At 66.8% G+C, this 55494-nt stretch carries 53 protein-coding genes, 1 other RNA gene and 1 pseudogene (2 of these 55 only partly in view); 31 read left to right on the top strand and 24 right to left on the bottom strand.

Annotation, left to right across the window (positions count from 1 at the left end; genetic code table 11):
- The 4 genes in view from ABID97_RS09570 to ABID97_RS09555 are tightly spaced (at most 37 nt apart) and all read left to right on the top strand, a layout consistent with a single transcriptional unit that may run on beyond the window.
- On the top strand, positions 1-387 hold the 3' portion of the coding sequence (locus ABID97_RS09570) for a hypothetical protein (protein ID WP_354398274.1). 57 nt of this gene lie to the left of the window's left edge; only the last 387 of its 444 coding nucleotides appear in the window; the start codon falls outside the window, past its left edge; its stop codon occupies positions 385-387.
- On the top strand, positions 384-611 hold the full coding sequence (locus tag ABID97_RS09565; protein ID WP_354398273.1) for a hypothetical protein: 228 nt from the start codon (positions 384-386) through the stop codon (positions 609-611). The genes ABID97_RS09570 and ABID97_RS09565 overlap by 4 nt, the downstream gene beginning before the upstream one ends.
- Positions 608-1777, top strand: coding sequence for a tyrosine-type recombinase/integrase (locus tag ABID97_RS09560; RefSeq protein WP_354398272.1), 1170 nt, complete (start codon positions 608-610; stop codon positions 1775-1777). Before ABID97_RS09565 ends, ABID97_RS09560 begins: the two co-directional genes overlap by 4 nt.
- A gap of 37 nt (positions 1778-1814) precedes the next feature.
- On the top strand, positions 1815-2780 hold the full coding sequence (locus tag ABID97_RS09555) for a hypothetical protein (RefSeq protein ID WP_354398271.1): 966 nt from the start codon (positions 1815-1817) through the stop codon (positions 2778-2780).
- 102 nt (positions 2781-2882) lie between these two features.
- Here the strand turns inward: ABID97_RS09555 and ssrA are convergent.
- The 4 genes and pseudogenes from ssrA to ompA form a co-directional block, all read right to left on the bottom strand.
- Positions 2883-3267, bottom strand: a transfer-messenger RNA (tmRNA) gene (gene ssrA, locus ABID97_RS09550).
- A gap of 12 nt (positions 3268-3279) precedes the next feature.
- Complete coding sequence (locus ABID97_RS09545; protein WP_354401714.1) at positions 3280-3993, bottom strand: HAD-IA family hydrolase; 714 nt, start codon at positions 3991-3993, stop codon at positions 3280-3282.
- A pseudogene (gene ubiG / locus ABID97_RS09540) lies at positions 3970-4677 on the bottom strand (bifunctional 2-polyprenyl-6-hydroxyphenol methylase/3-demethylubiquinol 3-O-methyltransferase UbiG); the annotation flags it as partial. The pseudogene ubiG and the gene ABID97_RS09545, both read right to left, overlap by 24 nt.
- Before the next feature lie 125 nt (positions 4678-4802).
- A complete protein-coding gene (gene ompA, locus ABID97_RS09535; RefSeq protein ID WP_354398270.1) occupies positions 4803-5459 on the bottom strand; it encodes an outer membrane protein OmpA in 657 nt (218 codons plus the stop codon).
- Positions 5460-5684: 225 nt separating this feature from the next.
- Here ompA and gyrA point away from each other — a divergent pair, with 225 nt between their 5' ends.
- The 21 genes from gyrA to mnhG all read left to right on the top strand — a co-directional run bounded on the left by gyrA (position 5685) and on the right by mnhG (position 28193).
- Positions 5685-8330 (top strand): DNA gyrase subunit A, encoded by a 2646-nt coding sequence (gene gyrA / locus ABID97_RS09530; protein ID WP_354398269.1) that lies wholly within the window; start codon positions 5685-5687, stop codon positions 8328-8330.
- Entirely contained in the window at positions 8327-8917 is a 591-nt protein-coding gene (locus ABID97_RS09525; protein WP_354398268.1) for a DUF2059 domain-containing protein, read from the top strand. Before gyrA ends, ABID97_RS09525 begins: the two co-directional genes overlap by 4 nt.
- Before the next feature lie 67 nt (positions 8918-8984).
- Positions 8985-10052: a 3-phosphoserine/phosphohydroxythreonine transaminase gene (serC, locus tag ABID97_RS09520; RefSeq protein ID WP_354401713.1), complete on the top strand. Its 1068-nt coding sequence runs from the start codon at positions 8985-8987 to the stop codon at positions 10050-10052.
- Between the two features lie 24 nt (positions 10053-10076).
- Positions 10077-11198, top strand: coding sequence for a prephenate dehydratase (gene pheA, locus ABID97_RS09515; RefSeq protein ID WP_354398267.1), 1122 nt, complete (start codon positions 10077-10079; stop codon positions 11196-11198).
- Positions 11199-11215: 17 nt separating this feature from the next.
- Positions 11216-12097 carry a prephenate dehydrogenase gene (locus ABID97_RS09510; RefSeq protein WP_354398266.1) on the top strand — a complete coding sequence of 294 codons (882 nt, stop codon included), beginning with the start codon at positions 11216-11218 and terminating at the stop codon, positions 12095-12097.
- Position 12098: 1 nt separating this feature from the next.
- The gene (locus tag ABID97_RS09505) at positions 12099-14111 is read left to right on the top strand and encodes a bifunctional 3-phosphoshikimate 1-carboxyvinyltransferase/cytidylate kinase (protein ID WP_354398265.1); all 2013 of its coding nucleotides are present in this window, start codon (positions 12099-12101) and stop codon (positions 14109-14111) included.
- 230 nt (positions 14112-14341) lie between these two features.
- On the top strand, positions 14342-16030 hold the full coding sequence (rpsA, locus tag ABID97_RS09500) for a 30S ribosomal protein S1 (RefSeq protein WP_055799200.1): 1689 nt from the start codon (positions 14342-14344) through the stop codon (positions 16028-16030).
- A gap of 71 nt (positions 16031-16101) precedes the next feature.
- Positions 16102-16428 carry an integration host factor subunit beta gene (locus ABID97_RS09495; protein WP_126022915.1) on the top strand — a complete coding sequence of 109 codons (327 nt, stop codon included), beginning with the start codon at positions 16102-16104 and terminating at the stop codon, positions 16426-16428.
- A 54-nt stretch (positions 16429-16482) separates the two neighbouring features.
- Positions 16483-16824, top strand: a complete 342-nt coding sequence (locus ABID97_RS09490; RefSeq protein ID WP_354398264.1) for a LapA family protein — start codon at positions 16483-16485, stop codon at positions 16822-16824.
- Positions 16814-17992 carry a lipopolysaccharide assembly protein LapB gene (gene lapB, locus ABID97_RS09485; RefSeq protein ID WP_354398263.1) on the top strand — a complete coding sequence of 393 codons (1179 nt, stop codon included), beginning with the start codon at positions 16814-16816 and terminating at the stop codon, positions 17990-17992. The genes ABID97_RS09490 and lapB overlap by 11 nt, the downstream gene beginning before the upstream one ends.
- 145 nt (positions 17993-18137) lie before the next feature.
- The gene (locus tag ABID97_RS09480) at positions 18138-18503 is read left to right on the top strand and encodes a ComEA family DNA-binding protein (protein WP_354398262.1); all 366 of its coding nucleotides are present in this window, start codon (positions 18138-18140) and stop codon (positions 18501-18503) included.
- Between the two features lie 209 nt (positions 18504-18712).
- The gene (locus ABID97_RS09475; RefSeq protein ID WP_354398261.1) at positions 18713-19681 is read left to right on the top strand and encodes a TRAP transporter substrate-binding protein; all 969 of its coding nucleotides are present in this window, start codon (positions 18713-18715) and stop codon (positions 19679-19681) included.
- A 38-nt stretch (positions 19682-19719) separates the two neighbouring features.
- On the top strand, positions 19720-20253 hold the full coding sequence (locus tag ABID97_RS09470) for a TRAP transporter small permease (RefSeq protein WP_354398260.1): 534 nt from the start codon (positions 19720-19722) through the stop codon (positions 20251-20253).
- A gap of 26 nt (positions 20254-20279) precedes the next feature.
- Positions 20280-21593: a TRAP transporter large permease gene (locus tag ABID97_RS09465; protein ID WP_354398259.1), complete on the top strand. Its 1314-nt coding sequence runs from the start codon at positions 20280-20282 to the stop codon at positions 21591-21593.
- Positions 21594-21607: 14 nt separating this feature from the next.
- Positions 21608-21988 carry a fluoride efflux transporter CrcB gene (gene crcB / locus ABID97_RS09460; RefSeq protein ID WP_354398258.1) on the top strand — a complete coding sequence of 127 codons (381 nt, stop codon included), beginning with the start codon at positions 21608-21610 and terminating at the stop codon, positions 21986-21988.
- Positions 21989-22075: 87 nt separating this feature from the next.
- Positions 22076-25018, top strand: a complete 2943-nt coding sequence (locus ABID97_RS09455; RefSeq protein WP_354398257.1) for a monovalent cation/H+ antiporter subunit A — start codon at positions 22076-22078, stop codon at positions 25016-25018.
- Positions 25018-25371, top strand: a complete 354-nt coding sequence (locus tag ABID97_RS09450; RefSeq protein WP_354398256.1) for a Na+/H+ antiporter subunit C — start codon at positions 25018-25020, stop codon at positions 25369-25371. Before ABID97_RS09455 ends, ABID97_RS09450 begins: the two co-directional genes overlap by 1 nt.
- Positions 25368-27074 carry a monovalent cation/H+ antiporter subunit D gene (locus ABID97_RS09445; protein WP_354398255.1) on the top strand — a complete coding sequence of 569 codons (1707 nt, stop codon included), beginning with the start codon at positions 25368-25370 and terminating at the stop codon, positions 27072-27074. The genes ABID97_RS09450 and ABID97_RS09445 overlap by 4 nt, the downstream gene beginning before the upstream one ends.
- On the top strand, positions 27071-27562 hold the full coding sequence (locus tag ABID97_RS09440; RefSeq protein ID WP_354398254.1) for a Na+/H+ antiporter subunit E: 492 nt from the start codon (positions 27071-27073) through the stop codon (positions 27560-27562). Before ABID97_RS09445 ends, ABID97_RS09440 begins: the two co-directional genes overlap by 4 nt.
- Complete coding sequence (locus ABID97_RS09435) at positions 27559-27837, top strand: K+/H+ antiporter subunit F (protein WP_354398253.1); 279 nt, start codon at positions 27559-27561, stop codon at positions 27835-27837. Before ABID97_RS09440 ends, ABID97_RS09435 begins: the two co-directional genes overlap by 4 nt.
- Complete coding sequence (mnhG, locus tag ABID97_RS09430; RefSeq protein WP_354398252.1) at positions 27834-28193, top strand: monovalent cation/H(+) antiporter subunit G; 360 nt, start codon at positions 27834-27836, stop codon at positions 28191-28193. Before ABID97_RS09435 ends, mnhG begins: the two co-directional genes overlap by 4 nt.
- Before the next feature lie 22 nt (positions 28194-28215).
- On the opposite strand, the gene ABID97_RS09425 is transcribed toward mnhG, so the two are convergent.
- Genes ABID97_RS09425 through ABID97_RS09395 form a run of 7 tightly spaced genes read right to left on the bottom strand, consistent with a single transcriptional unit; the run spans position 28216 to position 35900 of the window.
- Positions 28216-29238 (bottom strand): XdhC family protein, encoded by a 1023-nt coding sequence (locus ABID97_RS09425; RefSeq protein WP_354398251.1) that lies wholly within the window; start codon positions 29236-29238, stop codon positions 28216-28218.
- A gap of 16 nt (positions 29239-29254) precedes the next feature.
- Positions 29255-29893, bottom strand: coding sequence for an SRPBCC family protein (locus ABID97_RS09420; protein ID WP_354398250.1), 639 nt, complete (start codon positions 29891-29893; stop codon positions 29255-29257).
- 33 nt (positions 29894-29926) lie between these two features.
- Positions 29927-31141, bottom strand: a complete 1215-nt coding sequence (locus tag ABID97_RS09415; protein WP_354398249.1) for a vWA domain-containing protein — start codon at positions 31139-31141, stop codon at positions 29927-29929.
- Between the two features lie 24 nt (positions 31142-31165).
- Positions 31166-32068, bottom strand: coding sequence for an AAA family ATPase (locus tag ABID97_RS09410; protein ID WP_354398248.1), 903 nt, complete (start codon positions 32066-32068; stop codon positions 31166-31168).
- Between the two features lie 58 nt (positions 32069-32126).
- Positions 32127-32918, bottom strand: coding sequence for an FAD binding domain-containing protein (locus tag ABID97_RS09405; RefSeq protein WP_354398247.1), 792 nt, complete (start codon positions 32916-32918; stop codon positions 32127-32129).
- A gap of 19 nt (positions 32919-32937) precedes the next feature.
- A complete protein-coding gene (locus tag ABID97_RS09400; RefSeq protein ID WP_354398246.1) occupies positions 32938-35388 on the bottom strand; it encodes a xanthine dehydrogenase family protein molybdopterin-binding subunit in 2451 nt (816 codons plus the stop codon).
- A 14-nt stretch (positions 35389-35402) separates the two neighbouring features.
- Positions 35403-35900, bottom strand: a complete 498-nt coding sequence (locus tag ABID97_RS09395) for a (2Fe-2S)-binding protein (protein WP_354398245.1) — start codon at positions 35898-35900, stop codon at positions 35403-35405.
- Between the two features lie 182 nt (positions 35901-36082).
- On the opposite strand from ABID97_RS09395, the gene ABID97_RS09390 reads away from it, so the two are divergent.
- Positions 36083-37222 carry a helix-turn-helix domain-containing protein gene (locus ABID97_RS09390; protein ID WP_354398244.1) on the top strand — a complete coding sequence of 380 codons (1140 nt, stop codon included), beginning with the start codon at positions 36083-36085 and terminating at the stop codon, positions 37220-37222.
- Between the two features lie 4 nt (positions 37223-37226).
- On the opposite strand, the gene ABID97_RS09385 is transcribed toward ABID97_RS09390, so the two are convergent.
- The 11 genes from ABID97_RS09385 to ABID97_RS09335 form a co-directional block, all read right to left on the bottom strand.
- The gene (locus tag ABID97_RS09385) at positions 37227-37604 is read right to left on the bottom strand and encodes a nuclear transport factor 2 family protein (protein WP_354398243.1); all 378 of its coding nucleotides are present in this window, start codon (positions 37602-37604) and stop codon (positions 37227-37229) included.
- A gap of 116 nt (positions 37605-37720) precedes the next feature.
- The gene (locus ABID97_RS09380; protein ID WP_354398242.1) at positions 37721-38578 is read right to left on the bottom strand and encodes an ABC transporter substrate-binding protein; all 858 of its coding nucleotides are present in this window, start codon (positions 38576-38578) and stop codon (positions 37721-37723) included.
- Positions 38575-39294 carry an ATP-binding cassette domain-containing protein gene (locus tag ABID97_RS09375; protein ID WP_354398241.1) on the bottom strand — a complete coding sequence of 240 codons (720 nt, stop codon included), beginning with the start codon at positions 39292-39294 and terminating at the stop codon, positions 38575-38577. The genes ABID97_RS09380 and ABID97_RS09375 overlap by 4 nt, the downstream gene beginning before the upstream one ends.
- Entirely contained in the window at positions 39291-40049 is a 759-nt protein-coding gene (locus tag ABID97_RS09370) for an ABC transporter permease (protein WP_354398240.1), read from the bottom strand. The genes ABID97_RS09375 and ABID97_RS09370 overlap by 4 nt, the downstream gene beginning before the upstream one ends.
- 96 nt (positions 40050-40145) lie before the next feature.
- Positions 40146-41618 (bottom strand): M81 family metallopeptidase, encoded by a 1473-nt coding sequence (locus tag ABID97_RS09365; protein WP_354398239.1) that lies wholly within the window; start codon positions 41616-41618, stop codon positions 40146-40148.
- On the bottom strand, positions 41615-42871 hold the full coding sequence (locus ABID97_RS09360; protein WP_354398238.1) for a Zn-dependent hydrolase: 1257 nt from the start codon (positions 42869-42871) through the stop codon (positions 41615-41617). Before ABID97_RS09360 ends, ABID97_RS09365 begins: the two co-directional genes overlap by 4 nt.
- Positions 42872-42904: 33 nt before the next feature.
- Positions 42905-43618: an ABC transporter ATP-binding protein gene (locus ABID97_RS09355; protein WP_354398237.1), complete on the bottom strand. Its 714-nt coding sequence runs from the start codon at positions 43616-43618 to the stop codon at positions 42905-42907.
- The gene (locus tag ABID97_RS09350; protein WP_354398236.1) at positions 43615-44385 is read right to left on the bottom strand and encodes an ABC transporter ATP-binding protein; all 771 of its coding nucleotides are present in this window, start codon (positions 44383-44385) and stop codon (positions 43615-43617) included. Before ABID97_RS09350 ends, ABID97_RS09355 begins: the two co-directional genes overlap by 4 nt.
- Positions 44382-45344 (bottom strand): branched-chain amino acid ABC transporter permease, encoded by a 963-nt coding sequence (locus ABID97_RS09345; protein ID WP_354398235.1) that lies wholly within the window; start codon positions 45342-45344, stop codon positions 44382-44384. The genes ABID97_RS09350 and ABID97_RS09345 overlap by 4 nt, the downstream gene beginning before the upstream one ends.
- A gap of 7 nt (positions 45345-45351) precedes the next feature.
- Entirely contained in the window at positions 45352-46212 is an 861-nt protein-coding gene (locus ABID97_RS09340; RefSeq protein WP_354398234.1) for a branched-chain amino acid ABC transporter permease, read from the bottom strand.
- A gap of 25 nt (positions 46213-46237) precedes the next feature.
- On the bottom strand, positions 46238-47443 hold the full coding sequence (locus tag ABID97_RS09335; RefSeq protein WP_354398233.1) for an ABC transporter substrate-binding protein: 1206 nt from the start codon (positions 47441-47443) through the stop codon (positions 46238-46240).
- 199 nt (positions 47444-47642) lie between these two features.
- Between ABID97_RS09335 and ABID97_RS09330 the strand changes: the two genes are divergently transcribed.
- On the top strand, positions 47643-48428 hold the full coding sequence (locus ABID97_RS09330; protein ID WP_354398232.1) for a FadR/GntR family transcriptional regulator: 786 nt from the start codon (positions 47643-47645) through the stop codon (positions 48426-48428).
- A 36-nt stretch (positions 48429-48464) separates the two neighbouring features.
- Here ABID97_RS09330 and ABID97_RS09325 read toward each other — a convergent pair whose 3' ends face one another.
- Positions 48465-49433 carry a LysR family transcriptional regulator gene (locus ABID97_RS09325; protein ID WP_354398231.1) on the bottom strand — a complete coding sequence of 323 codons (969 nt, stop codon included), beginning with the start codon at positions 49431-49433 and terminating at the stop codon, positions 48465-48467.
- Between the two features lie 108 nt (positions 49434-49541).
- On the opposite strand from ABID97_RS09325, the gene aptA reads away from it, so the two are divergent.
- The 3 genes from aptA (at position 49542) to ABID97_RS09310 (ending at position 53550) form a co-directional block, all read left to right on the top strand.
- On the top strand, positions 49542-50897 hold the full coding sequence (gene aptA, locus ABID97_RS09320; protein WP_354398230.1) for an omega-aminotransferase AptA: 1356 nt from the start codon (positions 49542-49544) through the stop codon (positions 50895-50897).
- A 71-nt stretch (positions 50898-50968) separates the two neighbouring features.
- The gene (locus ABID97_RS09315) at positions 50969-52075 is read left to right on the top strand and encodes a substrate-binding domain-containing protein (RefSeq protein WP_354398229.1); all 1107 of its coding nucleotides are present in this window, start codon (positions 50969-50971) and stop codon (positions 52073-52075) included.
- Positions 52076-52107: 32 nt separating this feature from the next.
- Positions 52108-53550, top strand: a complete 1443-nt coding sequence (locus ABID97_RS09310) for an MFS transporter (protein ID WP_354398228.1) — start codon at positions 52108-52110, stop codon at positions 53548-53550.
- 14 nt (positions 53551-53564) lie between these two features.
- Here ABID97_RS09310 and ABID97_RS09305 read toward each other — a convergent pair whose 3' ends face one another.
- A complete protein-coding gene (locus ABID97_RS09305; protein ID WP_354398227.1) occupies positions 53565-54839 on the bottom strand; it encodes an SUMF1/EgtB/PvdO family nonheme iron enzyme in 1275 nt (424 codons plus the stop codon).
- Between the two features lie 138 nt (positions 54840-54977).
- Between ABID97_RS09305 and ABID97_RS09300 the strand changes: the two genes are divergently transcribed.
- On the top strand, positions 54978-55494 hold the 5' portion of the coding sequence (locus tag ABID97_RS09300; RefSeq protein ID WP_354398226.1) for a TRAP transporter small permease subunit. Its footprint extends 23 nt past the window's final position; the window shows 517 of its 540 coding nt (coding positions 1-517); the start codon lies at positions 54978-54980; its stop codon lies beyond the right edge, outside the window.

Below are 55494 nucleotides of genomic sequence, written 5' to 3'. Positions count from 1 at the left end.
GTTGATTCGCTGTGGCTCCTGGTTCACCGGGAGGACAAGTGGTCCGCAAATTTGGCGCAGATCGCTCGCCTTGAATCCTTGCTGCAGGGCATCGTGTTCACGCCAGGTGCGACTGATTGGGCGAGCCTCCGGGCGCGGATGAACGCTCTGGGCGGGAGCGTGGCACGGACGCACCCAGACGACGGGCCATTGCGGTACATCATGGCGATCCGCGACGCGTCCATCGTCTACGAGCGCGACACTCTGGACGAGGTCATCCAAGAAGTCGCGGACGAAGAAGTAGAAGCCGCCTGGGCGCTGGAGAGTGGCAAAGGTCATGCAGCGTGGAAGGCTGCAAATGAAGCCCGCAAAGCTCGCAAGGCGGCGCGCATGGGAGTACCGGCATGACGTCATCAATCGCTCTCGAATGGGTTCCCATGAGCCGCTACTGCGAGCTGTTCGGTGAGACGGCCGATGCGGTCGACAAGCGGCTGCGCAGCGGCCACTGGCTGCGTGACGTGCACGTCCGCCAGCCGGTCGGCAGCAAGCAACTGTGGATCAATGTCGGTGCAGTGAATGCCTGGGCCGCGGGCCGGCCGGTCGAACTGCCCCGGAAGAAAGCTCGAGCGTGAGCGTCGGCATCACCGTCATCAAGCGCAAGAACAAGGAAGTCATCCGCGTTGCGTTCAGCTTTCAGGGCGTACAGTGCCGGGAGATCGTCGATCTGCCAGGCACGCGCGCCAACCTGCTCTATGCGGAGCGCCTGCGCGCCGAGATCCTCGGAAAGATCGAGCGCGGGCTGTTCCGGTATGACGAATATTTTCCGAGCTCGCCACGCTGCCGGATCTTCGGCCATGGGGCCGGCAAGACCACCAGCGTGAAAGACCTGCTGGAAAGCTACAAAACGCGCTCCAAGGCGTCTTTGCAGCCCAGCACATGGAACGGCTACCGGAAAGCGATCGACAACGTTCTGGTTCCGCAGTTCGGCGACTTGCAGGTCGGGTCGTTGAGCGCCGGCACCCTGCGCGACTGGATCGCCCTGCAGCACGTCACGCGCAAGCGGATGAGCAACCTGCTGCTGCCGCTACGGAATGCGCTCTCCGAGGCTGTGGCGGATGAGGCGATCGCGTTCAATCCGCTCGACCGGCTCAAGATCGCCCGGATCCTGCCGCGGGACACGCTGTCAACGGACTACGCGCCCGACCCATACACCATGGAGGAACTGCTGACCCTATTGACCTCGATGCAGACCGCCGAGCGCCACGCGTTCCAGTTCTGGGCGTTCTCCGGCGTCCGCACCAGCGAGCTCATCGCGATCACCTGGCCGGACGTCGACCTGGTGGCCAAAACTGTGCGGATCGACAAGGCCGTTGTCGAGGGTCAGGAGAAGGGAACGAAGACGAAGGCGGGGGTTCGCACCATCCCCCTGTTGCTGGCGGCGCGGCAGGCCTTGCAGGCGCAGCTGGCGGCCGTCGAAACCGCGCAAGGCCGGGTGTTCCTGAATCCGCGCACAGAGGGCGAATGGACCGATCAGTCGTTGCTGCGGCTGTGGCAACGCACCTGCAAAAGGGTCAAGGCGCGCTATCGCAACCCATACCAAATGAGGCACACTTTTGCAAGCCATCTGCTGAGCCAGGGAGAGAACCCGGCGTACATTGCCAAGCTCCTGGGCCACGAATCGACCGAGATGGTGATCCGACACTACGGCCGCTGGGTCGAGCAAGGTGCGGAGTTGGGCTTCGAGCGACCGGCAGTAAAGTACGGGCGCGAGTGCTTACCGGGATTGCCAACGGTGTGATATGCCGGGGGAGCCAAGGACACGAGCAATACCGCTAATGAGCACAACAGATTCCATCAAAGCAAACGCCGTCTCGTCGCTTCAGATTGCGATCGAGGATTTCCAATCTGATGACCCCCGCCGAGCACTTTCGACTGTGCGAAACATGGTCGCGGGCATATTGCTCCTGTTCAAGGAAAAGCTGCGCCAACTCTCGCCGCCTGACTCCGAGGAAGTGCTGATCAAGAAGGACGTCGTTCCCAAGCTGACGCCCGCCGGGCTTGTGTTTGTGGGAAAGGGGAAGAAGACCGCTGACGTGATGGACTTGAAAGTCCGCTTTCATTCGCTTGGAATCCAGGTGGATTGGCACACCGTCGACAAGATCGTAGATCTCCGTAACCGGCTCGAGCACTACAAGGAATCTGCGACTTCAGCTGAGATGAAGAAGCTCGTCGTCGATACCTTCGCCTTGGTCAGCGCGTTCATCACTAACGAGCTCAAGGAGCAACCCGTCGCGCTTCTGGGTGAAGAGACTTGGTCGGTGCTACTGGCCGAGGCAGCCGTGTATGCACAAGAGAAACAGGAATGCGAGCGGCGGATGGCGAACATCAAGTGGCAATTACCCGCGCTGAACCGTCTTGCGGAGAAATTCTGCTGCCCACAGTGCGGCAGCGATTTATTGCGGCCGATCGACACAACAGCAGCCGATCAACAGGATCTAGCGTTCACGTGCATCGGATGCGGAGATCAGTCCGGATTCAGCGACCTAATCGAGGACGCATGCGAAGAGGTTTATGGGACGGAGAACTACCTAGCCGCCACCGACGGAGGTGAACCTGCCACCACGAGTTGCCACGAATGCTTCCTGGAAACGTTCGTTCTTTCGGAAAGCGTCTGTGTGCACTGCTCGGCAACCATCTCTCATTCCAAATGCGTCGTGTGCGGTGAAGCACTGGGCCCAGCGGAACATGACTTCGGCGGCCTGTGTGGCTACCACCACCATCAATGGGAGAAAGACGACTGAATGCGTGTGAGAAACGTGTGAATCGGGGGACGGAAAGGGACGGCAGAGGACGGAGCCTCTGACGCTAAGTCCTTGATTTTATTGGACCTAGCCCTAGAAATATGGTGGAGCTGGGGGGATTTGAACCCCCGTCCGCAAGCCTTCTTCGCGCAGTTCTACATGTTTAGTGATCTGATTTGAGTCTCGCTTCCGGAGTCGCGCAGTCACACGCTAAACCGGACGCCAGCACCCTATTTTCTCGCCCCGACCCAAGGTACCCGGATCGAAGCCAGCCCATGTAATTATCCTTGCAGCCGGGAGGTCAGGATTGCTCCAGACCCCCTTGCCCAGCCCATCGGCCAACTGTTGCAAGGCTCACTGGCAATTAAGCAGCGAGTGCGAAACGTTCGTCGTTTGCAGTTAGTTTGTTTGAATCTGTTTTACGAGCGCATTCAGCTCGACATGCCCCGCTGCGATTCCGAACCCACGTCGAAACCAGTGCAGCCCCAAGCTCACCATTTTAGGCCCGGTTGAGGTATTGCAAGAGCTCCAGGGGCGAAGTTATTGCGGCATCGGCCTCCCACAGGGTGGCGTCGGCCTGGGCGCCCATGTAACCATAAGTTGCTGCAACGGTCCGCATGCCCGCGGCACGTCCCGCGATGATGTCGCGTTCGTCGTCTCCCACATAGATGCAGGCGCTGGAGGGAACGCCAAGCCGGCGCGCAGCTTCGTGCAGGGGTCCGGGGTGCGGCTTGGAAAATGGCGTGGTGTCGCCGCTCACGATGGCGCCTGCGCTGTCAAAAAGCGCAATGGCGCGCGTCAGCGGATCGGTGAAGCGTGCCGACTTGTTGGTGACCACGCCCCAGGCGAGCCCGCGCGCGCAGATGGCGTCGATGAGCGCCTGCACGCCATCGAACACCTGTGTGTTGAGCAGCATGCGGTTCTCGTAGGCGACGAAGAACTCCTCGCGCAACGCGGGGAACTCCGGCGCGTCCGGCGTGATGCCGAACGCCACGCCGAGCATGCCGCGCGCTCCCGCGCCCGCCATGAAACGGTAGCGCTCCAGCGGGAACGATTCGAGCCCCCGGTCGGTGCGCATCTTGTCGGCCGCGGCGCCAAGATCGGGCGCACTGTCGATCAGCGTGCCGTCCAGGTCGAACAGCACGGCCTGCACTTTCGCCGCCGTCACCGCCGGCGAACCCGCCGCAAGCGCAGGCTTTTGCGTCGCGAACATGTAGTTGACGCTGGTGTCGCCGCTGAGCCAGTAACGTCGGGTCAACGGGTTGTGCTCCATCCCTCGCGTATGCCGCAGGTCCAGGCCGGCGGCGCGGCAATGGGCGGCGAGTTCGCTGGGCCGGATCAGCTTCGCGTATTCGTGGGTGCCACGGGGCAGCATGCCCAGCACGTATTCGGCGCCGACGATGGCCAGCATGAACGACTTGAGATTGCGGTTGATGGTGGAGAAAAACACCCATCCGCCCGGCTTCACCAGCGTGGCGCAAGCCCGGACGATCGAGGCCGGTTCCGGCACGTGCTCGAGCATTTCCATGCAGGTCACGACGTCGAAGCTGCCGGGCTGCTCCGCCGCAAGTGCCTCGGCACTGATTTCACGGTACTTGACGCCGGCCGTGCCGGCTTCGAGTGCATGCAGCCGCGCCACTTTGAGCGCCTTGCTCGCGAGATCGATGCCAAGCACGTCGGCCCCTTTTCGGGCCATCGAATCGGCCAGGATGCCGCCGCCGCAACCCACGTCGAGCACCTTGCGCTCAGAAATGGGCGCAATACCGTCAATCCATTCAAGCCGCAGTGGATTGATTTCATGGAGAGGGCGGAATTCGCTCTCCAAATCCCACCAGCGATGAGCAAGTTCCGAAAACTTGGCGAGTTCCGCCGGATCGGCATTCACGTTATCTGTCATGGCGTGATTATGAAACGGAGAATGCGGCCCGGAAGGCCCTAGGCATTCGACCCTTGTCCCAAAGGAATTAAGCAGGCATAAAAAAACCCCGCCGAGGCGGGGTTTTTTTCAGCGATTCAGTCGAATCACTGGGTGGCGCGGGTGCCGACCACTTCGATTTCCACGCGGCGGTTCTTGGCGCGGCCTTCCTTGGTGCGGTTGTCAGCCACTGGCTGCTTCTCGCCCTTGCCTTCGGTGTAGACGCGGTTGCGTTCGATGCCCTTCGAGACCAGGAAGGCCTTGACGGCTTCGGCGCGGCGCACCGACAGACGCTGGTTATAGGCGTCCGAACCGATCGAGTCGGTGTGGCCCACAGCGATGATCACTTCGAGGTTGACATCACGGATCTTCGAGACCAGGTCGGTCAGCTTGGCGCGACCTTCAGGCTTGAGGACCGACTTGTCGAAGTCGAAGAATGCGTCGGCAGCGAAGGTCACCTTCGAAGCAGCCACGGTCGGCGGAGCGGCAGGCGCAGGCGCAGGAGCCACGCCAGGAGCTGCAACGGGAGGAGCTGCGGCAACCAGGGCACCGTCGCAACCGACGGCGGCGGTAGCCGGCGTCCAGTTGGCATCGCGCCAGCACAGTTCGTTCGTGCCGTTCTTCCAAACCAGTTCGCCGGTGCCGTTCTGCCAGTTGTCGATCGTAGGACCGCCATTTGCTGCGGTGACACGGGTCTGCGCGCCGGCGGCAGTGGCGAGCGCAGCGACTGCAAACATCATCGCCACTTTATTCAGTTTCTTCATGGTTCTCCTCTTGGGGAAAAAGCCGCAGCCGCGCTGCGAATCAAGGACGCTTTAAGTGACCACCACCCAAAACGTTGAGGCGATTGTGCCATAGGGTCTTTGGCAAACAGGCCGCTGGACGGCCCGGAAGCGTAGGACTGAGGCGGAATAGCCGCCTTGTGTTGCGGCGGTGCGACACCCCTCACAGCGTAAAATTTCGCCTTCCTGCCGCCAGCCTCTCGCTCAATGACCTCCTTCGCCAAAGAAACCCTGCCCATCAGTCTCGAAGAGGAAATGCGCAGCAGCTATCTCGATTACGCCATGAGCGTGATCGTGGGCCGGGCGCTTCCCGATGCGCGCGACGGCCTCAAGCCTGTGCACCGGCGCGTGCTGTTTGCCATGCACGAGCTCAACAACGACTGGAACCGGGCCTACAAGAAGTCCGCCCGCATCGTGGGCGACGTGATCGGCAAGTACCACCCGCACGGCGACCAGTCGGTCTACGACACCATCGTGCGTCTGGCGCAGGACTTTTCCATGCGCCATATGCTGGTCGACGGCCAGGGCAACTTCGGCTCGGTCGACGGCGACAACGCGGCCGCAATGCGGTATACGGAAATCCGCCTCGCCAAAATTGCACATGAAATGCTGGGCGATATCGACAAGGAAACTGTCGATTTTCAGGACAATTACGACGGCTCGGAAAAAGAACCCAAGGTTTTGCCGAGCAAGCTGCCGAATTTGCTGGTGAATGGCTCCGGCGGTATTGCGGTGGGCATGGCCACCAATATTCCGCCGCACAATCTCAATGAAGTGGTGGACGCCTGCCTGCACCTGCTGCGCAATCCGCAGGCCTCCATCGACGAGCTGATGGAAATCATTCCGGCGCCCGACTTCCCCACCGCCGGCATCATCTACGGCATCAATGGCGTCCGGGACGGCTACCGCACGGGCCGGGGCAAGGTCGTCATGCGCGCCAAGTGCCACTTCGAGGACATCGACCGCGGCCAGCGCCAGGCGATCATCGTCGACGAGCTTCCCTACCAGGTCAACAAGAAGACGCTGCAGGAGCGCATGGCCGAGCTGGTGCACGAGAAGAAGATCGAGGGCATCAGCCACATCCAGGACGAGTCCGACAAGTCGGGCATGCGCCTGGTGATCGAGCTCAAGCGCGGCGAAGTGCCCGAGGTGGTGCTCAACAACCTCTACAAGCAGACGCAGCTGCAGGACACCTTCGGCATCAACATGGTGGCGCTGGTCGACGGCCAGCCCAAGCTGTGCAACCTGAAGGACCTGATCGAGGTCTTCCTGCAGCACCGCCGCGAAGTGGTGACGCGCCGCACCGTCTTCACGCTGCGCAAGGCGCGCGAACGCGGCCACGTGCTCGAAGGCCTGGCAGTGGCGCTGGCCAATATCGACGACTTCATCTCGATCATCCGCAATGCCCCGACGCCGCCCGTGGCCAAGGCCGAGCTGATGACCCGCAGCTGGGACAGCAAGCTGGTGCGCGAAATGCTCACGCGTTCGCGCGCCGATGGCGGCGTGGTCAACGCCGACGACTACCGCCCCGAGGGCCTGGAGCGCGAATTCGGCATGGGTTCGGACGGCCTCTATCGCCTCTCGGAAACCCAGGCCCAGGAAATCCTGCAGATGCGCCTGCAGCGCCTCACCGGCCTGGAACAGGACAAGATCGTTGCGGAGTACAAGGAGGTCATGGCCGAGATCGACGACCTGCTCGACATCCTGGCCAAGCCCGAGCGGGTCTCGGTCATCATCGGCGACGAACTCGGCACCATCAAGCACGAGTTCGGCCAGTCCAAGCTCGGCGCGCGCCGCAGCCTGGTCGAGCACAGCGCCTTCGACCTCTCGACCGAAGACCTGATCACGCCGACCGACATGGTGGTGACGCTGTCGCACAGCGGCTATATCAAGAGCCAGCCGCTGAACGAATACCGGGCGCAAAAGCGCGGCGGGCGCGGCAAGCAGGCCACCGTGACGAAGGAAGACGACTGGATCGACCAGCTCTTCATTGCCAATACGCACGACTACATCCTGTGCTTCTCCAACCGCGGCCGGCTCTACTGGCTCAAGGTGTGGGAAGTGCCCGCGGGTTCCCGCGGTTCGCGCGGCCGCCCGATCGTCAACATGTTCCCGCTGCAGGAAGGCGAGAAGATCAACGTCGCGCTCGCCCTCACCGGCGAGAAGCGCAACTTCCCGGCCGACCAGTACGTGTTCATGGCCACCTCCATGGGAACGGTCAAGAAGACCACGCTCGACGAATTCAACAACCCCCGCAAGGGCGGCATCATCGCGGTGAATCTCGATGAGGGCGACTACCTCATCGGCGCAGCCCTCACCGACGGCAAGCACGACGTGATGCTGTTCAGCGACGGCGGCAAGGCGGTGCGCTTCGACGAGGAAGACGTGCGCCCGCTGGGGCGCAATGCACGCGGCGTGCGCGGCATGTCGCTGGACCCCGGACAAGGCGTGATCGCCATGCTGGTGGCCGAGGACGAGCAGCAAAGCGTGCTCACCGCCACCGAAAATGGTTACGGAAAGCGCACAAGCATTACCGAGTACACGCGTCATGGCCGGGGAACCAAAGGCATGATTGCGATTCAACAGAGCGAGCGCAACGGCAAGGTCGTTGCCGCCACCCTCGTGCATGCGGACGATGAGATCATGCTCATCACCGACAAGGGCGTGCTGGTGCGCACCCGGGTTGCCGAGATTCGTGAACTAGGTCGCGCTACGCAAGGCGTAACGCTGATCGGGCTCGACGAAGGCGCCAAACTCAGCGGGCTACAGCGTATTGTCGAAAACGACGCCAACGGCGAGATCGAGCCAGGCGCGGACGATACTTCCACATCTTCAACGGAGAACCCTCAGTGAAAAAATTCAAGCTCGCACTTCTGACTGTCGCCCTGGCTGGCAGCTCGATGGCCGCCATGGCGCAGGACAAGGCCGCGCTTATCAAGCAGTTCGTGGACGTGCAACGCCCCGGCATCGAATCCCTGGCCCGCGGCCTGGTCGAGCAGTCGAGCGCACCCATCGCGCAGGCGGGTTCGCAGTACCTGCAATCGCAGGTGCCCGAAGCCAAGCGCGAATCGGCCGCCAAGGCTGCCGACGCCGAGCTCAAGAAGTATTTCGACGACGCCTACCCGATCGTGCGCGACAAGGCCGTGCAGCTGGCACCCGGCGCCCTCACGCCGCTGCTCGAGCAGAACTTCAGCGAAGAAGAACTCAAGCAGCTGCTGGCCTGGATCAACTCGCCCCTCAGCAAGAAGTACCAGGACCTGAATCCCAAGATGCAGACCGCCCTGACCGAAAAGCTCGTGGCCGAAACGCGCGGCACCATCGAACCCAAGATGCGCGCGCTCGACGAAAACGTGGCCAAGGCGTTGGGTGCTCCCACCGGCGGCGCGCAGCAAGGTGCCGCTCCCGCCAAGGCCCCGGCCAAGGCTCCCGCCAAGAAGTGACGTGACACAGCAGCAGCCCCAGCCAGCCGGCACGCGCCCGTACAACTTTTCCGCAGGTCCGGCCGCCATGCCGGAGGCGGTGCTGCAACGCGCCGCCTCCGACATGCTCGACTGGCAGGGCAGCGGAATGAGCGTGATGGAGATGAGCCATCGCGGCAAGGAGTTCGGCGCCATCTGCACCCAGGCCGAAGCCGACATCCGCACGCTGCTCGCGGTGCCCGATCACTTCCACATCCTCTTCATGCAGGGTGGCGGGCTCGGCGAAAACGCCATCGTGCCGATGAACCTGTCGCGCGGAAAATCCGCCGATTTCGTCATCACCGGCAGCTGGAGCATCAAGTCCCAGAAGGAAGCGCAGCGCTACTGCACGGCGAACATCGCGGCCAGCAACGCGGCCGACCACCACACGCGCTTGCCCGACCCGTCGACCTGGCGGCTCACGCAAGACGCCTCGTATGTGCACCTGTGCACCAACGAAACCATCAACGGCATCGAGTTCCAGCAACTGCCCGACCTTGCCGCCCTCGGCAGCAAGGCGCCGCTGGTCATCGACTTTTCCTCGCACGTGGCTTCGCGCAGCATCGACTGGCGCCGCGTCGGCCTCGCATTCGGCGGGGCGCAGAAGAACCTCGGCCCGGCCGGGCTCACGCTCGTGATCGTGCGCGACGACCTGCTCGGCCATGCGCTCGAGATCTGCCCGAGCGCTTTCAACTACAAGATCGTTGCCGACAACCAGTCGATGTACAACACCCCGCCGACCTGGGGCATCTACATCGCAGGACTCACGTTCCAGTGGCTGCTGCAGCAGACCGAAGGCACGCTCACCGGCGTGGCCGCCATGGAGCAGCGCAACATCGCCAAGGCCAGGCTGCTGTACGACTTCATCGACGCATCGTCGTTCTACGCCAACAGGATCGACCCAGCCTGCCGATCCCGCATGAACGTGCCGTTCTTCCTCGAGGACGAGTCCCGGAACGACGCCTTCCTGGCCGGCGCACGCGAGGCCGGGCTGCTGCAGCTCAAGGGCCACAAGTCGGTCGGCGGCATGCGCGCGAGCATCTACAACGCCATGCCGCTGGAAGGCGTACAGGCACTTGTGGGCTACATGCGAGAATTCGAGCGATCGCATGCCTAGGCGCATGCCCAGCTGCTCGCACCGATGACCGCCTCCGCTCCAACACCGCCCTCTACTCCCGACAACTCCGAAAGCCTTTCCGGTCTGCGCGTGCAGATCGATTCGCTCGACCAGCGACTGCTCAGCCTGCTCAATGAGCGGGCCCATGTGGCGGAGCTGGTCGGCGAGGTCAAGAAGCGCGAAGGCACCCCGTTCTTCCGCCCCGACCGCGTGGCCCAGGTCATCGAGAAGATGCAAAAGAGCAATGCGGGTCCGCTCAAGGACCTGCATGTGGCGGCCATCTGGCGCGAAATCATGTCGGCCTGCCTGGCGCTCGAATCGCCCCAGCGCGTCGCCGTGCTGGGCCCTGAGGGCACCTTCTGCGAACAGGCGGCCATCGAATATTTCGGCGGTGCCGCCGACCTGATCTACTGCGCCAGCTTCGACGAGGTGTTCCACGCCACGGCGGCGGGCAGCGCCCAGTACGGTGTGGTGGGCGTCGAAAACTCCACCGAAGGCGTGGTGACGCGTTCGCTCGACCTGTTCCTGCATTCGCCCACCCATGTGGTCGGCGAAGTCAGCCTCCTGGTGCGCCACCATCTGCTGCGCAGCAGCAACACGCTCGAAGGCATCGAGGCGGTGCTCGCCCACCCGCAGGCGCTGGCCCAATGCCAGACCTGGCTGTCGAAGCACCTGCCCAACGCCGAGCGGCGCGCCGTCTCGAGCAATGCCGAAGGCGCGCGGCTCGCGGCCACCAACCCGGCCTGGGCCGGGCTGGCCGGCGAACGCGCCGCCACCCGCTTCGGGCTGCACATCGTGGCGCATGCCATCCAGGACGACTCCTACAACCGCACCCGTTTCTCGGTCATCTGCCTGCCCCAGACGCTGGCCATGCCGCCGGCCTCCGGACGCGATTGCACGAGCCTGATCGTCTCCGTGCCCAACCGCCCCGGCGCCGTGCACGACCTGCTGGTGCCGCTGAAGGTCAACAACGTCTCGATGACCCGATTCGAGTCGCGGCCCGCGCGCACCGGCCAGTGGGAGTACTACTTCTACATCGACCTGGACGGGCACCCCTCGCAGCCCAACGTGGCTGCGGCCCTGGCCGAGCTGCGGGGCCTCTGCGCGTTCTACAAGGTGCTTGGCGCCTACCCCGTCAAAGCCTGAGCCGGACAGGAAGCACCATGTTCGAGCAATTGGGATTGATCGGCTGCGGCCTCATGGGCGGCTCCTTCGCGCTGGCGCTCAAGCGCGCCAGGCTGGTGAAACGCGTGGTCGGCTACAGCAAGTCGCCTTCCACCACCGAGCGGGCGCGCCAGCTGGGCGTGATCGACGTGGTGGCGCCTTCCGCGCTGCTGGCGGTCTCGGGGTCCGACCTGGTGCTGCTGGCGGTGCCGGTGGCCGCCTCGGAAGCCACCTTCAAGGCGATTCGCCACGGCATTGCCAGCGACACGCTGGTGATGGACGTCGGTTCGACCAAGGGCGACGTGATCGAAGCCGCGCGCAGCGGCCTGCAGGACCAGTTCTCCCATTTCGTTCCGGCCCACCCGATCGCCGGCAAGGAGGTGTCGGGCATCGAGCACGCCGACGCGTCGCTCTACACCGGCCGCAAGGTCGTGCTGACCCCCGTCAAGGCCACGCTGCGCTCCAACGTGCAGCGCGCCTCGCAGGTGTGGAGCGGCATCGGCGCCCACGTGGTCACCATGACGCACGAGGAACACGACAGCGCCTTCGCGGCCGTGAGCCACCTGCCGCACCTGCTGGCCTTCGCTTACATCAACGCCCTGGTCGCGCAGCCGCAGGGCGACCGGTTCCTGGGCCTTGCCGGCCCGGGCTTCCGCGATTTCTCGCGCATTGCGGCCAGCGACCCGGTGATGTGGCGCGACGTGCTGCTCGCCAATCGCGAGCAGGTGCTGCGGCAATCGCAGGCCTTCCGGCAGGCCCTGCTGGAGCTCGAGGCCCTGATGGCGGCCACCGACACGCAGGCGCTGGAGCATGCGATTGCCGCCGCCAGCAAGGTGCGCGCCGGCTGGCAGCCCAATACCGACGCCACGCAGGACTCCTGACATGTTCTCGACGGATTTCCTGGACATTCCCCCGCTCGCGGCGGCTTCAGGCACCGTGCGGCTGCCCGGCTCCAAGAGCATCTCGAACCGCGTGCTGCTGCTGGCGGCGCTGGCCAGCGGCACCACCACCATCCACGACCTGCTCGATTCCGACGACACCCGCGTGATGCTCGACGCGCTGCGCGCGCTCGGCTGCGGCATCGACGCGGTGGGCAGCACGCTGCACATCACCGGCATGGGTGGCGCATTGAAGCCCGGCGGCCCGCTGCTGCCGCTCTTCCTCGGCAATGCCGGCACCGCCATGCGGCCGCTGACCGCGGCCCTGTCGCTGCTCGGCGGCGAATTCGAACTGAGCGGCGTGCCGCGCATGCACGAGCGGCCGATCGGCGATCTCGTCGACGCGCTGACCCAGCTCGGCTGCCAGATCGACTATCTCGGCAACCCCGGCTACCCGCCGCTGCGCATCCGGCCGGTCGACCACGGCGCGCTGGCGCTCGACGCCCCCATCCGCGTGCGCGGCGACGTGTCGAGCCAGTTCTTGACGGCCCTCCTTTTGGCACTGCCGCTGGCAGCCCGCAAGGACATCGTCATCGAGGTGGTCGGCGAGCTCATCTCCAAGCCCTACATCGAGATCACGCTGAACCTGCTCGCGCGCTTCGGCATCACGGTGCGGCGCGACGGCTGGGAGCGCTTCACCATCCCCGCCGGCAGTGCCTACCGCTCGCCGGGCGACATCCACGTCGAGGCCGACGCCTCCTCGGCCAGCTATTTCATCGCACTGGGCGCCATTGCCACGGGCGCCAGCGGCCAGAACGGTATCCGCATCGAAGGCGTGGGTGCCGACTCGATCCAGGGCGACATCCGCTTCATCGACGCAGCCCGGCAAATGGGCGCAGAAGTGGAGAGCGGGCCGAACTGGCTCGAAGTGCGCCGCGGCGCCTGGCCGCTCAAGGCCATCGATCTCGACGCGAACCACATTCCCGATGCCGCCATGACGCTTGCCGTCATGGCGCTGTACGCCGACGGGCCCAGCACGCTGCGCAACATCGCCAGCTGGCGCGTCAAGGAAACCGACCGCATCGATGCGATGGCCAATGAGCTGCGAAAGCTCGGCGCCACGGTCGAATCCGGCCCCGATTTCATCCGCGTGCACCCGATCGCCCCGGCCGGCTGGCGGCCAGCCAGCATCCGCACCTACGACGACCACCGCGTGGCCATGTGCTTTTCGCTTGCGGCGTTCAATCCGGCCCGGGTGCCGGTGCGCATTCTCGAACCCCACTGCGTCGCCAAGACATTCCCGGACTACTTCGAGACCCTGTTCTCGGTGGCCGAGGCAGTCGAAGTCCCGGTGATCTGCATCGACGGCCCCACCGCTTCGGGCAAGGGGACGCTGGCGGCCGAAGTGGCCCGCCTGCTCGGCTACCACTACCTGGATTCCGGCTCCCTCTACCGCGTGACCGGCCTGGCCATGCGGCGCGCCGGGCTCAGCGCCGATCCGGCGCACGAGGCGCAGATCGCCGCGCTTGCGAGCGCCCTGCCCCTGCACTTCGCCGAGGGCAAGGTGCTGCTGGCCGGCGAAGACGTGAGCGACGACATCCGCACCGAAGCCGCCGGCATGGACGCCTCCCGCGTCTCCACGCTGCCCGCGGTGCGCGCGGCGCTCCTGGCCCTGCAGCAGCGCTTTCGCCGGCTCCCGGGCCTGGTGGCCGATGGCCGCGACATGGGCACCGTGATCTTCCCCGACGCGGCGCTGAAGGTGTTCCTGACAGCCAGTGCCGCGCAGAGGGCGGAACGCCGGCATAAGCAGTTGATTTCAAAGGGTATTTCGACTACACTTGACAGTCTTCGCTCCGACTTGGAAGCGCGCGACGCCCGGGACTCGTCCCGCAGCGTCGCTCCCCTCAAGCCGGCGCAGGATGCCCGCCATCTCGACAACTCTCAGCTGTCCATCGAGCAATCGATCGACCAGGTGTTGAACTGGTGGCAGGAAGTTCAGCCGTTCAAGCTTGCTTGAGCTGGTTTGAAGTTACAGCCGTTCAAGTCCGCTTGAACGGCTCGCGCCAACCGGGTTCCGGGGCAGCGCATACCGCTCCGGCAGGCTCCTCTCGCGCGACAGCGCACCGGCCTGCTGGTTGTTCAACCAACCGGGCACCAGCCCACAAAACCGCCGTCTCCAGACCCACAGCAGCCGCACGCAATTTCGCATGAGCGCCTGCCAACCCTGCCTGACGGAAGGAACCATAAATGTCTGAATCTTTTGCCGACCTATTCGAAGAATCCCTGAAGCGTTCTGAAATGCGCACCGGCGAGGTCATCACGGCCGAAGTCGTGCGTGTCGAACACAACCACGTCGTCGTGAACGCCGGCCTCAAGTCCGAAGCGTACGTGCCGATCGAGGAGTTCAAGAACGACAAGGGCGAACTCGAAGTCCAGGCCGGCGATTTCGTTTCCGTTGCCATCGGCAGCGTTGAAAACGGCTACGGCGACACCATCCTCTCGCGCGACACCGCCAAGCGCCTGGCCTCGTGGCTCGCGCTCGAGAAGGCACTGGAATCCGGCGATTTCGTCACCGGCACCACCAGCGGCAAGGTCAAGGGCGGCCTCACCGTGCTCGTCAACGGCATCCGCGCGTTCCTGCCGGGTTCGCTGATCGATACGCGTCCGATCAAGGATCTGACGCCGTACGAAAACAAGACCATGGAATTCAAGGTCATCAAGCTCGACCGCAAGCGCAACAACGTCGTGTTGTCGCGCCGTGCCGTGGTCGAAGCCAGCATGGGCGAAGAGCGCGCCAAGCTGATGGAGACCCTGAAGGAAGGCGCCGTGGTCCGTGGCGTGGTCAAGAACATCACCGAATACGGTGCGTTCGTCGACCTCGGCGGCATCGACGGCCTGCTGCACATCACCGACATGGCATGGCGCCGCGTCCGCCACCCGAGCGAAGTCGTTCAGGCCGGCCAGGAAATCACCGCCAAGATCCTCAAGTTCGACACCGAGAAGAACCGTGTCTCGCTGGGTCTGAAGCAAATGGGCGACGACCCGTGGATGGGTGTTTCGCGCCGCTACCCACAATCGACCCGCCTGTTCGGCAAGGTCACGAACATTGCCGACTACGGCGCGTTCGTCGAACTCGAACCCGGCATCGAAGGCCTGGTGCACGTCTCCGAAATGGACTGGACCAACAAAAATATCGCTCCGAACAAGATCGTCTCCCTGGGCGATGAAGTCGAAGTCATGGTCCTCGAAATCGACGAAGACAAGCGCCGCATCAGCCTGGGCATGAAGCAGTGCAAGGCCAACCCCTGGCAAGAGTTTGCGCAGAACACCAAGCGCGGCGACCGCGTCAAGGGCCCGATCAAGTCGATCACCGACTTCGGCGTGTTCGTGGGCCTGGCTGCCGGCATCGACGGCCTCGTGCACCTCTCGGACCTCTCGTGGAACGAAGCCGGCGAAACCGCCGTTCGCAACTACAAGAAGGGCCAGGAAGTCGAAGCCATCGTTCTGGCCGTGGACGTCGACCGCGAACGCATCAGCCTGGGCATCAAGCAGCTGGACAGCGACCCGTTCACCACCTTCACCACGGTGAACGACAAGGGCCAGATCGTGACCGGCAAGGTCAAGACCGTGGACGCCCGCGGCGCTGAAATCGACCTCGGCGAAGACATCATCGGCTACCTGCGCGCCAGCGAAATCTCCCGCGACCGCGTGGAAGATGCACGCAACGTGCTGAAGGAAGGCGACGAAGTCACCGCCATCGTCGTGAACGTGGATCGCAAGACCCGCAACATCCAGCTGTCGATCAAGCAGAAGGACATGGTCGACGAACAAGGCGCCATGGCCAACCTGAGCCAGCAGTCGGCACGCGAAAACGCGGGCACGACCAGCCTGGGCGCCCTGCTGCGCGCCAAGCTGGACAACAACGACAGCAAGTAAGCTGAGCCGGAAGACAGAGCAGGCCCTGGGGCCGCTCTGTCTTTTTTTTCGTCCACGTTTTCGTTTGGCCTATGACCCGCTCTGACCTCGTCGAAGAACTCGCCGCGCGCTTTGCGCAGTTGACGCACCGCGATGCCGAATACGCCGTCAAGACCATCCTCGACGCGATGAGCGACGCGCTGGTGCGCGGGCACCGCATCGAGATCCGCGGCTTCGGCAGCTTCTCGGTCAACCGGCGTCCGCCGCGCATCGGCCGCAATCCGCGTTCAGGCGAAAGCGTCCAGATCCCCGAAAAACGGGTGCCGCACTTCAAGCCCGGCAAGGCGCTGCGCGAAGCCGTCGACGCCAAGACCGCCGAGCTGGATGCCGGCAAGGAAGCCAAGAGCCGCAAGGCCTGATCTGCATCGCATGGATGATGCAAACGTAGAATGCTCCCGGCAACGGGAATGGCAATGAAATACCTCCTGTGGCTGCTCAAGGCAGCCATTTTTTTTACGCTTTTTGCTTTCGCGCTGAACAACCAGCACGACGCGACCGTCTATTTCTTCTTCGGCACCTACTGGCGCGCGCCGCTGGTGCTGGTGGTGCTCGCAGCCTTTGCGGGCGGCCTGGTGGTCGGTGCGCTCGGCATGTTGCCGGGTTGGTGGAAGCACCGCGCCGCCGCGGCGGCGCAGCAGCCCTCCACGCCCGAGCAAACGCCGGCAACGACCGGATCGAGTGCCGCACCCGTGGCCGTGCCGGCGCCCGCCATTTCCGCCACCGATCTACCTGCCGTACGCCAACATGGACTTTGATCCCAGCTGGCTGCTGATCAGCCTGCCCATCGCCTTCGTGCTGGGCTGGCTCGCATCGCGCTTCGACATCCGCCAGCTCAAGCTCGAGAACAGGCAAGCCCCGAAGGCCTACTTCCGTGGCCTCAACTTCCTGCTCAACGAACAGCAGGACCAGGCCATCGATGCCTTCATCGAGGCCGTGCAGAACGACCCCGACACGCAGGAACTGCACTTCGCCCTCGGCAACCTGTTCCGCCGGCGCGGCGAATATCAGCGCGCGGTGCGCGTGCACGAGCATCTGCTCGGCCGCGGCGACCTGAGCCGCAGCGACCGCGAGCGCGCCCAGCACGCCCTGGCGCAGGACTTCCTGCGTGCCGGCCTGCTCGATCGCGCCGAAGCCGCGCTGCAAAAGCTCGAGGGCACGCGCTACGAGAACGAGGCACGGCTGTCGCTCCTGGCCATCTACGAGCGCTCGCGCGAATGGACGCAGGCCGCCGACGTGGCACAGAAACTCGACGAGTCCGACCAGGCCAGCTACAGCACGCGCCGTGCCCATCACCTGTGCGAGCAGGCGGCCGAACAGGTGGCGGCCGGCGACATGGCCGCGGCCAACCGGCTGCTGTCCGAGGCCGTGGCCCTGGCCCCGCAGGCTCCGCGCCCTGCCATCGACTCCGCCACGCTCCAGTTGCGCAATGGCGATGCCGCCACGGCCTTCGACACCCTCGTCGCGCTGAGCGACACCGCACCACTCGCGCTGCCCCTGTATGCCGCCGCGCTGCAGCAGGCCGCGGTGGCCGCGCAGCGCGAGCGCGAGGCACTCTCGCTGCTCCAGCGCCGCTATGCGGAGTCGCCGTCGATCGACGTGCTCGAGGCCCTGATGGCGCTCGGCGGTTCACCGGCGCACGCGGTCGCGGCGGCGGAGGGCTTGCCGCTCACCCCGCGCGACGGCTACATCGCGCACCTTGCGCAACAGCCTTCGCTGGTGGCCGCCTCGCGCTGGCTGGCCGGCGAGCGCTTCGAGCACGAGCAGTTCCATCCGCAAGTGCAGCGCGCACTCGACCAGGCCACGCGGCCACTGATGCGCTACCGCTGCGCCGCCTGCGGCTTCGAGGCGCACCAGTACTTCTGGCATTGCCCCGGATGCCAGGCCTGGGACAGCTATCCGCCGCGCCGCGTCGAAGAACTCTGAGCAACGTTCCGAACAGGTTTCGGAACAATGGTGACCAGCGCCATGGCGGCACGCCGCGCCGTCAACGCCCCTTTCCCTGCACTCGTTGAACGCGAGCCGGCAACCTGCCGGCACGACGAAATCAACAATCAGGGAGTTTGAAATCATGCTGAAGAAAATCCTGGCCACGCTGGCCATGCTGTTTGCGGCTGCTTCGTTTGCCGCGGTCGACGTCAACAAGGGCACGGCCGCCGATCTCGACGGCATCAAGGGCATCGGCCCGGCCATGTCCAAGCGCATCCTCGATGCACGCAAGACAGGCGAGTTCAAGGATTGGCCCGACTTCATGCAGCGCATCAAGGGCGTGAAGGAAAAGAAGGCAGAAAAACTCTCGGCCGAAGGGCTCACGGTCAACGGCCAGGCTTTCGGTGGCCAAGCCAGCGCACCGGCGGCCGCCAAGGGCGACAAGGCAGAGAAGGCCACGAAGCCGGCCAAGACACCGGCAGCGGATGCGAAGCCCGCCAAGCCCTGATTGAAGCGCCCTCTGCCGCGGGCCTCACCGGGCTTGCGGCACTTGGCAGCATGGGGAGCACGGCCGCCCACCGGCGGTTCGTCACGTGCACAGCGGTACAAGCCGGAGCACAAACGCCCAGCCGCCTGGCAGGGAAATGCCTCAGGAATGGCCCGGAATTTGCACGTATGCTCGCTTTCGTTTTCACTCTCATCCGTTCCGGAGCGCCCATGAATCACAAGTTCGGTATTGCCCTTGCTGGCCTCACGCTCGGTGCCGCAGCGTTCGCGCAAACCAAGTGGGACCTGCCCACGGCCTACCCGGCCACCAATTACCACACCGAGAACATCACCCAGTTCGCGAAAGACGTGGACGCCGCCACCGGCGGCAAGGTGAAGATCGCCGTGCATGCCAACGCGTCCCTATTCAAGGCGCCCGAAATCAAGCGCGCGGTGCAGAGCGGCCAGGCCCAGGCCGGCGAGATCCTGCTGGCCAACTACGCCAACGAGAACCCGATCTACGCGCTCGACGGCGTGCCCTTCCTCGCCACCACCTATCCCGAAGCGAGGAAGCTCTACGATGCCTCGAAGCCCGCGATGGAAAAGCTGCTCGCGGCACAAGGCATCAAGGTGCTCTTCGTGGTGCCCTGGGCGCCGCAGGGCATCTACTCCAAGAAGGAGATCAGCTCGGTCGCCGACCTGCGCGGTATCAAGTGGCGCGCCTACAGCCCGGCCACCGCCAAGATCGCCGAGCTGATCGGCGCGCAGCCGGTGCAGATCCAGCAAGCCGAACTCAGCGCCGCCATGGCCACGGGCGTGATCGAAAGCTACATGAGCTCGGGCTCCACAGGCTACGACACCAAGACCTACGAGCACATCAAGAACTTCTACGACACGCAGGCATGGATCCCGAAGAACGCGATCCTCGTCAACGCCAAGGCCTTCGACGCGCTGGACGCCGCCACCAAGGCCGCAGTCACCAAGGCCGCGGCCGATGCCGAAGCCCGCGGCTGGAAAATCGCCCAGGAGAAGAACGACGAGTACAAGCGCCTGCTGGCCGAGCGCGGCATGAAGGTCCACAAGCCTTCGGCCAAGCTCGACGCCGACATGCGCCAGGTCGGCGGCATCATGCAGGCCGACTGGCTCAAGGCCGCGGGTCCCGAGGGTGCCGCGATCGTCGAAGCCTACAAGAAGAAGTGATGGCGCTGCCCCGCTCCACACTTCGGAAGGCCTGAGCCGTGCGCCGCTTCCTCGATCGCCTGTACGACGGTGCGGGCGCGCTCGGCGCCCTTTGCGTGTTCCTGATCTTCGTGCTGATGATCCTGGCCGGTGTGGGCCGGCAGATGAATTGGCACGTGAGCGGGCTCAACGACGTCGTCTCCTGGCTGTGCGCTGCTGCCGCGTTCTTTGCGATGGCGCACGCCTTCCGGCACGGCGACTTCGTTCGCGTGACGCTGCTGCTGGACGCCGTGCCGGCCAAGGTGCGCCGCGTGCTCGACGTGGTTTGCCTGCTGATCGCCTCGGTGTCGGTGGCCTACCTCACCTACTGGGCCACCAGCTTCACCTACGAGAGCTATGAGTTCGCGGAAATGGCGACCGGCCTTGTCGTCATTCCGATCTGGATTCCGCAGTCGACCTTCGTCATCGGCTGCTGGCTGCTGCTGATCGCGATGCTCGATGAACTGGTGGGCGTGGTGCGCGGCCAAAAGCCGAGCTACCAGCGTGCGATCGAAGAGCGGCATGCCGCGGGCGATTTCTCTTCCGACGTCTGAACGACAACTACAAGAAAAGACACCCGATGTTCGAAAATCTCTGGATGGGCGCGCTGCTGCTCGCCATCATGATGCTGCTGCTGGCGGGCGGCGTGTGGATCGCCATGACGCTGGCCATCGTCGGATGGGTGGGCCAGGCCTTCTTCACCAACACGCTGCCCGGCAAGAACCTGTTCTCGGCCTTCTGGGAAAGCAATGCGAGCTGGGAACTCGCGGCGCTGCCGCTGTTCATCTGGATGGGCGAAATCCTCTTTCGCACCAAGCTCAGCGAAGAAATGTTCGAGGGGCTGCGTCCGTGGCTCAACCGCGTGCCGGGCCGGCTGATGCACACCACCATTCTGGGCTGCGGTGTGTTCGGCTCGGTCTCGGGCTCCTCGGCCGCCACCTGCGCGACCATCGCCAAGGTGGCGCTGCCCGAACTCAAGCGCCGCGGCTACAACGAGCAGCTGGCCATCGGTTCCCTCGCCACCGCCGGCACGCTGGGCATTTTGATTCCGCCGTCGATCACCATGGTGGTGTACGCCGTCGCAGCCGACGCCTCCATCATCCGGATCTTCCTGGCCGGCTTCCTGCCGGGCTTCCTGCTGATGCTGCTGTTCTCCGGCTACATCGGCTGGTGGAGCCTGCGCAATCCCGACCAGGTGCCGCCCGCAGACCCGCCGACCACGTTCATGGAGAAAATCCGGCTCTCCGGCAATCTCATTCCTTGCGCGCTGCTGATCATCTTCATCGTCTGGGTGCTGGTGGCGGGCTGGGCCACGGCCACCGAATGCGCGGCCTTCGGGGTGCTCGGCTCGCTGGCGATCGCGGCCTGGGGCAAGAGCCTCACCTGGAAGAACTTCAAGGAAGGGATCATGGGCGCCACGCGCACCAGCTGCATGATCATGTTCATCCTGGCCGGCGCCGCCTTCCTCACCAAGACCATGGCCTTCACCGGCATTCCCCGCGAACTGGCCGAGTGGGTCGACAGCATGCATCTGTCGCCCTACGCACTGATCGGTGCGCTGGTGCTCGTGTACCTGGTGCTGGGCACCGCGCTCGACGGCATCTCTATGATCGTGCTGACCAGCGCGGTGGTGCTGCCGATGATCCAGAAGGCCGGCTTCGACCTGATCTGGTTCGGTATCTTCATCGTTCTGCTGGTCGAGATCGCCGAGGTCACGCCGCCGGTGGGCTTCAACCTCTTCGTGCTGCAGAACATGACCGGCAAGGACAGCAACGTGATCGCCAAGGCGGCCATTCCGTTCTTCTTCTGCCTGGTGCTGTGCATCGTGCTGATCACGCTGTTTCCGAGCATCGTCACCATCCTGCCCAACGTGGTGATGGGTGTCGAGAAATAGCGAGAAGAAAACCAATGCCCGTCTTGCCGGTTTTTGCGATCTGCGTCGGTGCCTCGTTCGGCGCCATGGCCCGATGGGGCCTGGGCCTGTGGCTCAACACGGGGGGCCCGGTGCCCTACGGCACGCTGGCTGCAAACCTGATCGGCGGCTATCTGGTGGGCGTGGCGGTCGGTGCCTTCCAGGCGATGCCGCAGCTCGACCCCGTATGGCGCCTGCTGCTGATCACCGGCTTTCTCGGTGGCCTCACGACTTTCTCGAGCTTCTCGGCCGAGGTCGTCACGCTGCTGCTCGGCGGGCGCCCGCTGCTGGCGCTGGGCACCAGCATGCTGCATCTTTGCGGGTCGCTCATGCTGACCTGGCTGGGCATCCGCACGGTGCAACTCGCACTGGGCTAGGCTTCCTTGGCCCGGCCGGCAAAACCGGCCATTTCCTACGGCGATGACTGAAGGCCCACAGGGGGTCGGTCGATAGAATCGACCGCAATGCCCCTGGTCTTTCTCGTCGCTTTTCCCTTCATTGCCAGCGTGCTGGCCGCGTTGATGCCGTCCAACGCGCGCAACCGGGAATCGACGCTTGCGGGACTCGTCGCGCTGGGCTGCGCGGTGCAGGCCGCATGGTTCTTTCCGCAGCTCGCCAATGGCAATGTGCTGCGCCAGGAAATCGAATGGATGCCGGAGCTCGGCCTCAACCTCGTGTTCCGCATGGACGGCTTCGCCTGGCTGTTCTGCATGCTGGTGCTCGGCATCGGCGCGCTGGTGGTGCTGTATGCGCGCTACTACATGTCGGCCTCCGATCCGGTGCCGCGATTCTTTTCCTTCTTTCTCGCGTTCATGGGCGCGATGGTCGGCGTGGTGCTTTCGGGCAACCTGATCCAGATGGTGCTGTTCTGGGAGCTCACCAGCCTGTTCTCTTTCCTGTTGATCGGCTATTGGCACCACCGGCGCGACGCGCGGCGCGGCGCACGCATGGCGCTCACCGTCACCGGGGCCGGCGGACTCTGCCTGCTGGCGGGCGTGCTGGTGCTGGGCCGCATCGCGGGCAGCTACGAGCTCGACGTGGTGCTGGCATCGGGCGACGAGATTCGCGCGCATGCCCTCTACCCCGCCGCACTGGTGCTGATACTGCTGGGCGCCTTTACCAAGAGCGCGCAGTTCCCGTTTCACTTCTGGCTGCCGCGCGCCATGGCGGCGCCCACGCCCGTTTCGGCCTACCTGCATTCGGCGACCATGGTGAAGCTCGGCGTGTTCCTGATGGCGCGGCTTTGGCCGGCGCTGTCGGGCACCGAGCAGTGGTTCTGGCTGGTGGGCGGCGCGGGCGCGATCACGCTGCTGCTCGGCGGCTTCATCGCCATGTTCCAGCGCGACCTGAAGGCATTGCTGGCCTATTCGACCATCTCGCACCTCGGGCTCATCACGCTGCTGCTCGGCCTCAACAGCCCGCTCGCGGCGGTGGCGGCGGTGTTCCACATCATGAACCATGCGACCTTCAAGGCATCGCTCTTCATGGCCGCGGGCATCATCGACCATGAGAGCGGCACGCGCGACATCCGCAAGCTCAGCGGACTGCTGCGGCTGATGCCGATCACGGGCACGCTGGCCATCATCGCCAGCGCCTCGATGGCCGGCGTGCCGCTGCTCAACGGCTTTCTCTCCAAGGAGATGTTCTTCGCGGAGACGGTGTTCATCCAGGCCACGCCATGGATCAATGTGAGCCTTCCGATCATCGCGACCGTGGCGGGCGTTTTCAGCGTGGCCTATTCGGCACGCTTCGTGTTCGACGTGTTCTTCGGTCCGCCCTGCGGGCCGGCCGTGCCGAGGCAGCCGCACGAGCCGCCGCACTGGATGCGCGTGCCCGTCGAGCTGCTGGTGCTGGTTTGCCTGGTGGTCGGCGTGGCGCCGGCCTGGTCCATCGGCGCGCTGCTCGCGGCGGCCGCAGCCCCCGTGGTCGGCGGCGTGCTGCCCGAATACAGCCTGGCCGTCTGGCACGGCTTCAACCTGCCTCTGGCCATGAGCTTCGTGGCGCTGGCAGGCGGCCTGGCGCTGTACCTGTCGCAACGCCGCCGACGCGCACGCGGCGAACTGGAGCACACACCGCTGCTGCACCGTTTCGACGGGCAGGTCATCTTCGAGCACCTGCTCGCGCAACTCAGCGAAGCGGGCCGGCGCAGCCGCCGCGTGCTGGGCACCCGGCGCATGCAGACGCAATTGCTGCTGCTGATCGCGGTGGCGGGCGCGGGCGCCGCGGCTTCGCTCCTGACCGCACCCGTCGTGCGCGGCACCCGTGAGCTGCTGCCGTTCTCGACCATGTTCGCGATGACCTGGCTCATCGGCGGCGTCTGCGCCCTGGCTGCAGCGTGGCAGGCCAAGTTCCACCGGCTGGCCGCGCTGATGCTCGCGGCGGGGGCGGGCCTGGTGTGCTGCGTGACCTACATCTGGTTCTCGGCGCCCGACCTCGCGCTGACGCAGCTCGTGGTCGAGGCCGTGACCACGGTGCTGATCCTGCTCGGGCTGCGCTGGCTGCCGATGCGCAGCAAGGACGCCGTGCAGTCCGCACGCACCCGTCTGCGTCCCTGGGGCCGGCGCGGGCGCGACCTGCTGGTGGCAACGGCCGCCGGCAGCGGCATGGCCGCGCTGGCGTGGCTGATGATGACGCGCCCGTTTCCGCAGAGCATCTCGCCCTTCTTCCTCGAACGCGCGCTCGCCGAAGGCGGCGGCACCAACGTGGTCAACGTGATGCTGGTCGACTTCCGCGCCTTCGACACCTTCGGCGAAATCACCGTGCTCGGCGTGGTGGCGCTCACCGTGTATGCACTGCTGCGCCGTTTCCGCCCCGCGCGCGAGTCGATGGCGCTGCCGCCGCAGCAACGCGCGCAGGCCGACGACGGAAGCAGCGACCTCCTGAACCCGCGCCTGGCCAAGGACACGGCCGTGGGCTACCTGATGGTGCCGGCGGTGCTGGTGCGGCTGCTGCTGCCGCTCGCGGTGCTGGTGTCGGTGTACTTCTTCATGCGCGGGCACAACGCACCGGGCGGCGGATTCGTCGCGGGGCTGGTGATGTCGGTGGCGCTGCTCTTGCAGTTCATCGTCTCGGGCACCGAATGGGTGGAAGAGCACCTGCGCATCTACCCGCGGCGCTGGATCGCCGTCGGCCTGCTGCTTGCGCTGGCCACCGGCAGCGGCGCGGTGCTGTTCGGCTACCCGTTCATGACCACGCACACCGCGCACCTGCACCTTCCGGTGCTGGGCGAGCTGCATGTGCCGAGTGCGCTCTTCTTCGACATCGGCGTGTTCGCGCTGGTGCTCGGCGCCACCATGCTGATCCTCACCGCACTGGCGCACCAATCCATCCGGAGCCACCGCTGGGCCGACGAGCAGCGCGAAAAAGAGGCACGCGCGCAGTCCGAGGCCGTGGAGGGCGTGCACTGATGGAGATCGTGCTCGCACTCGCCATCGGCGTGCTCACCGGCTCGGGCGTGTACCTGCTGCTGCGCCCGCGCACCTTCCAGGTGATCATGGGCCTCACGCTCATCTCGTACGCCGTCAACCTGTTCATCTTCAGCATGGGCCGGCTCAAGTACGACAGCGAACCGGTGCTGGTCAAAGGCTTCACCGCCACGCTCGCGAACACCGCCGACCCGATGCCGCAGGCCCTTGTGCTGACGGCCATCGTCATCGGCTTTGCGATGACGGCCCTGTTCCTCGTGGTGCTGCTCGCCTCGCGCGGCCTTACCGGCACCGACCACGTCGACGGCGAAGAGCGGCAGGAGGCGGCGGAATGACGGCGCTGCTGCAACTGCTCGACCGTCTGCTCGACTTCAGCATGCCGCACCTCGTGGCGGTGCCGATCCTCGTGCCGCTGTTCACGGCGGCCTTGATGCTGCTGCTGGGCGAAAGGCGACGCCGCACCAAGTCGGCCTTGAGCGTGGCCTCGGGGCTGGTGGGTCTGCTGGCGGCCCTCGCGCTGCTGCGCTGGGTGAACGCGCCCGACACCGGCGACGGCCCCGGATCGATCGGCATCTACCTGCCCGGCAACTGGCAGGCGCCCTTCGGCATCGTGCTGGTGGCCGACCGGCTGTCGACCATGATGGTGGCACTCACCGGCGTGGTCGCCTTCGCGGCCTCGATCTATTCCACTTCGCGCTGGGACCGCGCCGGCGTGCACTTCCATCCGCTGCTGCAGCTGCAGCTCATGGGCCTGAACGGCGCCTTCCTCACGGGCGACCTGTTCAATCTCTTCGTCTTCTTCGAGGTGATGCTCGCGGCCTCCTACGGCCTGCTGCTGCATGGCTCGGGCCGGCTGCGCGTGCAGGCGGGGCTTCACTACATCGCCATCAACCTGGCGGCGTCGTCGCTCTTCCTGATCGGCGCGGCCCTGCTCTACGGCGTGACCGGCACGCTCAACATGGCCGACCTGAGCCTGCGCATCGCCGAACTCGCACCCGCCGATCGCGGCCTGGTGCATGCGGCCGCCGCCATCCTCGCGACCGCCTTCTTCGCCAAGGCCGGCGCCTGGCCGCTCAACTTCTGGCTGGTGCCGGCGTACAGCGCAGCGGTGTCGCCGGTGGGCGCCGTCTTCGCGCTGCTGACCAAGCTGGGCATCTATACGCTGCTGCGGCTCTGGACCCTGCTCTTCGCACCCGATGCCGGCAGCTCCGCCGCCTTCGGACAGTCCGCCCTCATCGCGATCGGGCTGGCCACGCTGTTTGCGGGCGCGCTCGGCATCGTGGGCACCCAGCGGCTCTCCAACCTGGCGGGATTCAGCGTGCTCGTCTCGGCCGGCACACTGCTCGCGGCCATCGGCCTCGGGGAACCGGCCGTGTGGGCCGGCGCGCTCTATTACCTGTTGAGTTCGACGCTGGCCGTGAGCGCATTTTTCCTGTTGACCGACATGATCGAACGCTGGCGCAACGCCGGCCAGAGCGTCGCGCCGCACGAGCAGGCGGGCAACGCGCCGTTCCTGGCGGAAGACCTGCGCGTGCTCGACGACGTGAACCTCGACGACGAAGCGCAGGCGCTCTATGGCCGCGCCATCCCGGCCGGCGTCGCGTTCCTGGGCCTGAGCTTCATCGGCTGCACCCTGCTGCTCGCGGGGCTGCCGCCCCTCTCGGGCTTCGTCGGCAAGTTCGCCATGCTCTCGGGTGCCTTCGTGACCAGCGGCACCTCCACGGCGGCATGGATCTTTCTCGCGCTGCTGATCGCCTCGGGCTTCCTGGCCCTGATTGCGCTGAGCCGCACCGGCATTCGCCATTTCTGGACCCAGCCTCATCCCACGATGCCCGCGCTGCCGTTGCTCGAAGTGCTGCCCGTGGCGGGCCTGCTCGCGGCCTGCGTCGCCCTGACGGTATGGGCCGGCCCCGTCATGCGCCACGCGTTCATCACCGCGGAAGGGCTGCACGCGCCCGCGGCCTATCGCAATGCCGTGATGAATGCGCGGCAGGTACCCAATCCGGTAGCGGCACCGGCGAAAGGCGTGGCCCCGTGAAGCGCTGGCTGCCTTCTCCGCCGCTGTCGATGGCGCTGTTTGCCGTCTGGCTGTTGCTCAACCAGTCGCTCGATGCTGCCACGCTGGCATCGGCCTTGGTGCTGGCCATTGCCGTACCGCTGCTCACCAGGGGCTTGCGGCCCGCTGCCGTTCGCATGCGCAAGCCCTGGGTGGCGCTGCGGCTCGCGGGCCGGGCCTCGGCGGACATGCTGCACTCGGCGCTCTTCGTGGCCCGGCGGCTGCTGACGCGCCGCACCTCGCGCATCGCGTCGAAGTTCGTGAACGTGCCGCTGGACCTGCGCGACCCGAACGGACTCGCGGTGCTGGCCATGATCATGTGCCTGACACCGGGCACCGCCTGGGGAGAGATTTCGTTCGACAGCAGTGCGCTGCTGATCCATGTGTTCGACGTCGACGACGAAGCCGCCTTCATCGCCCAGATCAAAGCGCGCTACGAGCGACCCTTGATGGAGATCTTCGAATCATGACGCCGGTACTTTTCTGGGCCTTGAAGCTCGCGCTGCTGCTGCTCGCCGTGGCCATGCTCTGCGCACTCGCCCGCCTGCTCATCGGCCCGACTGCGCAAGACCGCGTGATGGCGCTGGACTGCCTCTACATCAACGGCATGCTGATGATGCTGGTGCTGGGCATCGTGTATGCGAGCAACGTGTACTTCGAGGCGGCCATGCTCACGGCGCTGTTCGGCTTCGTGGGATCGACGGCCATGGCGAAGTTTCTGCTGCGGGGGGAGGTGATCGAATGAGCGATTTCATCGTCGGTCCGCTGCCGCTTTGGGCGGAAATCGTCACCGCAGTATTTGCGGTGCTCGGCGCGGCCTTTGCGGCCATCGGATCCTTCGGCCTCGTGCGCCTGCCCACCTTCTTCCGCCGCATCCACGCACCGACGCTCGGTTCCACGGCGGGCGTGTGGTGCATGACCATCGCCACCATCGTGTACTTCTCGGTGCAGGGCTACAGCCTCTTCCTGCACGCCGTGCTGATCGTGCTTTTCATCGCGCTCACCGCGCCCATCACCACCATCTTCCTGATGCGCGCCGCGCTGTTCCGGGAACGGCAAAAGGGCGGCGACGTGCCGCCCGCGGCGAAGTCGGCCGACTGACGCGGCCGGACCGGCGGCCCGTTCAGCTCATCGCGAGCTGCTGCATGCCCTTGGCCCGCGCCACTTCCATTTCGCGCGGCAGCGTGACCGCGTTCTTCACCGCGAGAATCTCCGCCATCACGCTCACCGCGATCTCGGGCGGCGTCTTGCTGCCGATGTAGATGCCGATGGGGCCGCGCAGCCGCGCGAGCGATTCGGGCGTCTGGCCGAAGTGCTCGATCATGCGGTCGCGCCGGGCCTCCGCATTGCGGCGCGAGCCGATGGCGCCGACGTAGAACGCTTCGCTCTGCAATGCCTCGAGCAGCGCCAGGTCGTCGAGCTTCGGGTCGTGCGTGAGCGCGACCACGCAGCTGCGCCGGTCGGGCTTGAAGGCCATCACCGCGTCGTCCGGCATCTCGGTGGTGATCTCCACGCCGGGCAGCGACCATGCGGTGCGGTACTCCGCGCGCGGATCGCACAGCGTCACGGCAAAGCCGCTGAACTTGGCCATCGTCGCGAGGTATTCGGCCAGCTGTCCGGCGCCGATCAGCAGCATGCGGTACTCGGGGCCGAAGGTGTTGGTGAGCTCGGTGTCGTTCACCTTGAGTTCGTCGGGCGCGGTCGCCTCGGCCAGGCGCACGGCGCCGGTCGCGAGCGCAACCGTGCGCTGCATGAGCTTGCCCTGCTTGAGCGCCGCCACCAGCGTGTCGAGCGAGGCCGCGTCGGGGTCGTACTCGAGCAGCAGCTCCAGCGTGCCGCCGCAGGGCAGCCCGAAGCGATGCGCCTCGTCGGCCGTGATGCCGTACTTGGCGAGTGCAGGCGGGGTGCCCGGCGGCACCTCTTCGCCATTGCCATGCGCGTGGCTGTAGCGGGCGATCAGGTCGTCCTCGATGCAGCCGCCGGAAACCGAGCCCACCACCGCGCCGTCGTCCGCCAGGGCCATGATCGAGCCGACCGGCCGCGGCGACGAGCCCCAGGTGCGCACCACCGTGGTCAGCAGCGCGCGCTTGCCGGCCTGCCGCCAGTCGCGCAGCGTGCGCAGCACCATGACGTCGAGATTTTCCATGGCGTGTTTCGTGTCCTCAGCTCGCGTCGTCCGGTGCGGCGGACGCGTCCTTGTCGTCCTTCTTGCCGAGGCCGATCTTCTTCATGAAGCCGGACATGACGCCCGCCTTCTCGGCGGGGGCTTCGGCCACCGCTTCAGCCGCGGCTGGCGGCGGGCCGTAGCGGCTCTGCATTTCCGCTTCGAAGCGCTTGAAGAAATCGTCGGCGGTCGACTTGGCGGCGCCGTCGATGAGGCGCTGGCCCAGCTGGGCGATCTTGCCGCCGACCTGCGCCTGCACGGTGTAGTCGAGTTCGCACCCGGCCGGCGAAGGTGCGGCATCGGCACCGTCGCCTGCCGGCGGCGCGGCGGCAGCGCCGTCCAGCGGCCGCAGCGTCACGCTGGACGAACCCTTGGCAAACCCCGCCACGCCGCCCTGGCCCTCGAAGGTGAGCTTGTAGCCGTCGGGCGCGACGATGTCAGACAGCGCCACCTTGCCGTTGAACTTGGCCGACACGGGGCCGATCTTGACCGCGAGCGCCACGCTGTACTGGTTGTCGCCCGTGAGCTCGAACTTGTCGCAGCCGGGGATGCATTTCTTGAGCGTCTCGGGATCGTTGAGCGCTTCCCAGGCCTGTTGCTGCGTGATGCCGAGACGGCGATTGCCGAGCATTTCCATGATGGAGTTTCCTTTTGTATTTTCTGTGAGGCGCTATCGGCTGGACCGCATGAGCGCGGCAAGGCTGGCAGCCAGCTGTTCGAGGGCACCGAGATTGTGGACCGCGAGCATCGCGTCTGCATGGCGGTGCAGCACGCTGGCCCCACGCGCCAAAGGGGCGTAGCCCTCGAAACGCAGCAGCGGGTTGAGCCACAGCAAGCGGCGCGAATGGCGCTTGAGCCAGAGCAGTTCGCTCTCGAGCAGCGCGGGTTCGCCGGTGTCGAGGCCGTCGCTGATCACCAGCACCAGCGTGCGGCGGCCCGTGAGCCGGCGCGCATGCGCACAGCGCAGTTCGGCCAGCGAGCTGCCGAGCCGCGTACCGCCGGCAAAATCGTCGATGGCGAGGCTGGCCGCGCCCAGCATGGCGTCGGTGTCGGCCAGCCTGAAGGCGGGCGTAAGGTCGGTGAGCCGGGTGCCGAACGCGAACACGTCGCGCCGGCCGGCCCGCCGGGTCGATGCATGCAGGAACGCCAGCAGCAGCCTTGCATAGCGTTCCATCGAGCCCGACACATCGACCAGCACCAGGAGCGGCAGCGGTTGCTCGCGGCGGCTCAGCTTGGGCAGGCGCAGGATCTCGCCGCCCGTGCGCGCGGCCTCGTGCAGCACGCCGGGCCAGTGCATGCGCGCATGCTGCTGGCCCGCGTCGCCTGCCACGCGCAGCCGGCGCGACGGCAGCGACGGGATGGGCAAGGCGATGTCGCGCGCCAGCCGTTCGACCAGGCGGTATTCGGCCGCGCCGAGCGCATTGAAATCCGCATGCTGCAGGCGCTGGCGGTCGCTCGACGTCATGGCCGCATCGAACTCGACCTCCTTGTCGGGCTTGGCGGGCGCGGCGGGCCGGGCCGGATCGCGCGGCGCGCTCAGCGCCTCGCGCACGCGCGGGCGCCGCTTGGAGGGCTCGGCCTTTCCTTCGGCGCTCGGCAGCATCTGCGCGAGCAGCTTGTTGGCCAATTCAGGGTCGCGGAACCAGGCATCGAAGAGCTCGCGGAACACCATGCGGTCCTGCTCGCGGCTCACCATCACGGCTTCCATCGCGGCACTCAGGTCGAGGCGGCTTTCCACCCCCACCAGGGTGGCCGCCTCGGCCGCGAGCGCGATGCGCATGGCGTCGGTGCGCACGCCGGCGCGGCGCAGCGCGCGGCCGAAGGCCGTGATGTTGCCGGCCAGCTTGCCGCTGCGTACGTCGCCGAGTTGCTGGATGCCGGTCATGCGGGCGGCCTCGGTGCGCGGCGCTCAGGGCGCAACCGGCTCCTCGGGCTTGAGCAGGTCGGTCGCCAGATCGCGCGTGAGTGCCGCCACATCATCGCGCTGCTTGAACAGGATGCCGGCGGTGTCGACCACCACTTCGGGGTCGAGCTCGACGGTGTCGAGCGCAATCAGCGCCCTCGCCCACTCCACGCTTTCGGCAATGCCGGGTGCGCGCTGGAATGCATTGACGAAGGGCGCATCGCGCAGCCGGGCGACAAAGGCCGCCACCTGGGCCGACAGCTTTTCGCCGGCCTCGGGCACCTGGGCGCGAACGATCGCGAGCTCGCGTTCGCGCTCCGGGTAGTCGAGCCAGTGATAGAGGCAGCGCCGCTTGACCGCGTCGTTGAGCTCGCGCGTGCGGTTGCTGGTGAGGATGGTGACAGGCGGCACCACGGCGCGCACGGTGCCGAGCTCGGGAATGCTGACCTGGTATTCGCCGAGGTATTCGAGCAGGAAGGCCTCGAAGGGCTCGTCGGCACGGTCCACTTCGTCGATCAGCAGCACGGCACCGGGCGCGGGTGTCTGCAGCGCCTGCAGCAGCGGGCGGCGGATCAGGTAGTGCGGCTGGTAGACCTCGGCTTCGACGTCGCGCGCCGCGCCCGTCGCTTCCGCCGCGCGCATGTGCAAGAGCTGCGCGGCGTAGTTCCATTCGTAGAGCGCTTCGCGCTGCTCCAGTCCGTCGTAGCACTGCAGGCGCAGCAACTCGCGGTTGAGCGCCGTCGACAGTGCCTTGGCCAGTTCGGTCTTGCCGACGCCGGGTTCGCCCTCGAGCAGCAGCGGGCGCTGCAGCTTGAGCGCGAGGAACACGGCCGTGGCCAGGCGGCGGTCGGCAAAGTAGCCGGCCTGCACCAGGCCGGCGGAGAGTGAATCGATGGTCGGAAAGATCATGGCAAAGCGTAGTGGAAGACGCGCGCGTGCCACGCCTTCCGGTCGGTGCCCGGCGAGTTCAGCCCAGTGCCTTGGTCACCGCGCGCTGCGTCAGCACGCTGATCAGGTTGGCACGGTAGGCGGCCGAGGCATGCAGGTCGCTGTTGAGGTCGCTCGCATCGATCTTCACCGCCGCGGCAGCCGCCGCCGTGAAGCTCTTGTTGAGCGCATCTTCGAGCCCGGCGTGGCGGAACACGCCGTTACCGGCGCCGGTGATGGCCACCCTCACGCCGCTGTCGTACTGCGCGAGGAACACACCGACGAGCGGGAAGTTCGACGCCTTCTGGCGCAGCTTTTCATAGACGGCGCGCTTGGGAACCGGAAAGCGGATCGCGGTGATCAGCTCGTCTTCTTCCAGCGCCGTGGTGAAGAGGCCCAGGAAGAAGTCGTCGGCTGCGATCTCGCGCCTGGAGGTGATGACCGTGGCGCCGGAACCCAGCACCGCGCTGGGATAGCAGGCCGCCGGGTCGTTGTTGGCCACGGAGCCGCCGATGGTGCCCATCGCACGCACCTGCCGGTCGCCGATGCGCGAGGCCAGGTCGGCCAGTGCGGGATAGGCGGCTTTCACGTCCGGGTTGTTGGCCACGTCGAGGTGGCGCGACATGGCGCCGATGGTGATCGAGCCGGCGTCCTTCTTGATGCCGGTGAGTTCCTTGACGCCGCCAAGGTCCACCAGCCGCTCCGGCGCCGAAAGCCTGAGCTTCATGGAGGCGAGCAATGTCTGGCCGCCCGCGAGGGGTTTGGCGCCGGCGGTGACCAGCTTGGCCGCATCGGCCACGGTGGAGGGCCGTTCGAGTGTGAAGGGGTACATGGTGTGGTTCCTTCTGTGTTCAGGGGGCGGGACGGCCTTGGGTGCTGGCAGCCAGCGAGGGCTCTTGCGGCGGCGCGGTCTGCGCGTCGCTGCCGCTGCCTTTCTGCATGGCTTCCCAGACGCGGTTGGCCGATGCGGGCATGTCGAGGTCCTTCACGCCGAGCGGCGCCAGCGCGTCGAGCACGGCGTTGATCACGGCCGGCGGCGAGCCGATGGCTCCCGCCTCGCCGCAGCCCTTGGTGCCGAGCGGGTTGTGCGTGCACGGGGTGCACACGGTGTCGAGCTTGAACTGCGGAAAATCGGCCGCCCGGGGCATGGCGTAGTCCATGAAGCTGCCGGTGAGCAGCTGGCCGGTCTCGTTGTCGTACACGCAGTTCTCGAGCAGCGCCTGGCCGATGCCCTGCACCAGCCCGCCGTGCACCTGGCCCTCGACGATCATCGGATTGATGATGGTGCCGAAGTCGTCCACCGCGGTGAAGCGGTCGACGCGGACCTCGCCAGTCTGCTTGTCGACCTCGACCTCGCAGATGTAGGTGCCGCCCGGGAATGTGAAGTTGGTCGGGTCGTAGAAGGCGGTTTCGTTCAGGCCGGGCTCGAGCTTGTCGAGCGGGTAGTTGTGCGGCACGTAGGCCGTGAGCGCCACCTGGCCGAACGGGATCTTCTTGTCGGTGCCCTTGACCGTGAACTCCCCGTTGGCAAACTCGATGTCGGCGTCGCTCGCCTCCATCAGGTGCGCGGCGATCTTCTTGGCCTTGGTCTCGATCTTGTCCAGCGCCTTCATGATGGCCGCGCCACCGACCGAGATCGAGCGCGAGCCGTAGGTGCCCATGCCGAAGGGCACGCGGCCGGTGTCGCCGTGCACCACGTCGACGTTGTCGACCGGAATGCCCAGCCGCGCCGCCACCACCTGCGCGAAGGTGGTTTCATGGCCCTGGCCATGGCTGTGCGAGCCGGTGAACACCGTCACGCTGCCGGTCGGGTGGACGCGGATCTCGCCGCACTCGAACAGGCCGGCGCGCGCGCCCAGCGCCCCCGCGATGTTCGACGGCGCGATGCCGCAGGCCTCGATGTAGCTCGAGTAGCCGATGCCGCGCAGGTTGCCCTTGGCCTCGGTGGCGGCCTTGCGCTGCGCATAGCCCTCGACATCGGCCAGCACCCGGGCCTTGTCCATGCAGGCATGGAAGTCGCCCGTGTCGTACTGCAGCGCCACCGGCGTCTGGTACGGAAAGGCAGTGATGAAGTTGCGCTTGCGGATCTCGTCCTGGCCCAGGTTCAGTTCCCAGGCGCAGCGGGAGACGAGGCGCTCGAGCAGGTAGGTGGCCTCGGGCCGCCCCGCGCCGCGGTAGGCATCGACCGGCGCCGTGTTGGTGAACCACGCGTCGACCTCGACGTAGATCTGCGGCGTGGTGTACTGGCCCGCGAGCAGCGTGGCGTAGAGGATGGTGGGCACCGCGGTCGAGAAGGTCGACAGGTACGCGCCCAGGTTGGCATCGGTGTGCACCCGCATCGCGAGGAACTTTCCGTCCTTGTCCATCGCCATCTCGGCATGGCTCACATGGTCACGGCCATGCGCATCGGACAAGAAGCACTCGGAGCGTTCCGCCGTCCACTTGATGTTGCGGTTGAGCTGCTTGGCGGCCCAGGTCAGGCACACGTCTTCGGCATACAGGAAGATCTTGGAGCCGAAGCCGCCGCCCACGTCGGGCGCGATCACGCGCACCTTGTGCTCGGGCAGGCCGAGCACGAAGGCCGTCATCAGCAGGCGCTCGACGTGCGGGTTCTGGTTGGACACGTACAGCGTGTAGTCGTCGGTGCCGCGGCTGTAGCTGCCGATGGCCACGCGCGGCTCGATCGGGTTGGGCACCAGCCGGTTGTTGACCAGGTCGAGCCTGGTCACGTGCGCGGCATTGGCAAACACCGCATCCACCGCGGCCTTGTCGCCCAGCGCCCACTTGTAGCACTGGTTGTCGGGCGCCTCGTCGTGCAGCGTGACGCCGCTGGCCTTCCTGGCTGCATCCGCCACGCTCACCAGCGCGGGCAGCACGTCGTAGTCGACCACCACGGCCTCGGCCGCGTTCTTGGCCTGCTCGACCGTCTCGGCCACCACCATGGCGACGTGGTCGCCCACGTAGCGCACCTTGTTGATCGCCAGGATCGGGTGCATCGGCTCCTTCATGGGGGTGCCGTCGGGGTTGTTGATGAGCCAGCCGCAGGGCAGCCCGCCCATCTTGCCCTCGATGTCCTTGCCGCTGAAGATGCCGATTACGCCGGGCATCTTGAGCGCCTCGGCAATGTCGACCGACTTGATGGCGGCATGGGCGTGCGGCGAGCGCACGAAGACCGCATGGCTCTGGTTGGCCAGCGTGATGTCGTCGGTGTAGTTGCCCGCGCCGGTCAGGAAGCGATAGTCTTCCTTGCGCCGCAGCGCCTCGCCGATGTGGGGCAGGTTGGAGAAGTCGGAAGCACCCATGATGTTGGCTCCGTTCAGGCAGTGGCGGTGGTCTTGACCGGGGTGCCCGAGGCCATCGCCTCGCCGCCCATCTGCACGGCCTTGACGATGTTCTGGTAGCCCGTGCATCGGCACAGGTTGCCGTCGAGCAGCTCGCGGATCTCGGATTCGCTCGACTTGGGGTGGTGGGTGCACAGGTCGATGGCGCTCATGACCATGCCGGGGGTGCAGAAGCCGCACTGCAGGCCGTGGCACTCCTTGAAGGCCGCCTGCATCGGGTGCATGGTGCCGTCGGGCTGGGCGACGCCTTCGATGGTGGTGATTTCCGCACCGGCCACCTGCCCCACCAAGACGTTGCACGACTTGACCGCGCGGCCGTTCACGTGAACGGTGCAGGCGCCGCACTGGGCGGTGTCGCAGCCCACATGGGTGCCGGTGAGATGGAGATGCTCGCGGATCGCGTGCACCAGGAAAGTGTTGGGGGGTGCGTCGACCGTGGCCGGTCGGCCGTTGACCGTGAAAGCTACCTGCATTTTGGCTGTCTCCGTTGAAGGTGATGGCTGGCTCAGCGAGTGGCATCTTGGATGCCGGCCCCGTGCACTATCCTAGGCAAAACCCTCGCCGCTTGCGCAGCTGGCGCGAAATTCTCAAAATGAAACAACTTGCCAAGGGGCGAGTTCAAGAAAAAAGACCTCCGACCGAGACACCCGACCCGATGCCCGCCTCCCCCGTCCTGCCGCCGCCCGAGCGCTCGCTCGCCATTGCACAGGCCCGCCGGGAGCTGATCCACGGTGAAGGCCCGCGCTCCCGCGGCAGCATGCGCATCGAGCCCTGGATCGCCCGCTCCTGGGAGCGCTGCATCGAAGCCGGCCGGCAGCCGCAGCAACGGGTGGACTTCAACCCGGTGGGCCGGTCGGCCGTTCGCGACGTGGCCGAGCGGAACCGGGCGCTGGTGGCCGCCGCCCGGCCGGTGATCGAGCGGGTGTCCCGCGCCATCGCCGACACGCACTATTTCGCCGTGCTGACCGATGCCGAGGGCATCGTGGCCGATGTCGGCCCCTTGCCCGGCGGCGCCGACGGCAGCAACCGCCATGCCCGCAACATCGCGCGCGTGGGCGTCGACCTGTCGGAGCGCGCAGTAGGCACCAGCGCCATCAGCACGGCGCTGGCCGAACAGGAATCGGTGTGGCTGCACCGCGGCGAACATTTCTTCGAGGACACCAGCGTCTACAGCTGCGCCGGGGCGCCGCTCTTCGGCCCCCGGGGCGAGTGCATCGGCATGCTCGACCTGACCGGGGTGCAGGTGGTCGAGCGGCCGGAGCTTCGGCACCTGGCCACGCAGTCGGCGCGCAGCATCGAGAACCTGCTGGTGATGAACGAGCCCTGCGAGCTGCGGCTGCATCTCTCGTGGCCCGGCTGCCCCGGCAACGAAGCCACTGAGGGCCTGCTGTGCATCGACGCGGGCGGCAAGGTCACGGGCGCGAATGCCGCGGCGCGGCAGATGCTGCACCAGCCGCTGGCGTCGCGCAGCCCGCACGCCCTGCATTGCAACGACCTTTTCGCGCTGCCGCTCGAGATGCTGTTCGACGCGGCGCGGCGCGGCGATGCGGTGCTCGAAGTGCCGCTCTGGTCCGGCCTGCGCGTCGAGGCGCGGCCGCGGCGCGGCGGCAAAGGGTCGCCAAGTGCGGCGCCCGAAGCCCGGCCGCTGTTGCGCGACGTCGAGACCGCGCTCATCCGCAAGGCCGTGACCGATGCCCGCGGCAACGTGGCCGAAGCCGCGCGCACCCTGGGCATCAGCCGCGCTACCGTCTACCGCAAACTGTGGCGCGGCCGCGCGGCCGGATCGGCGGACTGAGGGCTCAGGCGCCCACGGGCACCTTGTCGAGGAAGCCGGTCACCGAGCGCAGCTTGCCTGCGTCGAGCCGGGCGAAGTCGGTGCCCTGGATCAGGTCCTCGGCGCCGCTCGGGCCCAGCGTCCACGAGAAGCGCAGGTTGTCGCCATGCGCCTCGGGCTTGCCGGCCAGGCTGAAGCGAAAACCCGGGTAGCGCTGGTGCACGGCACCGACAAGCGCGCTGATCTGCTCGCGGCCGCTGGCCTCCGCGAGCGGATCGACGTAGTGCGCATCGTGGGCCCAGTGGGCCTGGATCAACTCGGCACGGCGCGCGGCATCGGTTTCGTTCCAGACGGCGATGTAGCGTTGGGCAATGGCGGCGGCATCGTGTGCGGCGGTGTTCATGGCGGCGATTCCTTTCGAGGGTGGAGCCCGCAACATCGCGGGGTGAAGGAATGGTCGCGCCGGGCGCGCACGGCGTCGATGACCTCGCAGGTCATGGCGCACGGCCGCCGCGCGGTTCAGTTGGCTTGCGCGTTCGGAAAGAACAGCTGCTCGCCGCCGATCGTGTAGCTTGCGATGGTCTGCTGTCCGGCCGGCGAGATCACCCAGTCGACGAACTTCTGCGCGCCCTTGCTGTCGAGCGAGGGAAATTTTTCCGGGCTCACCACCATCACGCCGTATTGGTTGAAGAGCCGCCTGTCGCCCTCGACCAGCACCGCCAGGCCGGCGCGGTTCTTGAAGCTGAGCCAGGTGCCGCGGTCCGCCAGCACATAGGCGCCCGACGAGGCCGCGATGTTGAGCGCAGGGCCCATGCCGCAGCCGCATTCCCGGTAGCCGGTGCCCTTGCGGTCGTTGGGCACCGGCTGCCCGGCATCGGCCACGCCGGCCTGCGTCCAGAGGCGGCGCTCGGCCGCGTCGGTGCCGCTCTTGTCGCCGCGCGACACGAAGGGCGCGTTCGCCGTCGCGATCTTCTTCAGCGCGGCGGCGATGTCCTTGCCCTGGGTGCCCGCGGGGTCAGCCTTCGGGCCCACCAGCACGAAGTCGTTGTACATCACGGGATAGCGCCTGGCGCTGAAGCCCTCGGCCACGAACTTCTCCTCGGCCGCGGTGTCGTGCACGAACAGCACGTCGGCATCGCCGCGCTTGGCCATGTCGATGGCCTGGCCGGTGCCGACTGCCACCACCTTGACGTCGATGCCGCTGGCCTTCCTGAACGCCGGCAGCAGGTGCGAGAACAGGCCCGATTGCTCGGTCGACGTGGTCGAGGCCATGGTGATGGTCTCGGCGCTCGCGGCGCCGGCGGACAGGAAGAATGCCGCCACGGCCAGCGAAGTGCGGATACCCGCAGTGCCGCGGTGCTTGAAAGACAGGTTCATGCCAACTCTCCTTTGACGAACAGGCGGGCCTCTTCCGGCAGCGGCCCATGAAAGAAATCGTGCACCGGCAGGTCGGCCAGCACGCGGCCATGCTCGAGGTAGACCACGCGGCTCGCCAGCCGCTTCACCTGCCCCAGGTTGTGGCTCGCGAACACCAGCGTGCGCCCGGCCGCGGCTTCGGCGATGAGCGTCTCGACCTCGCGCTTGGCGGTCGGGTCGAGGCTGGCTGTCGGCTCGTCGAGCAGCAGCACCGCGGGATGCAGCGCCCAGGCACGTGCCAGCGCCACCCGCTGCTGCTGGCCGCCCGACAAGGCACGGGCATTGCGGCTTGCCAAGTCTTCGAGCCCCACGCGCGCCAGGGCCGGAAGCGCGGCGCGGCGCGCATCGCGCCAGCGCATGCCGCGCAGCCACAGTGCCAGCGCCACGTTGACCGCCACCGACGCGCGCAGCATGTGCGGGCGCTGGAACAACATGGCCTGGTGGCGGGGCGGCGCCGCGCTGGTGAAGCTCCCCGCCGCATGCGGCACCAGGCCGTGCAGCAGCCGCAGCAGCGTGGTCTTGCCGCTGCCATTGGCGCCGATGAGCGCCACGCGCTCGCCGGCCGAAATGGTCAGTGTCGCGCCCTGCAGCGCCGCGACGCGCCCCAGCCGCACATCGATGCCGTACAGCGCGAAGACCGTGGCATCGACACTCGCCAGCTGCGCAGGCTCGTTCACGGACCTACCTCCGGGCGACGCCAGGGCGCCACGCCGCCGCCCTCACCGCCGCCGCCGTCGATCCGTTCGCGCCAGCCGCGCACCGCGGCGATGGCCAGGTTGAGCACCAGCACCACGCCCAGCAGCACGATGCCCAAGGCCAGTGCCAGCGGCAGGTCGCCCTTGCTGGTTTCGAGCGCGATCGCCGTGGTCATCACGCGCGTGAAGCCGTCGATGTTGCCGCCCACCACCATCACGGCGCCCACTTCCGACACCGCGCGGCCGAAGGCGGCGATGAGCACGGTGAGCAGCGCATAGCGCTCGTCCCACGCCAGCAGCAGCGCGCGCACCAGCGGACCGGCGCCCAGCGAACGCAGCTGCTCGCCGTGCGCGCGCTCGGCGTCCTCGATGGTCTGCCGCGTGAGTGCCGTGACCACCGGCAGCACCAGCACCGTCTGCGCCAGCACCATCGCCTTGAACGAAAAAAGCCAGCCCAGGAAGCCGAGCGGGCCGGAGCGCGAGAGCAGGAGATAGATCACCAGCCCGACCACCACCGAGGGCAGCGCGAGCAGCGTGTTCAACACCGTGAGCAGCGCCGCCCGGCCGCGAAAGCGCGCCACGCCCAGCCACGCCCCCAGCAGCAGGCCGAGTCCGCAGGCCAATGCGCAGGCGCTCGCGCTCACGGCGAGCGAGCGCCCGACGATCGCCAGCAGCACCGGGTCGCCCGACACCAGCAGTTGCCAGGCCGCGACGGCGCTCTGTGCAAAGGTGTTCATGCGGTGGGCTTCATGGGATTGAAGCGCCGGAGTATCGGGGTGTACTTCCAATTGCCTATGCAAGAATTTGCATAGGTAGCCGACGATTCGGTCCGATCAGATCGCGTCGAGCGGGAACACCGGCCTTCGCACCTTGGAAAACGGGAACAGGCTGTAGTCCGAGCTGGTGACGCCGGGGCTGTCGCACTCCACCAGCGCGGCCGAGAGCGGCTCGAACACCGGCCGGCAGTACATGCGCGACTTGAGCAGCAGGAAGCGCTCCTTGCGTGGATCGAGCCCCGCGCATTCGAACACGCCGATGTCCCACGGCTCCTGCGTGCGCTCGGTCACCACGATCCGCGCCGGGCCGATGTCGAACAGCACCGTGCGGCCCATGCTGGCGCGCTGGCCGGTGTAGGTGGGGCCCGTGATCACGTACTCGCCATTGCCGATGGTGCGCACCGTGCCGGTCAACATGACCGGCTTCTTGGAAAGCCCGATGCCTTCGAGCGACACCTTGTTGCCCAGCGCCAACCTCACCGTGGCGCCCTCGCCCGCCGCGATGAGCTCGCCCACCGCCGCGGGGTCGCACAGCGGGCCCACACCGATCCCCTCCAGCCCCTGCGCCAAGGCCTCCTGCAACACGTCCATGGTGTCGCAGCTGCCGCCCGACATGCAGTTGTCGCCATGGTCGAGCAGCAGCACCGGCCGCGTCGCATCCGCGGCGATGCCCTTCGCACGTGCGATCGACTCGGCCAACGGCTCGCTGCGGTAGATGAACGCCTCGCGCTCGGCCCACATCTGCGCCGCGATGCGGTCGGCCGTGGCCTGCGCGCGCTCGGGCGCTTCTGCATCGACCACCACCACGCTCATGCAGGGCGCCTCGATGTCCGACAGCGAGAAGCCCGCAAAGATCGACACCGCCAGCGATTCCGACCGTTCTGCCTCGCGCGCAGCCTCGATGGCCCGCTGCATGGCGCCGGTGAACGACGCGCTGCGCAGCGTGTGCGCCATCAACGGCAGCGGATGCCAGCGCATGGCCGGCTGGCTGCGGCCCGCGAGCAGGTCGAACAACAGCCGGCCGGCATGCTCGCCGGTTTCGTACATGTCGATGTGCGGATAGGTCTTGAAGCCGACGATCACGTCCGCGTTGCCGACCATCGCGGGCGTGACGTTGGCATGCAGGTCGAGCGCCACGCCAATGGGCACGCCGGGCGCCGCGGCGCGCAGCCGCCGCAGCAGGTCGCCTTCGCCATCGGCACTGTTCTGCGCCACCATGGCGCCGTGCAGGTCGAGCAGGATCGCATCGCAACCGGGCACCGCATCGACGATGCACTGGGTGAGCGTGGCGTAGGCCTGCGCGTCCACCGGCCCGCTCGGGTTGGCCGAGGCCGACACCGGCGTGACCAGCGTGGCACCGGCCTGCTCGGCCAGGTCGATGAAGGCCGACATCGCAGTGCGCATGCCCTTGTTGTCCCTGTAGGCCTGCTCGCCGAACGTGGGTCCATCGGGCCCGAACGCAGAGAGCGGCGTGGGCACCGGCGAGAAGGTGTTGGTCTCATGGTTGAGCCGGGCGATCAGCACCTTCATTGCAATGCCACTCCCGCGCTTTGCAGCATCGCCTGCAGCAGCACATTGCACCCGGCCTCGAGGTGGTCGGGCTGCGCATCCTCGATCTCGTTGTGGCTGATGCCGTCGAGGCAGGGCACGAAGATCATCGCCGTCGGGCATACGCGCGCAAGGTAGACCGCATCGTGGCCGGCGCCGCTGATCACGTTCATCCAGCTCAGGCCCTGCGCCTCGGCGGCGCCGCGAACGGCGGCCACCAGCGCGGGCGTGAAGGGCTGCGGCGGAAAGTAGACCACCTGCTCCACCGTGGCCTGGACCTTGCCCCTGGCGGCGATGCGCTGCACCGCCTCCTTCAGCTCGGCGTCCATGGCCGACAGCACCACGTCGTCCGCCGCGCGAAGGTCGACGCTGAGCTTCACGCGGCCGGGAATCACGTTGCGCGAATTGGGATAGTTCTCGATCCAGCCGACCGTGCCGCGCGCATGCGGTGCGTGCGCCAGTGCGATGCGATTGACCTCGATCACGAGCTCGGAAGCCGCGAGCAGCGCGTCCTTGCGCAGTTCCATCGGCGTGGGGCCGGCGTGGGCTTCCATGCCCAGCAGCACCACGTCGTACCAGCGCTGGCCGAGCGCGCCCTCGACCACGCCGATGACCCGTTCGTTCGCCTCGAGCACCGGGCCCTGCTCGATGTGCGCCTCGAAATAAGCGCCCACCGGCGATGCCGCGGCCGAGGCCGGCGCGGCGCCCGCGTAGCCGATGGAAGCGAGCGCCTCGGCCACGCTGACGCCGTCGTTGTCGCGCTGCGCCAGCGCATGCTCGAGCGTGAAGGCATCGACGAACACGCCCGAGCCCATCATCACGGGCACGAAACGCGAGCCCTCCTCGTTGGTCCACACGGCGATTTCCAGCGGGGCCTCGGTGACGATCTTCGCGTCGTTCAGGCTGCGGATCACCTCGAGGCCGGCCAGCACGCCGTAGTTGCCGTCGAACTTGCCGCCCGTGGGCTGGGTGTCGATATGGCTGCCCGTGACCACCGGCGGCAGCGCGTTGTCGCGGCCGGCACGGCGCGCGAAGATGTTGCCGATCCGGTCGACGCGCACCTCGCAGCCGGCTTCGCGCGCCCAGCGGGTGAAGAGGTCGCGGCCCTGCCGGTCGAGTTCGGTCAGTGCAATGCGGCAGACGCCGCCTTTCTCGGTGGCGCCGAGCTTCGCCAGGTCCATCAGCGAGTTCCAGAGGCGCTCGCCATCGATGCGGAGTGGGGTTGGTGCGTTCATCGTTGTAGAAATCAAAGAAGGGATGCGGATGCCTCAGGCGAGGCCCACTCCCAGGTAGCGGTCCTTCACCTCGTGGTCGGCCATGAAGGCCGCATTGCCGGCCTCGTGCACGACCACGCCCTGCTCCACGATGTAGTGGCGGTCGGCCAGCTGCACGCAGACTTCCAGGTTCTGCTCGACCAGCAGGATCGCCACGCCGGCCGCCTTGATGAGCTTGAGCTGGGCGACGATCTCTTCCACGATCACGGGTGCGAGACCTTCCACGGGTTCGTCGAGGATCAGGAGGCGCGGATGGTTCATCAGCGCGCGGCCGATGGCCAGCATCTGCTGCTCGCCGCCCGAGAGCTGGCCACCGCCGTTGCGGCGCCGCTCCTTCAGGCGCGGGAAGATGCGGTAGATGTCGTCGAGCTGCCAGGGCGAATCGCGCCGCTGGCCGAGCAACAGGTTCTCTTCCACCGTCAGCAGCTTGAACACGCCGCGGTGCTCGGGCACCAGGCACACGCCGCGCGCGGCAATGCGGTGTGGCGGCATGCCCGCGATGTCGGCGCCCTGGAATCGCACGCGGCCGCCGGTGGGCGTGACCGCGCCGGCAATGCTCTTGAGCGTGGTCGACTTGCCCGCGCCGTTGCGGCCGAGCAGCGTGACGAGTTCGGCCTCGCCCACGCGCATCGACATGCCCTGCAGCACGTGGCTCTTGCCGTAGTGGGCGTGCAGGCCTTCGACTTCAAGGATGTTCGCGGCGCTCATGCTTTTCCCCCGGTAATCATGTTGCCGAGATAGGCCGTGCGCACGCGCGCATCGGCCCGGATGTCGCCTGGCAGCCCCTCGGCCAGCACACGGCCCAGTTGCATGACGGTCACCGTGTCGGAAATGTCCATCACGATGTTCATGTTGTGCTCGATCAGCACCACGGTGTGCGCATCGCGCAGGCCGCGGATCAGGCGCTTCATGTCGTCCAGGTCGTCGATGCCCATCCCCGAGGTCGGCTCGTCAAGGAAGATGGCTTTGGGCTTCGCGGCCAGTGCCATGCCCACTTCGAGGCGGCGTTGCTGGCCGTGCGAGAGCTCGCTGGCGGGCACGTCGGCCAGGCGCTCCAGGCCGACGCGCGCCAGCACCTCGGCCACCGTCTCGGCGCAGGCGCGTTCGCCGACCGGCGCGCGCCAGCAGTTCATGGCCTGGCGCGGCGCGATGCCCTGCGCCGCCACGCGCAGGTTCTCGCGCACCGAAAGGCTGGCGAACAGGCTCGTGACCTGGAACGAACGCGCCATGCCGCGCTGCACGCGCTTGTGATCCGGCTCGTGCGTCACGTCGTGGCCGTCGAACAGGATGCGGCCGCCGGTGGTGCTGCCGGTGCCCGTGAGCATGTGAAAGAGCGTGGTCTTGCCGGCACCGTTCGGGCCGATCACCGAGTGCACGGTGTTGCGCCTGATCTTCAGGTCGACCCCGCCGAGCGCGGCGAACTTGCCGTAGTGCTTGGTGACGCCGATGGCTTCGATGAGTACGGGTTCGCTCATGCCTTGTCTCCTTGCACCGCAGGCACGGCCGCAGCCGGTGGTGGCGCCTTGCGGAACCACCGGCGCCATGCGCTCTCGCCCAGGCCCCAGAGCCCGCGCTGCATGCCGATGCTCACGCCGATCAGCAACAGCCCCAGCAGCAAGAGCCAACGCGGCCACAGCGTGGACAGCCAGTCGGCCAGCAGCACGTAGAAGGCCGATCCCAGCACCGAGGCGAACAGGTTCCCGGTGCCGCCGATCACGGTGATGACCAGGATCATTTCGCTCGTGTGGTATTCGGCGTTCGACAGCGGCGCGATGCCGGTCATCATCGCGTGCAGGCCGCCCGCGAGGCCGGTGACGGCGCCCGAGATCACGAAGGCCAGCAGCTTGAAGCGCTTGAGGTCGTAGCCGACGGCGGCGGCACGGTCCTCGTTGTCGCGGATGGCGAGCAGCGTGCGGCCGAACACCGAATCGGTCACGCGCAGCAAGAGGCCGAAGGCGATGAGGAACATCACGGCCACGAAGGCGTAGTACTTCCACGGCGAGTCCATGAAGGCGGGGCGCGGCACGTCGAGCAGCCCGTTGTCCCCGCCCGTGAGCCCCGAAGCGGTGTACGCCACGAAGTAGAACATCTGCGCGAAGGCCAGCGTGAGCATCACGAAGTAGGTGCCGCGCTGGCGGATGGCGACCCAGCCGACCAGCGCCGCGCCCAGAGCACCCATGGCAACCGCCGCGAGCAGTGCGAGCGGCAGCGGCAGCTGCCAGCGCGTGAGCAGGATCGCGATGGTGTAGCTGCCCAGCCCGAAGAAGATGCCCTGTCCGAACGAGAGCAGGCCCGTGTAGCCCAGCAGCAGGTTGCAGCCCAGCGCGGCAAGCGCATAGATCAGCACCTCGCTCGCGAGCGAGCCCGAGCGCAGCACGAGCGGCAGACCCAGCGCAACGGCAAGCGCCAGAAGGAAAGTGATTTTTCTTGGCATGGGATTCTCAGGTGGTCCGGCCGAGCAGGCCATGCGGACGCAACAGCAGCACGGCACCCATGGCGACGTAGATCATCAGGCTCGCGCCCGGCGGCCAGATGGTGCTCATGAGGCTTTGCACGATGCCGATCAGGAGTCCGCCGACGAGCGCCCCGCCGAAGCTCCCGAGCCCGCCGATCACCACCACCACGAAGGCGACGCTGAGCGCCTCCACGCCCATGAAAGGCTCGGCCCCGCGGATCGGCGCAGCGAGCACGCCGGCCAGTGCCGCGGTGCCCGCGCCCAATGCGAACACCAGGCTGAACACACGGAACACGTTGATGCCGAGCAGCGACACCATCTCGGTCGATTCGCTGCCCGCGCGCACCGCGCTGCCCAGGCGCGTGCCTTCGAGCACCCACCACAGGAGCACCGCGAGCACGGCCGTGAAGCCGATCACGAAGAGCCGGTACTTGGGATAGATGAAGCTGCCCCACATCACCACACCCTGGAGCAGGTCGGGGGTCGGCACGCTGTTGCCCAGCGGCCCCCAGAACACGATGACGATCTCCTGCACCGCCAGCGCGAGCCCCACGGTCACGAGGATGTGAAACTCGTGCGCCTTGGCGTACACGCGGCGCAGCAGCAGCTTTTCCGCGAGCCAGCCCAGCGCGCCCACGAACAGCGGCACCAGCACCAGCGCGGCCCAGAAGTCGAGACCCCACTGCATGGCCTGGAAGCACAGGTACGCGCCCAGCAGGTAGAAAGCCCCGTGCGCGAAATTCACGAAGCGCAGCAGGCCGAACACGATGGACAAGCCAACGGCCAGCAGGAAATACAGCATGCCGATGCCGATTCCGTTGATGGTCTGGAGCAGGTAGACGGTCATGGGCGCGCCGGTGTCCTTGGCGGCCTCAGGCCAGCTTGCAGCCGGTCTTGTCGATGGGAAGGAAGGACTTGCCCGCGCTCACCACGTCCACATAGTCGGCCGCGTTCTTCATCTTCGACTTGGCCTTGCCCTTGAGCAGGTAGTAGTCCTTGATGACCTGGTGGTCGGCCTTGCGGATTTCCTCGCTGCCCGTGAGGCCGTCGTACTTCATGCCTTCGAGTGCCGCGATCACGGCCTTCTGGTCGACGGTGCCCGCCTTGACGATACCGTCGATGAGGATCTTGGTGCAGACATACGAACCCGCGAGGCTGTAGTTGGGCACGATCTTCAGCTTGTCGGCCGTGAGCTTCAACAGGTCCTTGTTGAGCGTGGTGTCGGCCGTGTGCCAGTACTGCGCACCGAAGTAGACGCCATCGCACAGGTCGGCGCCGAGCTCGTCGAACTGCTCCAGGCCCGAGGCCCAGGCCATGAGGATGGTCATGTTCTTGTGCATGCCGAAGCTCACCGCCTGGCGCAGCGCGGCGGACGACTGTGCGCCGAAGTTCAGGAGCAGCAGCACGTCGGGCTTGGCAGCCATCGCGTTGGTGAGGTAGCCGCTGAACTCCTTCTCGTTGAGCGAGTGGTAGCTGTTGCCCACGTGCTCGATGCCCTTCTCCTGGAAGATGTTCTTGGCCGCGCCCAGGAGGCCTTCTCCGAACACGTACTGCGGCGTGATGGTGTACCAGCGCTTGGCCTTGGGCATGGAGGCGATCAGCGGGCGGACGGTCTGCTCGATGGCGCCGAAAGTGGGCACCGACCAGCGGAAGGTGGCAGGGTTGCAGTCCTTGCCCGTGATCTCGTCGGCGCCCGCCGTGGTGATGAAGATGCCGCCGGCCTTCTCGGCCTCCTTGCCCATGGCCAACGCCTCGGACGACAGGATGCCGCCCGCGAAGAACTTGGCGCCCTGCTGCTGCGAGGCCTCCTGCACCTTGCGCACGGCCGTGGCCGGCTTGCCTTCGGTGTCGAGCACTGTGTAGGCCAGCGGGCGCTTCAGCACGCTGCCGTATTGCTCGATGGCCAGTTTCATGCCTAGGTCGGCGAACTTGCCGTTGGCCGCAAAGGCGCCCGACATCGGGACCGGGCAACCGAAGCGGATCGCATCGGCCGGCTGGGCGAAGGCGGCGCGGCTGCCCAGGAGCGAGGCGGAAGCGGCCGACAGGGCGGCGAGCTGAAGAAGGTGTCTGCGTTGCATGGAATTCTCCGGACGTGGATGGGAGGTGAGGGAGCGAAAAGAGAAACGGCGCGGCCTGAGTCGGCAGCGAATTTAAGCGGATAAATAGGATTAATATGCTGGTAAAAACCCGCTAGCAATGGCCGTGCCAAAATCCGGGAGGCCCGGGCCTGATCCCTGCTCCCGAGTGCTTCCTCACCCTCGAAATGACCTTTCACGCATGAAATCGCCGCAGGACGCCATGGCCTTTGGGCAAAACCGCGCCAAGCGGCAGAAGCTCTCCGACGTCATCGTCGAGGACGTCAAGCGCTGGATCGTGGCCGAGCGCAAGCAGCCGGGCGACCGGCTGCCGAACGAGAAGGAGTTGATCGAGCTTTTCGGCTATTCGAAGAGCACGGTGCGCGAGGCACTGAAGGCGCTGGAAGTGCGCGGGCTGATCTCCATCCGCACCGGGCCGGGGGGCGGGGCGTATCTGCAGCAGGTGTCTGTCGACCATGCGTCGGAGCCGCTGCGCAACTTCCTGCACTTTCACCACCTGGACGGCCACCACATCTACCAGCTGCGCAAGGTGCTGGAGCCCGAACTGGCGGTGAGCGTGGTCGGCAAGCTCACGCCCGAGCACTTCGAGCGGCTCGAAGCCAATGTGCGCCTTTGCACGATAGAGCCCACGAGCGAAGACGAGCTGCGCACCCAGCGCGAGGCCGAACTCGCGTTTCACACCATGCTGGCCGAAGCCTGCCCCAATCCGGTGCTGTCCTTCATGTGCCGCTTCCTGAACGACCTGCTGCGCGACCTCGTGGTCTACAAGAAGGCGCTGGACCATCACCACTTCGGCGAGGCCAATGTCGACTATCACACGCAGTTGCTGTCGGCCTACCGCAGGGAAGATGCGGCCGAGGTGCGGCGTCTCATGGCCGAGCACATGGTCGATGCGGAGGCGCACATGCACGAGATGGAGGCGCACATCGGGGCCAAGCATCTGTTGCTGCCCAGCGGGCAGCGTTGACCAGCTGGGTTGAGAGCGCGCCGTTTTTTCCGACCCTTACTCATGCGCCATAGCCAGGCACTCCTGAAACGCCAGCACAGCCCGTGACGGCTTCGGCGACCTTCGCAGCAGGCTCACGAACCGGCACACGTAGTTGAACCGCGCCGGCAACACCGCCTTCATCAGCCCGCGCTCCTCGAACACCTGCGCGTAGTGGTCGGGCAGAAAGCCGAGGAACCGCCCCGAAAGAATCAGCGTGGCAATCGCCTCCTGGTCGAAGCCCGTCGCCTTGCGCGACAGCTTCGCGCGGTGGCTCAGTTCCATGTTGGGCGAGTGGTAGCCAAGACCCGCGAAATGATGCTCCCGCAGCTTGGCCCACGTGAGCTTCGAGTGGTTGCTGCCGAAAAGCGGATGCCCGGCGCCGCAATACAGCAGCATCGTCTCGTCGAACAGGTCGGCATACACCAGGCTCTTCGAGGCCCGGTGCGCCGGAATGATGCCGATCTGGAAATTGCCCTCGAGCACGCCCTGCTCGATGGCGTTGATCGAGCCCACGTGCACCGCCAGGTTCACCTCGGGCGCCAGTTCCGTGAAGCGCGCGATGGCTTCGCCGATGCGCGCCTTCGGGTTGGTGGCCGTCTTGTCGAACAGCGCCACCTCCAGCTGTCCGCCCATGCGGTTGTGAATGTCGTCGATGCTGCCGCGGAAGGCATCGACCGAGGCCAGCAGCCGCAGCGTCTCGTCGTACACGCGCTGGCCCTCGGCCGTGAGCGCGAAGCCCGCGCGCCCGCGCCGGCACAGCACGAGGCCAAGCCGCGTCTCCAGGTCCTTCACATGCCGGCTCACGGTGGAAGTGCCGATGTTGAGCTCCAGCTCGGCCGCGGCCATGCCGCCGCAGTCGACCACGCTCTTGAACACCTTGAGCAGGCGCAGGTCCATGTCGCTGAGCTGCCCCAGTACGGCGCGGTTGCGCGGGCTTTCGGCACTGTGTGGGGTGCCGCGCCGGGTGCTGGCTTTTACTTGCATGAAGTGTCAAGTGAACATTGATATTGCGCCATTCTCCACACTGAAGCCTGTGCCAACAATCCACATACCTCATCATCCCTTTGGAGCCCGCCCCGTGCGGGAAGCGCCATGACCCTTGCCACGCCCGCCATCGAACCGACGCCTGCCCTCCGCACCGACGCCGCATGGCTCGACGCGCACTGGATGCCCTACACCGGCAACCGCAACTTCAAGGCCGATCCGCGCCTGATCGTGGAGGCCAAGGGCGCCTACTTCACCGATGGCGACGGCCGCAAGATCTTCGACGGCCTCTCGGGTCTCTGGTGCTCGGGCCTCGGCCATGGCCGCCCCGAGATCACCGAGGCCGTGAGCCGCCAGATCGCGAGGCTCGACTACTCGCCCGCCTTCCAGTTCGGCCATCCGCTCTCATTCGAGCTGGCCAACAAGATCAAGGAACTCACGCCCGCGGGCCTGGACTACGTGTTCTTCACCGGCTCGGGCTCCGAAGCCGCCGACACCTCGCTGAAAATGGCGCGCGCCTATTGGCGCACCAAGGGCCTCGCGAGCAAGACGCGCCTGATCGGCCGCGAGAAGGGCTACCACGGCGTCAACTTCGGCGGCATTTCGGTCGGCGGAATCGCGGCCAATCGCAAGCTTTTCGGCCAGGGCGTGGAAGCCGACCACCTGCCGCACACGCAGATCGCGGCCAATGCCTTCACGCGCGGCATGTCCGAGAACGGCGCCGAGCTGGCCGACCGCCTGCTCGACCTGATTGCGCTGCACGATGCATCGAACATCGCGGCCGTGATCGTCGAGCCCTTTGCCGGTTCGGCCGGCGTGGTGATTCCGCCCAAGGGCTACCTGAAGCGGCTGCGCGACATCTGCACCGCCCACAACATCCTGCTGATCTTCGACGAAGTGATCACCGGTTTCGGACGCTGCGGCGCGCTCACGGGCGCAGAAGCCTTCGGCGTGACGCCGGACATCATGAACATCGCCAAGCAGGTGACCAACGGTGCGCAGCCGCTGGGCGCGGTGGTTGCCAGCAAGGAGATCTACGACACCTTCATGGCGGCCGGCGGCCCGGACTACATGCTCGAATTTCCGCACGGCTACACCTATGGCGCGCATCCGGTGGCCTGCGCCGCCGGCATCGCCGCGCTCGACGTGCTCCAGAAGGAAGACATGATCGGCCGCGTGAAGACGCTCGCCCCGCATTTCGAGAACGCGGTGCACAGCCTCAAGGGCAGCAAGCACGTGACGGACATCCGCAACTACGGCCTGGCCGCGGGCCTCACGATCGCCGCGCTGCCGGGCGAACCGGCGCGCCGGCCGTACGAGATCGCGATGAACTGCTGGAAGAAGGGCTTCTACGTGCGCTACGGCGGCGACACGATCCAGATTGCGCCGCCCTTCATTTCCGAGAAGGCCGAGATCGACCGCCTCGTGAACGCGCTGGGCGACGCACTCGCAGAAACGGCCTGACGCACGGCAGCAGGCGCGCAGCGGACGGCTCTGCATAATGAGCCGGCCTCCATTCCCGCCCGCCAGCCTTCGTGCACCAGATCGATCTTTCCTACGCGATCCGCCCCCGCCGCAGCGGTTCGCGGCAGATCCGCAATCCGCTGATGCAGCTGCTGCAGGCGGTGCGCGAGCACGGCTCCATCTCGGCTGCCGCGCGCGGGCTCGGCCTGTCCTACCGCCATGTGTGGGGCGAGCTCAAGCACTGGGAACAGACGCTCGGCCATCCGCTCGTGCAGGGCGAGCAGGGCCAGCGCGCGCAGCTTTCGGAATTCGGCGACAAGCTGCTGTGGGCCGAGCGCCAGGCCCAGGCCCGGCTGGCGCCGCAGATCGAGGCGCTGCACGCGGAACTGGAGCGCGCCTTCGCCCTCGCCTTCGACGACCGCACCCATGTGCTGAGCCTGCAGGCGAGCCACGACGACGCGCTCGCGCTGCTGCGCACCCATGCCGCGGGCACGGCGCAGCTGCACCTGGACATCCATTTCACGGGCAGCGTCGATGCGATCCGCGCGCTGAACCAGGGCCGCTGCGTGCTCGCGGGCTTTCATACGCTGGAGCATCCGCCGCGCGGCTCGCTGGCCCAGCGCACCTATCAACCGCTGCTCAAGCCGGGGCAGCACAAGCTCATCGGCTTCGCGCGGCGCACGCAGGGCCTCATCGTGGCGCAGGGCAATCCGCTGCGGCTGCGGTCGCTGGCCGACGTGGTGCGCATGCAGGCGCGCTACGTCAACCGGGCGATCGGCACCGGCACGCGCGTGCTGCTCGATGAGCTGCTGTCGCAAGCCGCGCTCGACCCCTCTGCGCTCGCGGGCTACGAACGCTGCGAGACCTCGCATGCCGCCGTGGCGCATGCGGTGGCGTCGCGCCAGGCCGATGCCGGGCTCGGACTCGAATCGGCCGCCCAGGCCGAGGGCTTGAGCTTCGTGCCCCTGGTGCACGAGCGCTACCACCTCGCCTGCCTCAAGTCGGCGCTCGAACAGCCGGCCATGCGGGCGCTCGTGGCCGTGCTGCGCAGCGAAAACTGGCAGCACCTGCTCGGCACGCTGCCGGGCTACGAAACCGCCGCCAGCGGCCAGGTGCAGTCGTTGCGCGCGCTGCTGCCCTGGTGGACCTTCCCGCGCGACAAGAAGCACGGCCCCTGAGGCCTCCGCCCGCCTGGGTTAAGGTGGCGCCCATGACGACAGCCGCGGTGTACAGCGACATTCCCGCCCGTCTCGACCGCCTGCCCTGGTCGCGCTGGCATTGGCGCGTGGTGATCGCGCTCGGCGTTGCCTGGGTGCTGGACGGCCTCGAGGTGACGCTGGTCGGCTCGCTCGGCGCCGTGCTCGAGCGGCCAGACACGCTGGGCCTCAGCGCCAGCGAGATCGGCTGGTCGGGCTCCATCTACATCGCGGGCGCGGTCATCGGCGCCCTGCTCTTCGGACGCCTGACCGACCGGCTGGGGCGAAAGAAGCTCTTCCTGGCCACGCTGGTGGTCTACACCGTGGGCACGCTGGCCACGGCGTTCTCACCCGACTTCGCGTTCTTTGCGCTGTGCCGCTTCGTCACGGGCCTGGGCATCGGCGGCGAATACGCGGCCATCAACTCGGCCATCGACGAGCTCATTCCCGCGCGCGTGCGTGGCCGCGTGAACCTCGCGATCAACGGCAGCTTCTGGATCGGCGCGGCACTGGGCGCGGGACTCAGCCTGGTGCTGCTGGACGCGCGCGTGATCGGTCCGGTGTGGGGCTGGCGCGCGGGCTTCGCGCTGGGCGCGGTGCTGGCGGTGGCGATCCTGCTGGTGCGGCGCGACGTGCCCGAGAGCCCGCGCTGGCTGATGGCGCACGGCCGCGGCGAGGAGGCGCTGCGCATCGTCGAGGACATCGAGGCCCAGGTGCGCGCACAGCACGGCCCGTTGCCGGCGGCGGAAGGCCGCGTGGCCTACGGCGGAGGCCGCCACCACAGTCCGTCGATGCGCGAAGTGGCGCACGTGCTGCTGCGCCGCTACCGCGAGCGCAGCATGGTGGCGGTGGCGCTGATGGTGTCGCAGGCCTTCTTCTACAACGCGATCTTCTTCACCTACGCGCTGGTGCTCACGCGCTTCTACGGCGTGGCCGAGGACAACGTGGCGCTCTACATCTTTCCGTTCGCGCTCGGCAACGTGCTCGGCCCCTTGCTGCTGGGTCCGCTGTTCGACAGCGTGGGCCGGCGCAGGATGATCGCGTTCACCTATGTGCTCGCGGGCGTCGGGCTCGCGCTCACCGGCTGGGCCTTCATGATGGGCTGGCTCGATGCGCGCAGCCAGGCGCTGTGCTGGTCGGCGGTGTTCTTCCTGGCCTCGGCCGCGGCGAGCTCGGCCTACCTTACGGTCAGCGAGGTGTTTCCGCTCGAGATGCGGGCCATGGCCATCGCGATCTTCTATGCCATCGGCATGGGCGCCGGCGGCTTTGCGGCGCCGGTGCTGTTCGGCGCGCTGATCGAAACCGGCAGCCGTGGCGCGGTGATGGTGGGCTACCTCATCGGCGCGCTGCTGGTCATCGCCGCGGGCCTGCTGGCCCTGCGCTTCGCGGCCGATGCGGAGCGCAAGCCGCTGGAGGAAGTGGCGCCGCCGCTCTCGTCAGGCGGCGGCGATCGCTAGCGCGGCCGGGCACATCAAAGTGCGCATGTCCTGAAGCCGAAGAAGCCGTCGTCTCGGCCGGGCAGCGCGAAGCTGCGGCGCCGCGGTGAACGAAGACGCGCCCGGGTCGCGAACGAGGCGCCGCGCAGCACGCGCGCCTTGCCGAATGCGGGCACGGGATCGAACTCGCTGCCCGCGCTCCATGGGTCGGCCCGGAAGCCAGTCCAGGGCCGCAGCGTGTTGGCGGTCCATTCGTGCACATCGGCCCAGCGGAACCCGCGCCGCGCCGCGACATGCGCGGCGATTTCCCACTCGACCTCGGTCGCGATGCGCCGGCCGGCCCAGCGGGCCCAGGCATCGGCCTCCCACCAGCTCAGGTGCACCGCACTGTGGTGGCCGGCCGCGCGCACGGTTGCACCGAAACGGTGCTGCAGCACCGAGCCCCCGATGCCGTGGCGCGCGGCGCCGATCTGCTCGACATGGCGCGGCCCGCGCCGCCCCTCCGTCTGCGAGGCCAGCCACTGCCAGCCTTCGGGATGCCAGAGTTCCTCGCGGTCGTAGCCGCCTTCATCGACGAACTCGACGTACTGATTCCACGTGACCGGCTGGGCATCGATCTCGAACTCGGGCACGTCGACACGGTGCGCGCCAAGCTCCTGCGCAAAGGAAAATCCCCGGTGGCCGGTCTCGCCGAGCTCCCATTGGGTGGACGGCAGCAGCAGCGGCTCCCGCGTGACCGCAGCGGGCATGGGCTCGACGCCCAGCGGCAGCCCGAGGGTCTGGGCCATCACGATGAACTGTTCGCCGCGCAGGTCTTCGTGGAACAACGCCAGGCGATAGAAATACAGCGCCGGATCGGTCTCGGCCGCGTTCTCGAGCAGCTCGAGCGTGCTCTCCAGCGTTTCGAGCAAATAGGCCTTCGTCTGGCTCAGGTCCGGCAGGGCCGGCGACCAGAGCTGCGCGCGCGTGGCATGGGCCGGGTTCCACCATTCGTCGGCGTCGGGATCGATGGCGGCCAGGCGCGTCGGGCGCACGGGGCAATCGGCACCGAAGGCGCGCTGCGTGTTGCGGCCTATCCACCATTCGGCAAACCAGCCGATGTGCCCGGCCAGCCAGACGGGCGGCACCACGCCGGTGTCTTCCGTGCGCGCCACGGCGAGCGCGGCCGAACCCATCGCCTGTTCATAGAGTGACAAAAGATGGAGCGTGTGGTTGCGCGCATCGATCAGCGCAAGCGACAGCAGCTCGCGGCCGGCGCGCTGCATGTCGGGCGAATCGATCGAGTGTGGGAGAGGAAGTGGCGCAGCCATTGCTTCATTATGGTGCTCAGGGAAACCCCCCGATGGCCATCGGCGGCCACTCAGCATAGCCGCGTTAACATCGCAGGCTTTGTGCCGCTTGCCCACAAGGCAGCAGCACACTTTTCGTCATCTGGCCGGGAGACCCCCTTGTCCGCACTTCTCAAGTTTTCGTTCTGGATGGACTGGATCAGCAGCCAGCTCGGCAAGGTTGCCGCGTTCACCGTGCTTGCCGCGGCGCTGATTTCCGCTGGCAACGCCTTCGTCCGCTTCGGGCTCAACACCAGCTCCAACGCGTGGCTCGAGATCCAGTGGTACCTGTTCGCCGCCACGGTCATGCTGGGCGCACCGGTGGTGCTCAAGCTCAACGAACATGTGCGCGTGGACATCATCTACGGCAAGCTCAAGGGCCATGGGCCGGTCTATGTGGACCTGTTCGGACTGCTCTGCTTCCTGCTGCCGGTGATGGGCATCATCGCCTGGCTCAGCTGGCCGCTCTTCTACAGCATGCTGCTGTCCGGCGAGATGTCGAACAATTCGGGCGGACTGATCCGCTGGCCCGCCATGCTGCTGCTGCCGCTGGGCTTTGCCCTGATGTTCCTGCAGGGCGTCTCGGAGGTGATCAAGCGCATCGCCTACCTGATGGGCGTGATCGAGATGGACACGC

This window comes from Variovorax sp. OAS795, from assembly GCF_040546685.1.
GTDB lineage: Bacteria > Pseudomonadota > Gammaproteobacteria > Burkholderiales > Burkholderiaceae_C > Variovorax.
Note: the sequence above shows the minus strand (reverse complement) of the source record. Positions and strands in the feature narration are given on the sequence as shown.

What these genes read in the sequence shown, in the direction of transcription:
- ABID97_RS09545 (WP_354401714.1), bottom strand. Translation starts at nt 3,993, where the DNA reads ATGTTCGCGACGCAAAAGCCTGCGCTTGCGGCGGGTTCGCCGGCGGTG.
- ABID97_RS09565 (WP_354398273.1), top strand. Translation starts at nt 384, where the DNA reads ATGACGTCATCAATCGCTCTCGAATGGGTTCCCATGAGCCGCTACTGC.
- ABID97_RS09435 (WP_354398253.1), top strand. Translation starts at nt 27,559, where the DNA reads ATGACGCCGGTACTTTTCTGGGCCTTGAAGCTCGCGCTGCTGCTGCTC.
- ABID97_RS09325 (WP_354398231.1), bottom strand. Translation starts at nt 49,433, where the DNA reads ATGCAAGTAAAAGCCAGCACCCGGCGCGGCACCCCACACAGTGCCGAA.
- ABID97_RS09425 (WP_354398251.1), bottom strand. Translation starts at nt 29,238, where the DNA reads ATGGAAAATCTCGACGTCATGGTGCTGCGCACGCTGCGCGACTGGCGG.
- ABID97_RS09370 (WP_354398240.1), bottom strand. Translation starts at nt 40,049, where the DNA reads ATGAACACCTTTGCACAGAGCGCCGTCGCGGCCTGGCAACTGCTGGTG.
- ABID97_RS09385 (WP_354398243.1), bottom strand. Translation starts at nt 37,604, where the DNA reads ATGAACACCGCCGCACACGATGCCGCCGCCATTGCCCAACGCTACATC.
- ABID97_RS09365 (WP_354398239.1), bottom strand. Translation starts at nt 41,618, where the DNA reads ATGAAGGTGCTGATCGCCCGGCTCAACCATGAGACCAACACCTTCTCG.
- pheA (WP_354398267.1), top strand. Translation starts at nt 10,077, where the DNA reads ATGACCGCCTCCGCTCCAACACCGCCCTCTACTCCCGACAACTCCGAA.
- gyrA (WP_354398269.1), top strand. Translation starts at nt 5,685, where the DNA reads ATGACCTCCTTCGCCAAAGAAACCCTGCCCATCAGTCTCGAAGAGGAA.
- ABID97_RS09335 (WP_354398233.1), bottom strand. Translation starts at nt 47,443, where the DNA reads ATGCAACGCAGACACCTTCTTCAGCTCGCCGCCCTGTCGGCCGCTTCC.
- mnhG (WP_354398252.1), top strand. Translation starts at nt 27,834, where the DNA reads ATGAGCGATTTCATCGTCGGTCCGCTGCCGCTTTGGGCGGAAATCGTC.
- crcB (WP_354398258.1), top strand. Translation starts at nt 21,608, where the DNA reads ATGCCCGTCTTGCCGGTTTTTGCGATCTGCGTCGGTGCCTCGTTCGGC.
- ABID97_RS09355 (WP_354398237.1), bottom strand. Translation starts at nt 43,618, where the DNA reads ATGAGCGCCGCGAACATCCTTGAAGTCGAAGGCCTGCACGCCCACTAC.
- ABID97_RS09505 (WP_354398265.1), top strand. Translation starts at nt 12,099, where the DNA reads ATGTTCTCGACGGATTTCCTGGACATTCCCCCGCTCGCGGCGGCTTCA.
- ABID97_RS09405 (WP_354398247.1), bottom strand. Translation starts at nt 32,918, where the DNA reads ATGTACCCCTTCACACTCGAACGGCCCTCCACCGTGGCCGATGCGGCC.
- serC (WP_354401713.1), top strand. Translation starts at nt 8,985, where the DNA reads ATGCCGGAGGCGGTGCTGCAACGCGCCGCCTCCGACATGCTCGACTGG.
- ABID97_RS09495 (WP_126022915.1), top strand. Translation starts at nt 16,102, where the DNA reads ATGACCCGCTCTGACCTCGTCGAAGAACTCGCCGCGCGCTTTGCGCAG.
- ABID97_RS09390 (WP_354398244.1), top strand. Translation starts at nt 36,083, where the DNA reads ATGCCCGCCTCCCCCGTCCTGCCGCCGCCCGAGCGCTCGCTCGCCATT.
- ABID97_RS09415 (WP_354398249.1), bottom strand. Translation starts at nt 31,141, where the DNA reads ATGACCGGCATCCAGCAACTCGGCGACGTACGCAGCGGCAAGCTGGCC.
- ABID97_RS09450 (WP_354398256.1), top strand. Translation starts at nt 25,018, where the DNA reads ATGGAGATCGTGCTCGCACTCGCCATCGGCGTGCTCACCGGCTCGGGC.
- ompA (WP_354398270.1), bottom strand. Translation starts at nt 5,459, where the DNA reads ATGAAGAAACTGAATAAAGTGGCGATGATGTTTGCAGTCGCTGCGCTC.
- ABID97_RS09475 (WP_354398261.1), top strand. Translation starts at nt 18,713, where the DNA reads ATGAATCACAAGTTCGGTATTGCCCTTGCTGGCCTCACGCTCGGTGCC.
- ABID97_RS09400 (WP_354398246.1), bottom strand. Translation starts at nt 35,388, where the DNA reads ATGGGTGCTTCCGACTTCTCCAACCTGCCCCACATCGGCGAGGCGCTG.
- lapB (WP_354398263.1), top strand. Translation starts at nt 16,814, where the DNA reads ATGGACTTTGATCCCAGCTGGCTGCTGATCAGCCTGCCCATCGCCTTC.
- ABID97_RS09455 (WP_354398257.1), top strand. Translation starts at nt 22,076, where the DNA reads ATGCCCCTGGTCTTTCTCGTCGCTTTTCCCTTCATTGCCAGCGTGCTG.
- ABID97_RS09410 (WP_354398248.1), bottom strand. Translation starts at nt 32,068, where the DNA reads ATGATCTTTCCGACCATCGATTCACTCTCCGCCGGCCTGGTGCAGGCC.
- aptA (WP_354398230.1), top strand. Translation starts at nt 49,542, where the DNA reads ATGACCCTTGCCACGCCCGCCATCGAACCGACGCCTGCCCTCCGCACC.
- ABID97_RS09480 (WP_354398262.1), top strand. Translation starts at nt 18,138, where the DNA reads ATGCTGAAGAAAATCCTGGCCACGCTGGCCATGCTGTTTGCGGCTGCT.
- ABID97_RS09395 (WP_354398245.1), bottom strand. Translation starts at nt 35,900, where the DNA reads ATGCAGGTAGCTTTCACGGTCAACGGCCGACCGGCCACGGTCGACGCA.
- ABID97_RS09345 (WP_354398235.1), bottom strand. Translation starts at nt 45,344, where the DNA reads ATGCCAAGAAAAATCACTTTCCTTCTGGCGCTTGCCGTTGCGCTGGGT.
- ABID97_RS09380 (WP_354398242.1), bottom strand. Translation starts at nt 38,578, where the DNA reads ATGAACCTGTCTTTCAAGCACCGCGGCACTGCGGGTATCCGCACTTCG.
- ABID97_RS09555 (WP_354398271.1), top strand. Translation starts at nt 1,815, where the DNA reads ATGAGCACAACAGATTCCATCAAAGCAAACGCCGTCTCGTCGCTTCAG.
- ABID97_RS09305 (WP_354398227.1), bottom strand. Translation starts at nt 54,839, where the DNA reads ATGGCTGCGCCACTTCCTCTCCCACACTCGATCGATTCGCCCGACATG.
- rpsA (WP_055799200.1), top strand. Translation starts at nt 14,342, where the DNA reads ATGTCTGAATCTTTTGCCGACCTATTCGAAGAATCCCTGAAGCGTTCT.
- ABID97_RS09330 (WP_354398232.1), top strand. Translation starts at nt 47,643, where the DNA reads ATGAAATCGCCGCAGGACGCCATGGCCTTTGGGCAAAACCGCGCCAAG.
- ABID97_RS09510 (WP_354398266.1), top strand. Translation starts at nt 11,216, where the DNA reads ATGTTCGAGCAATTGGGATTGATCGGCTGCGGCCTCATGGGCGGCTCC.
- ABID97_RS09310 (WP_354398228.1), top strand. Translation starts at nt 52,108, where the DNA reads ATGACGACAGCCGCGGTGTACAGCGACATTCCCGCCCGTCTCGACCGC.
- ABID97_RS09465 (WP_354398259.1), top strand. Translation starts at nt 20,280, where the DNA reads ATGTTCGAAAATCTCTGGATGGGCGCGCTGCTGCTCGCCATCATGATG.
- ABID97_RS09420 (WP_354398250.1), bottom strand. Translation starts at nt 29,893, where the DNA reads ATGGAAATGCTCGGCAATCGCCGTCTCGGCATCACGCAGCAACAGGCC.
- ABID97_RS09445 (WP_354398255.1), top strand. Translation starts at nt 25,368, where the DNA reads ATGACGGCGCTGCTGCAACTGCTCGACCGTCTGCTCGACTTCAGCATG.
- ABID97_RS09340 (WP_354398234.1), bottom strand. Translation starts at nt 46,212, where the DNA reads ATGACCGTCTACCTGCTCCAGACCATCAACGGAATCGGCATCGGCATG.
- ABID97_RS09490 (WP_354398264.1), top strand. Translation starts at nt 16,483, where the DNA reads ATGAAATACCTCCTGTGGCTGCTCAAGGCAGCCATTTTTTTTACGCTT.
- ABID97_RS09360 (WP_354398238.1), bottom strand. Translation starts at nt 42,871, where the DNA reads ATGAACGCACCAACCCCACTCCGCATCGATGGCGAGCGCCTCTGGAAC.
- ABID97_RS09350 (WP_354398236.1), bottom strand. Translation starts at nt 44,385, where the DNA reads ATGAGCGAACCCGTACTCATCGAAGCCATCGGCGTCACCAAGCACTAC.